Raw genomic sequence first — 54,810 nt, forward strand, 5'->3', positions numbered from 1 at the left:
AAAGGACGCAATCCGAGTGGGACAAACGGTTCTCGTGGGCTGGAAATTGTTTATAAGAGACGGCCCCGGGTTGATCTGAATCAACCGGGGCCGCCCCGCCACGCAATATGCACGCGCGTCTATTTTGTCGACGATATGGCCGTCATGCGCGAACGCACGTAATGCGCCACCCGTTCGAGCACCTGCGACAGGTCCGCGCGCAGGCTGTCAAAGCCCGCATTGCGTTCGCGCGTCACCTCGTCCATGTACAGCGGACGGCGAATCTCGACCTGCAGGCTATGGCGGTTCAGCGCCGGCTGGCCGATCTGCGCGATCAATTGCACGCCCTTGTACGGATCGTTGCGCGCCACCGTATAGCCGCGGTCGCGCAATTCGGTCTCGATCAGCGCAATGAACTCCGGTTCACAGGTGGTGCCGTCGCGATCGCCCAGCACGAAGTCGGCCAGCGGATGCTCGCTCTGGCGCCCCAGGCGCTCGTAGGCGTCGTTCGGCATCGAATGCAGGTTCAGGTGCCAGACCGCGCCGAAATCGCGCTGCGCGGTGTCAATCGCCCGCGCCAGCGCCGCGTGATAAGGCTCGTAGTACGCCTGGATGCGATGCCGCACTTCGGCCAGCGTCAGCTTGCGGTCGTAGATCGGCGTGGCCTTGTCCATGCGACGCCAGATCAGCCCCTTGCCCAGGCGCGTCTTTTCGCCGGGGTCCAGCGGCTCGGGCCAGGGTTCGGCCAGCAGTTCCGGGTCCAGGTCGCGCAGCGTGCGGTTGGGGTCGATGTAGACCCGCGGAAAATGCGCCGCGATCAACGTGGCGCCCAGCGCGGGGGCCGCCGACCACAGGGCGTCCACGTGCGTGTCTTCGCCCTGGCGCAGTTGCGCCAGGCTGGCGGCGGCATTGAAGTCGGCGGGATATTGCTCGCCGCTGTGCGGCGAATCGCAGACCAGCGGCAAGGCCGGCGCGGTCGGCGCGTGCACGGAAACGGCATGGAAATCGGCGTGTGTCATCGTCGGGGGTCGGGTTGACAGGCCTTAATCGGCCTGGATGTTGGCGGCCTTCGCGACCTTGGCGTAGCGCGCCAGGGCCTGCTCGATCTGGACCTTGAATTGCTGCGGCGTCGTGGGCATCAGCGTACCACCGACGTCCTCGGCCTTCTTGCGGAATTCCGGGTCCTTCATGGCCGCCTGCACCGCCTGGTTCAGGCGTTCCACCACCGCCGACGGCGTGCCCGCCGGCGCCACCAGGCCAAACCAGCCGCCCGTGCCCATGTCGGGATAGCCCAGCTCGATGTAGGTCGGCACGTCCGGCAGCAGCGGCGAACGCTCGGCGCCCAGCACCGCCAGCGGCCGCAGCTTGCCGCCCAGCACCTGGGGCAGCGTCGACGACAGGTTGTCGGTGATGGCGTCCACCTGCCCGCCCATCACGTCGTTCAGCGCCGGCCCCGCGCCACGGTACGGCACATGCAGCAGCTTGATGCCGGCCAGCATCATGAAATTCTCGATGTTCACGTGGCCCAGCGAGCCCACGCCCGGAGAGGCAAAGCTGTACTTGTCCGGCGAACCCTTGGCCAGCGCCACGAACTCGGCCATGTTCCTGGCCGGCAGCTTCGGGTTGATCGCGAAGATGCTCGGCACGGCCAGCACGTTGGCCACCGGCTCGAAATCCTTGACCGGGTCGTAGTTCATCTTGCGGTACACGGCCGGGTTCGACCCATGCGTGCTCATCGTCGCCATGCCTATCGTGTAGCCGTCGGCCACCGAACGCGCCACCTGTTCCATGCCCAGCGAGCCGCCCGCGCCGGCCTTGTTTTCCACCACGATGGTCTGCTTCAGGTCACGGCCGGCGTATTCGGCCACCAGGCGCGCCACGATGTCGGTCGAGCCGCCCGCGGCAAACGGCACCACCAGCTTGATGGGGCGCGAGGGATAGTCGGCGGCGGTGGCCGTGCCAGCGAAAGACAGCGCGGCGCAGACGCCGGCAAGCGCAATGCGCGCGGAACAGCCGAAAAGGCGGGACATGGAGCGACTCCGAAAAAGGTGCAGGTCGTGCTGCGAGGCCGCCAGTGTCCAAACTTTACGATCGCCTTTCAAACGACTATATTGCACGCCTTCATTACCTATGCTCATGCTAGGACCCGCGCTTGGCGGGTTCCAAGGACCGCCGCGCCATGCGCCTGCACTCGCCGTCCATGTCCGAGCTGCACGCCTTCATGACCGCGGCGCGGCTGGGCAGCTTCACCCTGGCCGCCGACCAGCTGTGCGTCACCCAGGGGGCCGTCAGCCGCGCCATCGCCCGCCTCGAAGCGCATTTCGGCCAACCGCTGATGCGCCGCAACGCCCATGGCCTGACGCTCACCGACACCGGCCGCAAGCTCTACGAAGGGGGCCTGGCGCCGCTACAGGCCATCGAGGCGCTCAGCGCCGAACTGCGCGCCGACAACCGCCGCCAGCGCCTCACGCTGGCCAGCGTGCCCACCCTGGCCAGTGCCTGGCTGGTGCCCCGCCTGCCCGACTTCCACCGGCGGCATCCCGACATCCAGCTGGGGTTTGCCACCTACCGCCGCAACGAGGACTTCTCGGGCGCCACGCCCGACGCCGCCATCCTCTCGGGCGTGGCCGGACAATGGCCCGGCTGGCAGGCGGACTACGTGATCGGTCGCGAAATGGTCGTCATCTGCAGCCCGGCCCGGCTGGCCGCCCGGCGCGCGGCCGGCCTGTGGGACCGCCCCATCGGCCTGCTCGGCGAACCCCTGCTCTACCACGCCAACGGCCCCGACAATTGGGCCCGCTGGTTCGACGCGGCCGGCGTGCAGCGCGACGCCATCACCCTGGCCAGCAGCTTCGAACAGGTCAGCATCCTGGTGCGCGCCGTCATGGCCGACATGGGCATCGCCGTCCTGCAGCGCTGCCTGGTGCAGGACGACCTGCAAGCGGGCCACGTGGCCTCGCCCTTTCCCGACCTGCGCGTCACCATCGCCCGCGGCTACCACCTGTGCGCCCCGCCCCAGCGGCGCGATCACCCCGCGCTGGCCTGTTTCCGAGAGTGGCTGCTCGACACCGCTCGCCAGGATCCCGAAGCGGCGATGCCGTAACAAAAACAAACGGGCCCCTTGCGGGGCCCGACACTTGTACTACGCAGGCGCCCTGGGCGCCGCCGGCCCTCAAGGGGCCAGCTTGAATCCCAGGTCCACACCCCACTTGTCCGTCTCGCGCAGCCACTTGGCGCCGCAGCTCAAGCAGCGGAAGTGGTCTTCGCGGCTTTCCTCGCGGCCCTTCTGTGTCGGGTTGGTGAATCCCTGGTGCCCCAGATGAGAATGCGGTGCAACGCCCGCAAGCCCGGGATTGATGCGTTGGCAAGCCAAGCACATAACGCTCATTGATGCTTCCCCACAAACATAGTTACCAAATTGTAAGGGATTTCACCAATGTTTTTCTATTAAAACCCGTCCCCGATTAGACAAAAATTGTTAACGGCGCAATTAAACAACGGCCGGCAGGGCCGCCAGGCAGGTCGCCAGGTGGTAGGGCGAGGTCGACGGCATGTCTGCGCGCACCACCTTACCCGCGCCATCCAGGCATTCGTACCACCCGCCGGCGTGCAGGAAGCGGGTCCGGAAATGCGCCAGCGCCGACGTCAACGCCGGCAGATCGCCCACCACCGCCAGCACCCGCAGGTATTCCGTCTGTGCCCAGACCCGGCGCGTGTCGTCCAGCACCGCGCCGCGCTCGTCCAGGGCGGCAATCACGCCGCCAGCATCGACCCCGTGCCCACGAGCCCAATGCACCCCGCGCGACAATGCGTCGGCCAGGTCCAGCCCGTCGAACACCTCGGCCGCGCCCCGCACCAGCGACAGCCATTCGAACTGGTGCCCCGGTTCGATGCGGTTGCCGGCCGCCCCTTGCGGCGCCTCCGAAATGCATTGCGTCGGGGCGCTCAGGAAAGCCTGCGTCATCGCCTGCGCCAGGCCACGCAGCCGCTGCGCGAACAGGGCCGGCTCAGCCACCTGCGCCGCGGCCAGATAGGCCTCGGTCAGGTGCATCATGGGATTTTGCGCCGGACCGCGCAGCACCTGGCCCCAATCCGGACTCAGCGCAGCGTGGTACAGCGAATCGGCTGCCTTGAAACGCGACTCGATGGTCTCGGCCGTGGCCAGCAGCAACTTGCGCGCGTCCGCATTGCGCGACCGGCGAAAATACGCCGCGCACGCAAAGACGATGAAGGCATGGGTGTACAGATCCTGCGTTTCGTCCAGCGGCCGCCCCTGGGCATCGATGCTGTAGCGCCAGCCGCCATGCGACTCGTCGCGAAACCAGTGGCGCAAGGAGGCAAACAGGCGGTCGGCATGCGCACCGGCCGCGGCACCGGGCGCCTCGGCATACCCGTACAGTTGGCGCGCGCAGGCCATGGCGCGATAGCGCTCGGCCGGCAAGGGCTGGCCGGTGGCCGCATCCAGGGATTCAAAGGGCAGACCCAGCACGTCATTGAAGCCTGGCCCGATCCACAGGGGCAGGATGACGGAGTCGAAATGCTCGCGAAAAGCGTTGATGTGCTCCGCCAGCGCGGAGTTGGTCTGTGCGGCAGTCATCTTTGAACGACGCATGCCCGATAAGGGCCGCTTGTTAGGGAGCAGCGACGATAACCTAAATTTACGTCGCCATCGTGCAAGCATCATTCGAAGCGTCATGCGCACACAGACCGGTACAGCCGTTCAGCTTCCTTCAAGGGCTTGTTGCCATGCCCTACCGGAAGATGTTTTCCTCGACCCAGTTCTGCGCGAAGATTTCCGCGCGATCTCGTGCCTCGTCCAACGAAGCGCAGTTGCCCAAGTGGGAAAACGCGGCATCCACTTCGGTGCCGCCCTCAGCCGTTACCGTCAGCAATACGCCATATCCGCCGGTATCCATGGCCGCTGTGGAAACGTCGATCAGTACTTCCTGGTCACGATGCTGCATGTGCTACCTCCCAGTCGGTTACCTAAACGCGTGAACCACGCGTGACGTAGCGGGTTGCAGAATTCCCGCGCAATGAATAGACCTGAAAACGTCACGCAAGTTCATCTTACCGGCGCGGACCCGCCCGCGATACGTCCGGACGCAGCCAAATCAGACAAACCGTCTCAGGAGATTCCCGTACAGCGCGCAAATAAGACTGAAAGTCGCGCAATACCGCGACAAAGTTCGCAAGAAACGCACTAATTCGACGCGTCGCGCGCGCAGCGATGCGTCACAAACACGTAGCGGGAAATGACGAAGCAGGACGGGATCGGCCAAATGCCCTAGGGCTGATGGCGCATAGGCGCTAGCGCAAATGCAGGGCGCCGGGTTCTTCCATGCGCAGGGACAGCTTGCCCTTTTCGGTGATGCGCCAGGCGCCGTCGGCATCGGCCTCGATGCAGCGCAGCGTTTGCAGCGCTTGCGCGACATGCGCGGGCACGCTGGTCTGGACGGCGCCCGGTTCCGAATTGTCGGCAACGATGCGCAGCCAATGACCCAGTTCGCCCTTCTCGAAACGATGCAATGCCATGCGTGGTAACTCTCAAATGAATACCGCAACGATAGCATGCCGCCCCGCGCAGCCCGGCCTGGCGGCCGCTATGACGGCCGCAATGCCAGGGGTCGCTTCATGCGCGCGGCCGCGGCCGAAGCGGCCACGCTCAGGGCGATCAAGCCCAGGCCCAATGCCAGGTCGGGCGAAATGCGTTCATGAAACACCACCGACGACACGATCAACCCGATCACCGGCACGCACAGCATGGCAATCGACGTCGCCACCGGCGGCAGCTTCTGCGTCATGCCCAGCACCACGATGAAGGTCAGCGCCGTGGCCAGCGGCCCGGTATACAGAATCACCGGCCACGCATCCGGCACGGCCAGAAAGGTCGGCGCCCCATCGCGCAGCCAGGCCAACGCCGCCAGCGGCACGGTGGCAATCGCGGTTTGCCACGGAATCATGTCGGCGCCCAAGCGCACGTGGCGGTTGCCGCGCAGCTGGATGATGTTGCATGCCCAGGCAAACGACGCGCCCAGCAGCATCACCAGGCCGATCACGGTATGCGCCTGCCACGGGCTGAATGCCGGCGCGACGATCACGCCGATACCGGCATAGCTCAGCGCCGTCGCACCCCACTGGGCCGCCGACAGGCGTTCTTTCAGCACCAGCGACGACAGCGGGATCACCCAGATCGACGTGGCGTACGCGATCACCGACGCGCGCCCCGGCGCGACGTATTGCAAGGCCCACAGCGCAAGCGCCGTAAACGCCCCCATCTGCAGCAACGCCACGCCCGCCACCAACGGCCATTCCTGGCGCGTCGGCAAGCGCAGCCGCCCCAGCATCGCCAGCACGGCCACGCTGATCAACGCAGCCGAGCCAAACCGGCTGGCCGCCAGCCACAGCGGGCTCATGTGCGCCAGCCCCAGCTTCATCACGGGCCAATTGCCGCCCCAGATCATGACCGCCCCCGCCAGGGGCAACAACTTGCGCAACGTGCTCTCGTGGCTCACAGCTACATCTACCGCTTGAATATTCCGTACATTGGCCGATTGGCCAAAGAAAGGAACAGTCTATAGGGTAAACCCCAGCATATTTCACCTCAATTCACCGCTATTCCATGCATACTCGGCACAAATGAACTGCCTACCTCGATACCACAGGTGACTTATGCCGGACATCAACCTGGATGCCACCGACATCCGCATTCTCAATGAACTCCAGCGCGACGCCCGCCTGACCAACGTCGAGCTGGCCGCGCGCGTCAATCTCTCGGCCTCGCCCTGCCTGGCGCGCGTGCGGCGCCTGGAAACCGAAGGCCTGATCGATCGCCGAGTCACGCTGCTCAATGCCCGCAAACTGGGCCTGAAGGTCAACGTGTTCATCCAGATCTCGCTGGACAAGCAACGCAAGGCCGCGCTGGACGTGTTCGAACGCGAAATCGCCGTGCTGCCCGAAATCATGGAGTGCTACCTGATGTCGGGCGATGCCGACTACCTGATTCGCGCGCTGGTGCCCGATGTCGATGCGCTCGAACGCCTGATCGTCGAACACATCACGCGCATTCCCGGCGTGGCCAGCATTCGCTCCAGCTTCGCGCTCAAGCAGGTGCTCTACACCACGGCGGTGCCGCTGGCCTGATGCGCGCTTGCGGTATCGCGCCGGCAAGCCCACAATGAAAACGTCCGCTGCCGCATTGAGCCGGCGGCGGCGCCCCCTCCATCGCTTAGCAAGGAGCACACCATGCCTGAAACCGAATGGTTCCCCGGCAGCACGCTACCCGATCGTCAGGGCTACTTTGAAGTGGCGTTCGACACCGGCGAAACCGAAATCACACGCTACGGCATCCTGGGCTGGGAACCCGCCGAAGAACGCGGCCATATCCTGCGTTGGCGCGGGCTGGACCCAAAAATCGAAGCCGCTGAAATCGAACGCGAAAGCGCGGTCCGCAACCACGGCGACGACATCCTGCGCTGATTCGCGCTCACGCAACCCAAAAAGAAACGCCGCGGTGAATGACCCACCGCGGCGTTTTGCATGGGACGCGAATCCCGAGGGGGCCTGATACCCCTTACATATCGATCTTCGAGATCTTGGTGCCTTCCAGCGACACGCCCGCCATCAGGCCGCCGTTGTTCAGCACGAAGCCCACGATCGGCTGTTGCGCCGTGTTGGTATCGATGCGGCCATTGGCGCCGATGTTGACCACGGCGACCGTGGCGTCGGCACCCACCGTCCAGCCGTTGCTGTTGCGGAACTTGTTCAAGGCGTCGTCCGTCATGAACAGCACGAACATCGCCTTGGACTGCGCGCCGGCCTGGAAGCCGATCGAGCCTGCCGTGGTGCTGTAGTAGCCGGCATTGGCGCCGCCCACACGCAGCACACCCTTGCCGTGCTGGGCACCGATGAAGAAGCTGCCGCTCAGCACGTCAGGGAAAATCAGCACGCCCTTGGCGCGCGCGATCAATTCCTTGGATTGGGGCGCGGCTTCGTACAGCTTGCCCAACGATGCGTTGGCCGCGCTGTTGATCGACTGCCGCTGCTCGGTCGCCGAAGCGGCCGACTTGGGCGTGGTGGTGGTGCAACCGGCAAACAGCAGGCCGGCTACGCCGATCGCCGCGGCAGCCATGCCAGCGCGGCGCAAGCGAGGAAAAGTGTCGAACATGGAACTCTCCTTGTTGTTGTCATCCAATAACCACTCTACCGGCCCCTGGCCAAGGCACAAGGCACATGTTGTGATAAACGAAACAAAAACTACACTGCCCCCAGCCAGAACCCGTTCCGAACCACAGACGGCATATATTGCAGGCCAATGCGGTACAGGAGTGCCCCGCAACATTTGGTAGGGCACGCCGCTTCTGGATACGGTGCGCAAACTGCCCCGTATCCGGCCGCGCTGGCGGCCGTGCGGCATCAAAGAATGCCGTAGCGAGGTTCGCCGGTCGCGGGGTCGACCGACACGATGCCGGACAACACCAGTTCCGCATGGCGCCGGGCCACGCCTTCGTCGGCAAAGGTCACGAACCGCGGCAGGGACCAGCGCTGCTGGAAGTCCGCATCGCCCGGACGGGACACGGCGATCTCGATCGCCAGGACGCCCGCATCCAGGCTGACCACTTCACACTTAACCTCGAAGCCGTCGATGTGACGCTGCGGCCACAAGTCCATTCCCGCACTCCTGAAATCTGCTTGTCCGGCCGCAATATGCCAAAAAAAAAACGGCTTGAAAAGCCGTGTTTTTCAGCAGTCAAACAGCACTAGAACAGCTAGTGCCGACGCATCTGGACAGGTCCGAAATCAGGCCGAAATCGGGCCGATTTCGGGTCAACGCGCGGGCGGATGGATCCACTGCGAATCCCACAAGGCCTCGCCCCGTTCAAGCGTTGCTGCCAGTTCCTTTTTACGGCGCAATGCCACGGCTGCCAAGAGCGCATTGCAGATCGACATGGCCGCCACATAGGAATCGAACGGCGATGCGCTGGAGGTGCGGGCCAGCAGCACGTGCTGCGCAAACGCGGCGGCCGGGGCGGCGGCCGAATCGGTGATCAGCACCACCTTGCCCCCCCGCTCGCGAAACACCTTCACGGCATTGGCCGCGGCCACGGAATAGCGGCGGAACGTAAAGGCCAGCAGCACATCCTGCTCATCCAGCCACAGCAGTTGGTCTTCGAGGAACAGCGGGCCCGAGGCGGTCATGGCCTTTACACCCGGCATGCACAGGTTCAGATACAGCGCCATGTGGCTGGCCAGCGGCGCGGCCTGGCGCAGGCCCAGCACATGCACCCGCGCCTTGCGCTGGGTCAATGCGCGCACGGCCGCTTCGAACCCCGCCACATCGATGGCGGCAAACGTGGCTTCCAGGTTGTGCTGGTCGTGCAGCAACGCATTCTGCAGGCATGCCTGGGCCGACGGATTGTCGACACTGACCGCATCCGCCCGTTCGCCTGGCGAGGCCAACATCGCCGTCACCTCGGCGCGCGCCTGCATCTGCGCCTGTGCATAGCTGTCATAGCCCAGCTTGGCCAACAGGCGCACGACCGTGGACGCGCTGGTGCCGACCTTGCGGGCCAGGGCCGTGGCCGATTCCAACAGGCCCTGCGGATAGCGCGACTGCATATCCTGGACCACCAGTCGTTCGGTCTTGGTCAGCTTCTTGTCGTAGGCAGCGATGCGTTGGTGCAGGTTCACGATGCGGGCGAACTCCATGACGCGGAGCCATGCGCCCGCCGCGGCGCGGCTAGGTGATAACCCCAAATTCAACAACGTTCATTGCAGACTATATTCCACTCTGCAATTTTCATTGCAGAATAGACTGAACCGTCCGTCACTACAAGAGAGCTTCATGACGCATCGATCCCAGGCGCCGTCGCCAGGCCGCCGCACCCTGCTCATGGCCGGCATGGGCGCCGCCCTGCTGCCGCTGGCCGCGCGCGCCGACACGTATCCCTCGCGCCCCATCAGCCTGGTGGTGCCTTTTCCTGCCGGCGGCTCCGTCGACCTGGTCGGCCGCCTCTACGCCGAAGCGCTCGGCAAGGTACTGGGCGTGACCCTCGTCGTCGAGAACCGCGACGGCGCCGGCGGCGCCATCGGCAGCCAACGCGTGGCGCGCGCCAAGCCCGACGGCTACACGTTGGTCGCCTCGTCGCAAAGCTCGCACCTGGCCAACCCCATCATGCACCCCAACCTCGGTTACGACCCGATCAAGGACTTCGCCTCGATCTCGCAACTGGCGCGCACCCCCAACGTGCTGGTGACCAGCGCCGAACTGCCCGTCAAGACCTTCGCGCAATTCGTCGCCTACCTGAAGGCGCACCCCGACGACGTGCACTTCGCCACCGCCGGCGTGGGCAGCATGGGCCAGCTCAATGCCGAACTGCTCAAGCACACCGTGCAGGTCAAGGCCGTGCACGTGCCCTATCGCGGCGGCGCGCCACTCTTGAATGCCTTGCTGGCCAACGAAGCCCAGTTCGCGCTGGACAACCTTGCGCCTTTCCTGCCGCACATCCAGACGGGCAAGATGCGCGCGCTCGCCGTGGCCGCGCCCAATCGCCTGGACTCGCTACCGGACATTCCCACTTTTGCCGAACTCGGTTATCCCGTGCTTAACTCGATGTCCTGGATCGGACTGGCCGCGCCCGCCGGCACGCCGCCCGAGATCGTGCAAAAGCTGCTGGCCGCCGTCCAGACCGCAGCCCGCGAACCCGCCACCGCGCAATCGCTGGAAAAAAGCGGCGCCCTGCCCCCTGAATTGCAGACGCCCCAAGCATTCACCACCATGATGTCGCAACGCCTGGCCTTGTACAAAGACCTGGTCGACCGCGCCGGCATCCGCCCCGAATAGGCCCCCTCCACAATGTCCAATCCCGCTTTCGCCCCCGACACCGCGCCGCTGGAAGTCCTGCCGCGCGACCTGTCCGCCTACCGCCAGGGCAACACCGGCATCGACTACGTGCACCGCTTCGAATCGGGCAAGCCCGGCCCGCACGTGCTCATCAACGCCTTGACCCACGGCAACGAAATCTGTGGCATGGTCGCGGCCACCCATCTGCTCGATACCGGCGTGCGTCCCAAGATCGGCACGCTCACCGTCAGCTTCGCCAACATCGAAGCCTATGAAGCCTTCGACATCGACAACCCCTACGAAAACCGGCAACTGGTTCACAACCTGAATCGCATCTGGTCGCCCGAATGGCTGGACGGCGCCGAGCAAAGCCCCGAACTGCGGCGCGCGCGTGAATTGCGACCCGTGCTGGACGCGGCCGACTATGTGCTGGACATCCATTCCACCCGCGCCCCCGTGCAGCCTTTCTGGGTCTACCCCGAAATCGACCGCAACACCGCGCTGGCCGCCGCCGTCGGCGCGCCTGCCGTGCAACTGGTGATGCCGGCCGGCCGCTTTCCCGGCACCGGCGTGCTCAACTACGGCCGCCACGGCGACCCCGCCTCGAACAGCGGCGGCGCCCTGGTGGTCGAATGCGGCCAGCACTTCGCGCAATCGGCGGCCGACCTGGCCACCGACGTCACGCTGCGCTTCCTGGCGCACCTGGGCCTGATCGATACGCCCGCCTCGGCCGCCCCGCCCCCGCCCGCCCAGCCCTTCCGCCTGCTGGAAGTGCACATGGTCAAGTCGGAAGACTTCGCCTTCGTGCGCCCCGTCATCGGTTTCGAAGTCTTCAACAAAGGCGAACTCATCGCCATCAACGCCGGCGAGGAAATCCGCTCACCGTGCGACCACTGCACGATCTTCATGCCGACCCGCATGCCGATCGTCGGCCGCGAAGGCGTCTACCTGACCGAGCCCATGTAAATGTGGGAGCCCCATCCCTGGGACTTGAACGACCCTGCCGCCGGCCTTCAGCGGCAGGGCTTCGAAGCCCGGGCGGGCGTGCCCGTCGACTGGCAGCGCATCGCCTACGACGACTTGCCGCCGGCCGGCCTGTTCGGCTTGACGCGAGACGAACTCATCTCGGCCGATGCCGTCTGCCACGCCACCGTGCAGGGCGAGCACTGGCTGCTGATCCAGCTGGTCTGGCACGGCTTTCCGGATCCGCCCGAATGGGGGCTGTGGACGCGGCCGCAGGATGCGGCAGACGTCCCCTGGCAACCCTGGGGGTTTTTCGACCCTGCGCCGCCCGCGTGGCGCCTGCCGCCGGAACCCGTCAGATCACGCGCGTCCGTGCGTGACTGACACCGGGCGCCTCGCCGAGTGGCCACGCCACGACCTCACAGATCCGGGATCAGGCGCTTGCCCAGGCTGATCACCTGATCCTGCTCGAACCCCAGGCTGGCATAGAAATCCCGCACCGCCTCGTTGCCCGAGCGGATCAGCAGGTTGATCTTGGGGCAGCCTTTTTCCAGCAGCTTGCGTTCCACTGCCCGCATCAGCACCGACGCATAGCCGCGGCGCTGATGCGCCGGCGACACCGCCAGGTAATTGATCCAGCCACGGTGGCCGTCATACCCGCCCATCAAGGTGCCCACGATCTCGCCGTCCGCTTCGCCGACCAGGAACAGGTCGGACTGCACGGTCAGCTTGCGGGCCACGTCCTTGCGCGGATCATTCCACGGCCGCGTCAGCCCGCAGGCGGTCCATAGCCCGATCACGGCGGCTTCGTCGGACGGGTGGAAAGGCCGGATGGCCAGTTCAGGGTGCGTCATGCTTCGTTCCTCTTTGCAGGAAAAACGAAGGCCGGGCGCTACGCCTCGATGGCTGGAAAACAGGTCGCGCATGCCGCGCAAACAAAAAGGCCACGAGGGGTATCGTGGCCTTCTGGTGGGAGCGCCGGAAATCCGGCGCTTGAACACGGCTTGCCACTCAACGCAGGCGTCGAGTGATTCGTCGGTTGTCTGCCCGGGCCGGCAAGGCCGGCGGGGCGAAATGGGCGATAGGCATGGCGGCCAGCATACTTGAAGATTGTGCGTCGCAGCAAGCCCTCACGAAACCCCAGCCGGCGCTGGCGGGTCAATCCATCATCGGCACCGGCAACGTGCCTTCCATCACCACCACGGCCTGCCCGGCCACGCCCGCCCAGACGCCGTCGGCGCGAACCTCGGCCTGCGCCAACAGCAGGCTGGCCCGCCCCATGTCCACACCCTGCCCCACCCGCAACCGCAGTTCGCCCGCGCCGCGCAAGGCGGCCCGCAACGCGGTCGCAGCCCCCGTCGCGCTGCCCGTGGCGGGATCCTCCGTCATGCGTCCGGTGAACATGCGCGCCTGGATATCCGTCGGCCCCTGCGCTGTATCGCCGCTCGCGTCGGTGGTGTAGGCGTAGATCGAGCGCGCCCCGTCCAGCGGCATCAACGCGGCATAGCCGGCCGGGTCTGGCGCCGCGCGGCGCAGCGCATCGCGGCTGGCCAATTGCACCACCAGGAAAGACAGGCCCACGGACGCCACCTGGGGCGCATGCTCGGCCAGTTCGATATCGGCGGGTTGCAGCCGCAGCGCGCGCGCGGCGGCTTCGGCCGACGCCTGGCTGCCCCGCGTCAAGGGCTGCGGCGCGGCCAATTCGGCACCCAGCAAACGGCCAGCCTCGTCGTACTGCAATGCCATGCGCACCAGGCCCGCTTCTTCCTCGAATTCGAAGCGCGCCGGCGCCGGGCGACCCGCCGCGATCATCTCGCGCGCCAGCACCACCGCCGTTCCCACATTGGGATGGCCGGCGAACGGCACCTCGCGGTCGGGCGTGAAAATGCGTACCCATGCCGTATGCGCGGCATCGCGCGGCGCCAGCACGAAGCTGGTTTCCGTGTAATTGAATTCCCGCGCAATGCGCTGCATCTGCGCGGTATCCAGACCCTCGGCGCCCAGCACCACCGCCAGCGGATTGCCCTGGTAGGCGTGGGCGGTGAACACATCGGCGGTGACGTAGCGGTAGCGCATGGGGGTCCTTGCATCAGGGGAATGAACACCAGCAATTATGCGGCCCGCCTGATCGGTGCGACAGGCACAGAGCGGAACGAATCAGGCCATAACAGCCCCGTCGCCCTGAACTCAGGCCATCACGCGCGGGCCGCCGGCCCCGCCCCCAAGGCTCATTCAAATACCGGCCGGAAGAAACTGCGTTCGTAGCTCAGGATGCAGCGCGTGTCCTCGGCAAACTTGAAGGCCGCCTGGCACGCCGCGTCGTCCATCGACTGCTGGCGGTAGCGTTCGTATTCCGCCAGGCTCGGAAACGTGAACATGGCCAGCGCGATATTGTTGGCGCCTTCGGACGGCAGGAAATAGCCGTGGTGCTTGCCGCCGAACTTCTCCACCAGCGGAATCCACATCTTGCCGTAGGCCTCGAAATCCTTGAGGCGGCTGGGGTCGATCACGTAACGCAGATAGCAGGTAACCATGGATGCTCCGTAAAGCGTGACACCGCAGCGTATGCTGCGGCAAGCCGGCGCCGCAGCCAGGCAGCGCGCCGTTGGGGGTTGGACAATCCCATAAGCCCTGCCGCGCGTCAATGCGTGCACAACCCTTGCCCCCGGCCTCTTCCTCAAGCGGATCGCGCACGTCCGGCCCCCCGCCGCCGAACCCGCACCCTGTGAACGCCCCGGCAGCTGTCTGGCGCACCGTTACATCTGGTACGGCCGACTGCACAGATATTCACACTCCCACATCATTTGCGCAAAAGAGTCTCTGCGCGCCTCACCCAGAATCCCAGGACTGCGCCCGACGGGCGAAACGGCGGCCATGGCCGCCATTCCTTTCCAAGCGAATTCGATGAAGTGGATCCTGGTTTCTACGTTGTGCCTGATTGCCTCAGGCTGTGGCCTGGCGGCCGCCCCCTGCCGGATCACCTCCGCCGTCATCAAGATTGTCCCGGTCGTCGGCGACGTCGCCGCGGCGCCGACCGACGCCTGCGCAGAGATCATCGACTGACCCGCTCTGCGCTCCTGCTCGCGCCAAGACAGCAAAAACACCTCGGCCTGTGCGACCGACGTCTCGCTTCAGAAAAGCTCTTCCACGACCAGCGAGCCATCGGTGATTCGCGCAGTGTTCCCGTCATTGCTCGCGAACATAAGACTCACCGTATAACTGCCCCCGGCCGGTGCATCGAACAGCGCATCCGATGCGGTCGCTTGCAGGTACAGATTGAAAGGCACCTCGCGGATCGAGCTTTCAAGCGGAACACCATTCAGTGCGAGTATGAACTTCCCGGTCCCCGATCCGATCTTGCCCACGCGGCCAGAAAACCTCGCACGCAGCCTGGCTCCCGGCTTCACGTTGGCCAGCGCCACGGTCAGGGGTGCCACCGGCACATAAGCGACGCTCGTGGTATCGACAGCAATGCCGGCCAAGGTCTGTTGGACGATATCCCGCGTTCGCCACACGCGCTTGCCCTGGACGACTTCCACGCCGGAATGGGAGAGCACGTTGATATAGGGCATCACTGGCAACGGCGCCCCGTCGCCTTCCTGGAAAATGGTGAACGTATTGCCCAGCGATCCCGACATGCCGCCGATGGGGTTCGTCGCCCCCAGGCTGTGGAACACGTTCTCCATCGGAAAGCGGGTGTCCCCCAACCAAGGTTGGAAAAAGACGGCCCATCCGTATGACGGCCATGCCGCCGGAATCAATTGCAAGCCCTGGAAGGTGTTGTTGTCTGCGCCATTCAGATAGATCCCGCTCGACAGCGCGGAACCCCCATAGAAGAAGATGCCGCCGATGAAATCATTGTTGGCCGCGTCCGGCTGGCCCGTCAACGATTTCGTGCTGGACACCCCGGAAGTGAGCATGATCCCCTGGGCATCGGCGTGCGCGGGCTGCACGCCGTAGCAGTGGAGAAAAACGTTGTTGCCGCACCCGTAGGTGCAGGCAGGTGGAAACTGCGATCGCGTCGTCAGGACGTAGGCTGTCCTCGTATAGGCTTTGCTCATGACAGCCGTGAACAGGCCATCCGCCACATGATTCACGAGCAATCCCATACCAGCCTTGCCATTGCAGTTGAGCATCATGTGCTCGATGCCGACCGCATGCAATGGACCCGCCAGCGTGACCACCGCCACCTCGCGATCGGCGGGACCGTCATAGAGAATCTCGGTGGCGCCCCGCTGCTGCACGAAATCCTGGCCGTCATGACTGCCAAAGCCTTCGCCCACCAGACGGATTCGGTGATCGCGCGTGGACACTTGCGCATCCGACCCGTCGCCGACCACGATTGACTGGCTGATGCGGAACACGCCACGGCCGAAATGAACCGTACCGCCGCCCGATTGATTCGCCTGCGCAATCGCAGCCATGATGGCTGGAAAGCTGTCCGCAGTGCCAGTGGGGTCCGCGCCAAAATCCACTATATTTATTTGATTCGCCATTCTTTTTTCCTTCGGCGAAACCACATGTCGCAGCCTGGGTTAGAACACACCGCAGACGGGTTTTTCGCCATTTGCTTTCACCGTTTCAAGGCAGCTCCACCATTGAGGCCGCTGGAATCCATGGTGCACAACAAGTCGAATCAAGGAAATCAGTGGGTGTCGCAAACCCCTTCGAACGTCACAGCCCAGCGCCCTGCAAAACGTACACGAGCGTGGCGCCACGGGTCGCAGCGGTCAACAAGAGGAAATGCATGGGAACCGATAAAGATGGCGTGAAATACAACATGTCGCATGCATCGGACGCGACTGATGCGGCATCCATGCAAGCGCCCCTGCAATCCATCATGCGCGGCGTGGAGAGCTTCCAGATTCCCCCGTCGATCGACTGGCCCGCCGCCCGGCAGCACTTCCCCGACAACGACGGCCAATGGAAATTCTCGGCCGTCCTGGTCGCCATCGTGCCGCGGCCCGAGCCGACAATCCTGCTCACGCAACGTTCGTCAGGTCTCAGTGAATACTCATCGCACGTCAGCTTTCCGGGCGGTCGCCCCGAGGCGGCCGACAGCACTGTGGGCGCCACCGCCCTGCGCGAAACCTTCGAAGAAATCCGCCTGGCTCCCAACGCTGTGCGCTTGATCGGCTGCCTGCCGCTGCACAAGACCCGCAAGCGCAACCACGCCATTTTTCCGGTCGTCGGCATCACCTCGGAAAGTGCGCGCTGGGAAGTATCCCCGGCGGAAGTCGAATCGATCTTCGAGTTCCCGTTCGACGCGCTACTCAACCCGGATCTGCTTCGTCAGTACGTCGACGGCGAACGCGCCGGCGCCTGGTATTGGGCCGAACAGCAACACGATATCTGGGGAGTCACCGCGCTGATCTTGAAATCGCTGGCGGCGTTGGCGCTTGCTTCGAACCCGGTGCGTTGAAAGTCACGACGCACCGCTACGAATCGCAGGCATGCTTGCGGTGAGGGCTGCGGTTCTACCCGAAACCTGTACAGGCAGGCGCAAAACAGGCGTGAAAGGCGCGCAAAAAAGTACGCACAAATGAGAAAGGGGGTTAGTGATTTTCATCACTAACCCCCTTAGGGTATTGCTGGTCGGGACGGCGGGATTCGAACTCGCGACCCCTTGCACCCCATGCAAGTGCGCTACCAGGCTGCGCTACGCCCCGAAAGAAAAAGAGTATAGCAGAACAAAAAATTGTTTGCACGCATTGGTGCAAAAAAAGTGCTGAATACTCAAAAAAATTTGCGTCCCCTGCGCGATGCCTGCATCACCTGCCTGCAGGTCTCGCGCACAAGACGCAAGGGTCCAGAAGTCGTGCTTGAAAAAAGTTCGCGCTTGCTTGATGCGCGCCGCGCATCAAGCCTGTGCAGTGCTGCTGGCGCTTGCGGCCGGCGTGCCCAGCGCTTCGCCCAGCATTGTCGACACGTTGCCCAGTTCGTTGCGCAGGGCCTGCATCTCGGCGCCGGTCAGACGCACGGCGGCGTCCTGATCGTGCGGCGTGTCGCGCGCATCGCCCAGGCGATTGCGCGCGCCGCTGATGGTGAAGCCTTGCTCATACAGCAACGACCGGATGCGGCGGATCAGCAGCACTTCGTGGTGCTGATAGTAGCGGCGATTGCCGCGCCGCTTGACCGGCTTGAGCTGCGTGAATTCCTGTTCCCAGTACCGCAAGACATGAGGCTTGACGCCACACAGGTCGCTGACTTCACCGATGGTGAAATAGCGCTTGGCGGGAATGGGCGGTAGGGTTACGGTGGATTCAGTACGTGTCATAAGAGAATTTTATGCCGCGCGGAAGTCGAGTGCCGATAACAATTACCGACAAAGCGTATCACTCCTCGGCGTCGGGCGCCGTGGGAGTGGCCTGCTCGACCACGCTCTTGAGTTTCTGGCTGGCGTGGAACGTGACCACGCGGCGGGCGGCGATGGGTATGGTCTCGCCGGTCTTGGGATTGCGGCCAGGGCGCGGCGGCTTGTCGCGCACCTGGAAGTTTCCGAAGCCCGAAAGCTTGACGGAATCTCCGCGCGCCAAGGCGTCGCGGATTTCCTCGAAGAACGTGTCGACGATGTCCTTGGCTTCGCGTTTGTTCAGGCCGACCCGCTCAAAGAGCAGTTCGGCCAGCTCGGCCTTGGTCAGGGTGCGCGGCTCGGCAAGCATACTGTTCCCCATGGTTCAAGCACGCTGGCGCGCGCCGTGGGCACTGACCAAAGCGTCTTTGATGCGTGCCAGGCAATCGGCCACCCGGGCTTCGTCCAGTGTGACTTCAGTGTCCTGTAGCCAGAAACGGAACGCAAGGCTTTTTTCGGCCACGGGCTGGTCGCCCTGGGCCTTCTCGCGCCACACGTCGAACAGGCGCACGTCCTGTACCACCGCCAGTTGCGGATCGGCCTTGACGGCGGCGGCCACGGTGTCCAGCATCGATTGCGCGGTGACGGGGGCATCGACCCACAGGGCCAGATCGCGCACCACCACGGGCTGGCGCGACAGCTCTCGTACCTGCGGCAATTCGCCTTCGGAGAGCGCAGCCACGTCGACTTCGAACACGACCGGCGCGTGCGCCAGATCGGCTTGCTGGGCCAGACGCGGGTGCAATTCACCGATCCAGCCGACCTGCTGGCCGTCCAGTTCGATGCGGGCGCTGCGGCCCGGATGCAGTGCCGGGTAGGCCGCGGCCTCGAAGCGCAGACGGCTGCCGCGCGCGCCGAACAGCGCCTGCACATCCGTCTTCACGTCGTAGAAGTCCACCTGGCGCGTGGGCACGCCCCATTGTTCTTCGACCACCGGGCCCCACGCGGCGCCGGCCAGCTTCAGGGGCTGGCGCACGCCGGCCACGGCCAGCGGGCCATCCTCGGCCGAGGCATCGCGCACGAAAACGCGGCCCAGCTCGAACAGGCGCACGCGCGTCTGCTTGCGGTTGGCGTTGTGGCGGATGTTGGCGACCAGGCTGGCGATCAGGCTGGAACGCATCACCGACAAGTGGCTGGCGATGGGGTTGACCAGCTTGACCGGCGTGTCGTTGCCCGCGTAGTCGCGTTCCCAGTCGGCTTCGACGAAGCTGTAGTTCACGACTTCCTGGTAGTCCTGAGCGGCAGCCAGGCGGCGCAGCGCGTGGGCGCCGCGGCGCACTTCGGGCTGCGAGAACATCTTGGCGCGCGCCATCGGCGGCACGGTGGGAATGTTCTCGAAGCCGTAGATGCGAGCCACTTCCTCGATCAGGTCTTCTTCGATTACCAGGTCGAAACGGTACGACGGCGGCGTGACGATGAAATCATCGCCTTCGACCGTGAATTCCAGGCCCAGGCTGTTGAAGATCTTGGCCACGTCGGCTTGCGTGACGGGCACGCCCAGCACGCGGTGGCAACGCGCCAGGCGCATGCGCACCGGCTCGCGCTTGGGCAGGTTGACGATCTGGTCGTCCAGCGGACCGGCCTGGCCGCCGCAGATGTCGACGATCAGGCGCGTGATGAATTCAATGTGCTGCGGGATCGTGGCGTAGTCCACGCCGCGCTCGCCGCGGTGGCTGGCTTCAGAGCTGAACTTGAAGCGGCGCGCGCGGCCGGCCAGCGATTGCGGCCACCAGAATGCGGCTTCCAGATAGATGTTGGTCGTGTCCAGCGTGACCGACGTGGCTTCGCCGCCCATGATGCCGGCCAGGCTTTCGACCTGGTCGCCCGCCACCACCACACCGACCTTGGGGTCCAGCGTGACGGTCTGGCCGTTCAGCAATTCAAGGGTCTCGCCTTCGCGGGCCCAACGCACCGACAGGTCGCCATGGATCTTGTCCAGGTCGAACACGTGGGAGGGGCGGCCCAGTTCCAGCATGACGTAGTTGGAGATGTCGACCAGCACAGACACCGAACGCTGACCGGCGCGCTCAAGGCGCGTCTTCATCCATTCCGGAGTCTCTGCGCGCGCATTCACGCCGCGGATCACGCGGCCGCCGAAACGGCCGCACAGATCAGGGGCTTCGACCTTGACGGGCAGCACTTCGTCCAGCGTCACCGGCACGGCCTTGGCCGTGGGCACCGACAGCGGCGCGCCGGTCAGGGCGGCGACTTCGCGCGCCACACCCAGGATCGACAGGCAGTCGGCACGGTTCGGCGTCATCTTCAGCGTGAAGAGGGTGTCGTCCAGGTCCAGCGCTTCGCGGATCGACTGGCCCGGCACGAAGTCGGCGGGCAACTCCAGGAGGCCGCCGTGGTCTTGCGACAGGCCCAGTTCGCGGGCCGAGCACAGCATGCCCGACGATTGCACGCCGCGCATCTTGGCCACGCCGATCTTCATGCCGCCAGGCAGTTCCGCGCCCACGCGGGCCAGCGGCACCTTCAGGCCGGCGGCGGCGTTGGGCGCGCCGCAGACGATCGTCAGCAGCGTGCCCGAGCCGTCGTCCACTTGGCAGACACGCAGCTTGTCGGCATCGGGATGCGGAGCGATCTCGACGATGTGGCCCACCACCACGCCGCTGAACGCGGGCGCGGCCGGCACGGTGTCTTCGACTTCCAGGCCGGCCATGGTGAGCCGGTGCGCGAGTTCGTCGGTTGCGATCGGGGGATTGACCAGCGTACGCAGCCAGGATTCGGGAAATTGCATGATCAGCCGTCTTTATTCGTTGAACTGGCGCAGGAAGCGCAAATCGCCTTCGTAGAACTGGCGCAGGTCGTTGACGCCATAGCGCAGCATCGTCAGGCGCTCAAGGCCGGAACCGAAGGCAAAACCGATGTAGCGCTCGGGGTCCAGACCGAAGTTGCGCACCACTTGGGGATGCACCTGGCCCGAACCGGAGATCTCCAGCCAGCGGCCACGATTGGGCCCCGACGTGAACATCATGTCGATTTCGGCGGACGGTTCGGTGAACGGGAAGAACGACGGGCGGAAACGCACGACGAGGTCGTCGCTTTCGAAGAAGCAACGCAGGAAATCGGTGTACACGCCCTTCAGGTCGGCGAACGAAATGTCTTCGGCGATCCAGAGCCCTTCCACCTGGTGGAACATGGGCGAGTGCGTGGCGTCGCTGTCGACGCGATAGGTGCGCCCCGGCGCAATGACCTTGATGGGCGGCTTGTGCATGCGGGCGTAACGCACCTGCATGGGGCTGGTATGCGTGCGCAGCAACAGCGGCAGGCCGTCAGCGTCTTTCATGTCGACGTAGAACGTGTCCTGCATCGAACGCGCCGGATGGTCCAGCGGGTTGTTCAGCGCGGTGAAATTGGTCCAGTCGTTTTCCACTTCGGGGCCGTCGGCCACATCGAAGCCTATGGAGCGGAAGATTTCTTCGACGCGTTCCCAGGTCCGGATCACCGGATGGATGCCGCCCGGCACGCGGCCGCGGCCCGGAAGCGATACGTCAATGGTTTCGGAAGCCAGTCGGGCGTCCAGTTCGGCCTGCGCCAACGCGGCGCGGCGCAAGTTCAGGAGCTCTTCGACCTTTTGCTTGGCCTGATTGATCCGGGCGCCCATGTCGCGCTTCTGCTCGGGATCGAGCTTGCCCAAGCCTTTGAGCAGCACCGTCAGCGCGCCATCCTTGCCCAGGAAGCGGGCCTTTGCATTTTCGAGCGCGGCGGCGTCCGTGGCCGCGGCGAAGCGTTCTTGCGCCTGGGAAACCAGGTCGTCAACCGATTGAGTCATGAAATCCAGCCTTCAAAACGCAAACGGGGCCATTACAGCCCCGTTTGCAGCGATGCGCGATGAGTTAAAGCGCGCGATCAGGCAGCCAAGGCAGCCTTGGCTTGCTGCACGATGGCGGCAAAGCCGGCCTTGTCGCGCACGGCCAGATCGGCCAGGACCTTGCGGTCGAGTTCGATGGCAGCCTTCTTCAGGCCAGCGATGAACACGCTGTAGCTGACGCCGTGTTCGCGGACGGCGGCGTTGATACGCGTGATCCACAGCGCGCGGAACGTGCGCTTCTTGTTACGACGGTCGCGGTAGGCGTATTGGCCAGCGCGCATGACGGCTTGCTTGGCAATACGGAACACATTACCGCGGCGGCCACGGTAACCCTTGGCGGCGGAAATGACTTTCTTGTGACGTGCGCGGGCAGTGACGCCGCGTTTGACGCGAGGCATAGTAGATCTCCGTGAGAATCAAGCGAAAGGCATCATGGCCTTGACGGAGGCCACGTTGGTTTCATGGACCGCAGCCGAACCGCGCAGCTGGCGCTTGTTCTTGGTGGTCTTCTTGGTCAGGATGTGACGCTTGAACGCCTGACCACGCTTGATGGATCCGCTGCCGCGAACCTGAAAGCGCTTTGCGGCGCTTTTCTTGGTTTTCATCTTGGGCATGATGATTCCCTAAACTAAACACTGATTGTTGATTTACATGACGCGAGGTGCTTGGCGCAAGGCGGTTGGCGGTCTGTCCGCACCCGGCATCGCTGCCTGATGGAACACGCTACCTACACCATTGCGGCAAAACTTTAGGACCTCTTGCCACTTCTTGGGGGGTACTGCTTGGGGGTACTGCTTAGATACTGCTTTGGGGTACTACGTTTTTCTCGGCACGCCAGACAAAAAAGATAGCCTGGACCCGGGAAAGCCTTTGATTATATGGTGATTTCCCAGGTTTTGTCGAGCCAATTGGCAGGTCGGCGCGGCGCCCCGCCTGCGCCAGGGGGACGGAACCCGCCCGAACGGGCGCCCAAGCGCGGGAAACGGGCCATCATACGCCCGGCTGGCGGTACTGCACCGCCTGGGCGACATGGCTGGCGCCCAGCATGTCCTGCCCGTCCAGGTCGGCGATCGTCCTGGCCACCCGCAGGGCCCGATGCATGGCCCGCCCCGATCCCGCCAGGCGCCGCATGGCCTGCAGCAGCAAGTCACGGGCATCGGCCTGCAGCGGACAGTGGCATTCCAGTTCGGCCCCGGCCAGCCCGGCGTTGGGCTTGCCCTGGCGCGCGTGCTGGCGCTCGCGACAGCGTGCCACCCGCTCGCGCACCGGCTCGGACGGCTCGCCCGGCGGCCCCTGCATGCATTCCAGATCAGAGGGCGGCAGCGCCACATGCAGGTCGATCCGGTCCAGCAAGGGGCCGGATATCTTGCCCGTGTAGCGTGCGACCTGGTCGGGCGTGCAGGTGCAGGCCCTGCGCGGATGGCCCCGCCAGCCGCAAGGACACGGGTTCATCGCCGCCACCAACTGGAACCGCGCGGGAAACTGCGCCGTATGCAGGGCGCGGGCGATGATCACCCTGCCCGTTTCCAGCGGTTCACGCAGAGCCTCCAATGTCCGCCGACTGAATTCGGGCAATTCGTCCAGGAACAGGACGCCATGATGCGCCAGGCTGATTTCGCCGGGGCGCGGCCGCCCGCCCCCTCCCACCAGCGCCATGGCTGATGCCGAATGATGCGGCGCCCGGAACGACGGCGTGCCCATCCGGGCATCCGGCACGCCCGCCAGGGCGGCGATGGCCGCTGTCTCGAGCGCCTGCCGGCGCGTCAGGGGCGGCAACAGGCCGGGCAGGCGAGCGGCCAGCATGCTCTTGCCCGCCCCGGGCGGTCCGACCATCAGCAGACTATGGCCACCCGCCGCGGCCACCTCCAGCGCCCGCCGCGCCCCCGGCTGCCCACGCAGGTCGGACAGGCACGGCACCGGCGGCGCTTCCGGCCACGCCAGCGGAATCGCGTCAGGCAGCCGGCCATGCCCGGCAACATGGGCAGCCACGTCCGCCAACGTGCGGGCCGACAAGACCCGCAGGCCTTCAACCCAGGCTGCCTGCTCGGCACTGCCGGCAGGCAGGATCAAGGTGGCACCTGGCGAATCCTGCGCCACGCTCAACGCGATCACCAGGGCCGCGGCGACAGGCACCAACGCCCCGGTCAGCGACAATTCGCCCGCCAGCACCAGACCCGCCAGCAAGGGATCGGGCGCGGGGCCTGCCTGCCCGCCCGCGGCGTCCGTGGCGGGCGCCGCCAGCTGCCCGGTGGCCAGCAGCAGCCCCAGCGCAATCGGCAGGTCAAAACGACCCGATTCCTTGGGCAGATCGGCCGGCGACAGGTTCACGGTGATGCGACCCGCGGGAAAATTGAAGCCGCTGTTGATGATGGCCGCCCGCACGCGCTCGCGGCTTTCACGTACCTCGGTATCGGGCAGCCCCACCACGTTGAAACTGGGCAGGCCCGGCCCCAGGTGCGTCTCGACCCGCACCGCATGGGCATGCAGGCCGCTGAGGGTACGGCTGGCAATAACGGCAAGGGTCAAGGCGGTCTCCGGTTGCGATCGAAAACCAGTATGCCCAAAACAAAAACGGCCGCATCAGCGGCCGTGGCAAAAGTGTCACTGGCTGGTGGGGTGCCCGGCCTCGGACAGAAGACACGTCTTGTCCGGTGCTGTCAGCACATTGGTAAAACTGGGAAAAATGGAAATAATAGAAAAAAAAGCATAAGCTGAAGACTCGGATGCCTGAAGAGATCACTATGGGACCAATCCTACGGAAGCCATCCACCACAACCGACGACGTCCGGGCTATCGTCAACGGCAGTTATTCAGGCGATCCCCACGAGGTTATCAAGCGCATGGCATCCACCCTGGCCAAGGAACTATCGCCCCTGCGGAAATCCGGCCGCACAGACGACCTGCTGCACGTCATCGTGCGGCAGCTCGAAGCCTGGCTCGTCAACGAAGAGGCTCCTGTCGGCGACAAGCCCCCCGCTCTACCCGTTGCCCTATGGTCTCCCGCAGAAGTGCTCGCCCGGCAAAAACTGAGCGCGTTGACGACCTTGTATCGGTACGACAAGGACGGCAGGCTCTATTGCGTCATGCCATCGACGAAAAAGAACGGGCGCGCGTTCCCAGCCTGGCAATTCGTTGACCCCGTTCCCAAGCTTCTGCAAACCGTCATTGCCGAATTGCGAGGGGTCTTGCAGTTCGAAATCCACGCGTTTTTCGTGACCGAGCAGGAAGACCTCAATGCGCTCTCTCCCGCCGAAATGCTGGCGGGGCTACCCTTTGAGAGTCGCGCAAACGTATCGATCGCACAGCAGCGGCTTCTGTCGCTCGCCGCCACGCAGCGACTGCAACGCGTCCTTGAACTTGCCAGACAAGCGGGAAAAGGCATGCGCGACTAAGCCGCCATAGCATGCCAGTGGACGTACGGGGCCCTGATCAACCGCCGCCCCATTTGATAGCGCGGGTTCCTTCCATCAAGGCCTTGTATGCTGCACTCAGGCATTCGGCTGCATCACTAGCCGCCCACACAGCGGTATATCGCACTGCCGGTGATCCGAAGTATTTGCTCCCCGAGACCTTTCACAATGCCTATCGATTCGGCCCGCCAAGAGAACTGCGCCTGCCGCACGGTGCCCTGCCTTACGCCTGGTTTTATGTTGCCCTGGACATGCCTACCGCGATATGGGAAGGCCGCTTTGCTCGAACCGATGCCACTCGCCCAGGTCAGTTCTACCTGGACCCATCTGCCGTAAAGACTGGAGTCGTCGGCCAGATTGCCTTTGGCCGCGACCTGCGCCTCTGGAAACTGGCAGGAGAAGCCTGCGCCAAGCTCGGAATCCAAGACACCATCTCGTCAAGCGATTACGAAGCCTGCCACTGGATTGGCCATCGTCTGCGAAAGGCAATGCTTGACTGCGATTGCGCCTTGATGCCAGACGGCATCATCTACCCTTCCCGACAAATGCGGGGGCACCAAGCGATTGCTCTTCGAAGCGAATTGCTGCCCGAACTACGATCGATCGCCAACGTCCGCCACGAGCGATTCACGGCGACCGCCGCCTATGCCGCATTAATCGCAGACCCGTTATACGGGCCACCGCCAAATCGGACTGTGCCCATGCCTGCCTTCCCAGGCGCCAGTACAGGGTAACGGTCGCGAGTCCTTGGAATCCAAAACAAAAACGGCCGCATCAGCGGCCGTGGCAAAAGCGTCCCTCGGACAGCCTACTTGTCCAGGGCGGACAGGCGGGTTTCCAGTTGCTCGACCGTGGCGGCCAATTGGTCTACGCGGGCCCGGGTGCGTGCCAACAGGTCGGCCTGCACGTCGAATTCCTCGCGGGTGACCAGATCCAGCTTCGAGAACGCCTGCGTCATCATGGCGCGCACGTTGCGTTCGACGTCCGCGGCGGGGCTGCGGGCGATCAGGTCGGAAATGTTCTTCTGGATGTCTTCCATCCATTGGGTGCGATTGTTCATAGCGGCCTCACGGTGTTCTTGGTGCCTCAAGTGTAGTGCTTTCCCCGTGTCTGCCGCAGGCAAAAAAAAGGGCGGGCCGCATGCGGTGACCGCCCATCAAAGCACAGGAGAAAACCGGGCCGCCTTGGGGGCAGCCCCCTACCAACATCGTTACTTGCAGCCCATCTGGGTCGCGGACTGCGCAAACAAATCGGCCGACTGCTTGCATTGCGCAGCCAGTTGCGTCTTGTCGCTGATCGTCGCCCACTGCGTCTTGGCTGCGTCCAGTTGCTGCTTGAAGCTGGCCGCGGCGGGGTTGGAAGCGCCCAGCTTGTCCATGCACGCGCTGACCTTGCTCAGGTAGGCATCGCACTCGGCGGGCAGGCCGGCAGTCGCACCGGCAGCGGGCGCGGGCGTGGTGGTGGCGGGCGGCGTGCTCGCGGCGGGAGGCGTGCCCGGCGTGGTGCTGCTGGACGCCGGCGGGGTCGATGCCGCGGGCGGCGCGGCCTTTTCGTCACTCTTGTTGCAGCCGGCCAGCACTGCCAGCGCGGCAGTCAGCGCCAGCACGCCAAGGGTCTTGCGTTGGATCGTCATCATTCCTCTTTCCTTTCTTGCTTTTCGTATATAGAGAGCCGCAACGCCGGAACCCCTTGCCGCGGCCCGATCAGGCCCATGAGGTGTCATGAGCTGGAGTCGATTCTTCTTCACCCAACCTTTGGCAACAAGCTTATGCGTGTAAACCCTCGTATCACGCCCCGCCCCCTTTTTGTGCCGTCTTGCAATTCGCTTTCAGCCCACTGAATAACACCTGCTTTGCCGCGCGAAGCGCGGCCAGCAACGTTCCGCGGCCGCCGCGAGCGCGCGCGGCCAAGTCAATGCGGGGCGTTGCAAGCCCTACAGATCGCTACCGCGGCCGCATCAACTGGCAACAAATGGCGGCAGCGGCACATATTCCGTTGCATTCCTCACCGACGCCCGGGCATGCACCGATTTGAGGCTGACGCGTGGTGCATGACGCACTATATTGGTGCATTCAGGCACAACAAACGCGCCTGCCCCACCGCCCCACGGGCACCGCCCCCTATGGCATGGAATTTGCTTGATTGACGAGGCCTACGTGCAACCATGAGAGGAAATGCCATGAAACTCATCATCGCCATCATCAAGCCATTCAAGCTCGACGAAGTGCGGGTGGCTCTATCCGGAATCGGCGTCCAGGGCCTCACTGTTACTGAAGTGAAAGGGTTCGGGCGCCAGAAGGGCCATACCGAGCTTTATCGGGGCGCGGAATACGCGGTCGACTTCCTGCCCAAGCTGCGAGTCGAAGCCGCCGTGCCCGACCACCTGGTCGACCAGGTCATCGAAGCCATCGAACAAGCCGCTCGCACCGGCAAGATCGGCGACGGCAAGATCTTTGCCGCCCCCCTTGAACAAGTGATCCGCATCCGGACGGGCGAAGCCGGCGAAGCTGCGCTGTAGATAAATAAGAAAGACTCATTGGAGCCTGAAAATGGATAAAGCAGATATCTCCTGGTTGCTCGTCTCTACCCTCCTCGTATTGATGATGGCCGTACCCGGTCTGGCGATGTTCTATGGCGGCCTGGTACGCAGCAAGAATGTGCTGTCGGTGCTGCTGCAAGTGTTGTGCACGTTCGTGCTGGGCCTGGTCCTCTGGTTCATCTACGGTTACTCGCTTGCCTTCACCGAAGGCAACGCGTTCTTCGGCGGCCTCTCGCGCGCCTTCTTCTCTGGCATGTTCACGCCGGCGGACGGCAAGTACGCCATGTCGAACACGCTGACCGAGCTGCTGTTCGCCTCGTTCCAGGCGACCTTCGCCGGCATCACCTGCGCACTGATCGTCGGCAGCTTCGCCGAACGCGCCCGCTTTTCGGCGGTGCTGGTGTTCACGGTGATCTGGTTCACGTTCGCCTACATTCCCATCGCACACATGGTGTGGTTCGCCTCCGAAACGGCGCCGGGCCTGCTGAACGCCAAGGGCGCCCTGGACTTCGCCGGCGGCACCGTGGTGCACATCAACGCCGGGGTGGCCGGCCTGGTGGGCGCCTATGTGGTGGGCAAGCGCGTCGGCTACGGCCGCGAAGCGATGCAGCCGCACAACCTGCCGATGACCTTCGTGGGTGCCGCCCTGCTGTGGGTGGGCTGGTTCGGCTTCAACGCCGGCTCGGCATTGGCCGCCAACGAGAACGCCACGCTGGCCTTCTTCAACACCATGATCGCCACCGCGGGCGCCGTGCTGGCCTGGCTGTTCACGGAATGGGCCATCAAGGGCAAGCCTTCCATGCTGGGTGCCGCTTCCGGCGCCATTGCCGGCCTGGTGGGCATCACCCCGGCTGCCGGCCTGGTGGGTCCGGTGGGCGCGCTGATCATCGGCGTGATCGCCGGCATCGTCTGCGTCTGGGGCGTCAATGGCCTGAAGCGCCTGTTGCGCGCCGATGATGCGCTGGACGTGTTCGGCGTGCACGGCGTGGGCGGCATTGTCGGCGCCCTGCTGACGGGTGTGTTCAATGCCCAGGTCCTGGGTGGCCCCGGCCTGGCGGAACCCGGCATGATCCTGGGCCAGCTGTGGGTGCAATTGGAAGGCGTGCTGATCACCATCGTCTGGTCCGGCGTGGTCGCCTGGATCGCCTACAAGATCGCCAACGCCCTGTGCGGCCTGCGTGTGCCGGAAGACCAGGAACGCGAAGGCCTGGACGTCACCAGCCACGGCGAATCGGCGTATCACAGCTGATTCTCCCGCCCTGCGCCCGCGCCACCGTGCCGGGCGGCACTTTCAGCCCCCTCTTGCAGGGGGCTGACCGAAAAAAAAGCCCGTCGCGCATCGAGCGACGGGCTTTTTCCATTCCGGGCGACTTCCCGGATGGCGTCAGGCCAGGTCCAGGGTATCCAGGTCCACCGGCAAGGCGCGGTTCAGCGCGCTGGCCACCTTGACGCGCAGCGCATTGGTGTGGGCGCGCCGGACTTCGCGCTTCACGTCCAGCAATTGCTGGGGATGCATCGAGAATTCCGTCAACCCCAGCCCCAGCAGCAAACGGGTCATGCGCGAATCGCCGGCCATTTCGCCGCAGACGGCCACGGGCTTGCCCGCGCGTTCGCCGGCGTTGATGGTGTGGGCGATCAGTCGAAGCACGGCGGGATGCAGCGGGTCATAGAGCGCCGCCACATCGTGGTCGCCGCGGTCGATCGCCAGGGTGTACTGGATCAGGTCGTTCGTGCCGATGGACAGGAAATCCAGCGCCTGGGCAAAAGGCTCGATGGCGATTGCGATCGCGGGCACTTCAACCATGGCGCCCACTTCCATGTGCGGCGCGTAGGCCTGCCCACGGGCATCGAGCTCGCGCCGGGCCGATTCGATGGCCGCGCGCGTGGCCACGACCTCGTGCATGTGGGCGATCATGGGGATCAACAGGCGCACCGGGCCGTGGGCAGAGGCCCGCAGGATGGCGCGCAGCTGCGTGGCGAACATTTCCGGACGCGCCAGGCAGTAGCGGATGGCACGCTGCCCCAGCGCCGGATTGGTGGCCACCGTGGCCTCGCCGTCCAGCGTCTTGTCAGAGCCGATATCCAGCGTGCGGATGGTGACCGGACGGCCTGCCATCACTTTGACAACAGACGAATAAGCCTCGTACTGCTCTTCTTCGCCCGGCAGATCCGGGCGCCCCATGAACAGGAATTCGCTGCGGAACAGGCCGATGCCGTGCGCCCCCGAGGCCAGCGCCAGCGCGGCTTCTTCGGGCAGCTCGATGTTGGCGTGCAGCACGATGTCGATGCCGTCCAGCGTGACGGAAGGCTCGTAGCGCAGCAGGCTGAGCTCGGCCCGTTCGTCGGCGTAGGCGGCCTGGCGGCGGCGGTATTCCTGCAGGATGCGATCCGACGGATTGACCACCACGGCGCCAGCGGCGCCGTCGATGATCAGCATGTCGCCATCGCGCACCAGCTCGCGCACGTTGCCCATGGCCACCACGGCCGGCACGCCCATGCTGCGCGCCACGATGGCCGTATGCGAGGTCGGGCCGCCCAGGTCGGTCACGAAGGCGGCGAACCGCCCTCCACGCAGGCGCAGCATGTCGGCGGGCGAAATATCGTGCGCGACCACCACCAGCGCGTCATCGCCGCCCATGTGCGACATGTCGGGCAGGATGGCGGACGTGCCTGACAGCACGTGCAGCACCCGCTCGATGACCTGGCGCACGTCGGCGCCGCGCTCGCGCAGGTACTCGTCTTCCATGGCGTCGAACTGCTGGCCCAGGATCTGGCCCTGGGTGGTCAGCGCCCATTCGGCGTTGTAGTGGCGTTCGGCGATCAGGGCCAGGGTCTGTTCGGCCAGCAGCGGGTCACCCAGCAGCAGGCTGTGCACGTTCAGCATGGCGCCCAGCTCGCGCGGCGCGTCAGCCGGCAAGGTGTCGGCCAACAGCCGCAATTCCTGCTGGGCCGAGTCCAGCGCCTCGGTCAGGCGGCGGCTTTCGGCGGGGACGTCTTCGGGGGATATCCGGTAGTGCGCGACTTCCAGCGCCGCGGCCCCCATGACCACCGCCCGGCCGATGGCATAACCACGTGCCACGCCCTTGCCGTACAAACAAATAACGGGACTGGCAGTGCCAGCCCCGTCATGGACCTGAGCCGCGGCGCCGGCCGCGGACAAGCCGGCCGGTGCATTGCCCGGGCCGGCGGATTCGGAAGCGCTGCTATTCCTGTTCACCGAATTTGCTGTCGAACAGAGTTTCAATTTCGGAAAGAGCCTGGTCGGCGTCGCTGCCCGAAGCCTCGAGCTTGACGGTCACGCCCAGGCCCGCGGCCAGCATCATGACGCCCATGATGCTCTTGGCGTTCACGCGCTGCGCGCCACGGGAAATGAAGATCTCGCTGGAGAACTTGCTGGCCAGCTGCGTCAGTTTGGCGGCCGCCCGCGCGTGCAAACCCAGTTTATTGCTGATGACGATGTCTGTATTAGGCATAGGAAATATCATGACCGCGGAGGCAAGCCGCAGTGGTGGTTGCAGCAAAAGGTCGAACCGCACATCGGCTTGAAATATTAGCCGACATAATAGGGCAAATTTCCGCCCGTCAGTCTACACGCAAGACGCCTTGAACCCCGCCGGCGAGCGCTTTTTCGCGGGTCTCGGCCAGGGACAGGTTGCGGTAGGTCAGCGCCCGCAGCAGCATGGGGGTGTTCAACCCCGCCAATACACAGCACTGGATGCCCTGCGCTTGCGCGTCGGCCACGGCCCGTTTGGAGATATTGGCGGGCGTGGCGCCGATCAGGTCGGTCAGCACGAGCACCCCGGCGCCATGGTCCTGCTCGAAGATGTCCTTGAGCACGGCAGGCGCCAGGTCGTCGGGACGATCCTCGGGCTGGATGTCGTGGATCGCCAGCATGCCGTCAAGGTTGCCCATGACGTGGCTGGCGCACTCGCGCATGGCCGCGCCCAGGGGCGCGTGCACGACGATGACAATACCCGTGGTCATGACGATTCCTGGCCGATCAGGCGGCGGCAGCCACGGCCGGCGCGGCTACGGCTTTTTCCAGCGCCGTGACGAACATGCCAGCGACGTCGAAGCCGGTCTGTTCGGCGATTTCCACGAAGCAGGTGGGACTGGTGACATTGACTTCGGTGACGTAGTCGCCAATGACGTCCAGGCCGACCAGCAAGAGGCCGCGCGCGGCCAGCTTGGGCGCCACCGCCTCGGCGATCTCGCGGTCGCGCGGGGACAACGCCTGGGCCACGCCGCGGCCGCCGGCGGCCAGGTTGCCACGCGTTTCGCCGGCCAGCGGGATGCGGGCCAGGGAATACGGCACGGGTTCGCCGCCGATCAGGAGGATGCGTTTGTCACCCTTGACGATTTCAGGGATGTAACGCTGCGCCATGATGGTGCGCGCGCCGTTGTCGGTGAGCGTTTCCAGGATGGCGTTGAGGTTGGGGTCCTTGGGCTGCAGGCGGAACACGCCGGTGCCGCCCATGCCGTCCAGCGGCTTGACGATGACGTCGTGGTGCGTATCGTGGAACGCCTTCAGGCGGGCCATGTTGCGGGTCACCAGGGTCGGCGCGGTGAACTCGCTGATTTCGGTGATGGCCAGCTTTTCGGGGTGGTTGCGGATCGCCGCACCGCTGTTGAACACCTTGGCCCCTTGAGCCTGGGCGTATTCGAGCAGGTGGGTGGAATACACGTATTCCATGTCGAAAGGCGGGTCTTTGCGCATGACGACGGCACCGAAATCGGCCAGCGGCAGATCGCACGCGGCCCCTTCGCGCCACCAGTCATGGCCGTGCAGGTCGGCATCCGCCACCAGTTCGATGGGCGTGGTAACCGCCTTGACCGTGCCGGTTTCGATGTAAAGGTCGCCCTGCATGGCCACGCTGAGCGTATGGCCGCGCGCAACCAGCGCACGCATCATGGCGACAGAACTGTCCTTGTACGCTTTGAGCAGCGGCAAGGGATCCAAAACGAACAAAACATGCATCTCGACACCCCGAACGTACGCCGCCTTCCCTTTCGGGAAGGCGGCTATCTATGACATCGTAGCGCAGAGCCGCCCAATAAGCGAACCCGCCGAACACGGTATGGACGGCGGGTCGCGCAGGGGGAAGCGGCTGGGGCCTTCCCGGAAAGACGAGCCTGGGAAGGCTCCGCAGGGAGCTTTACGCCGCCGTTTCAGGCTTGCCCGCGGGCACGGCCTTCTTCTTGGGCGCCAGCACCATGACCATCTGACGGCCTTCGAGCTTCGGCATGGCTTCGACCTGGGCCAGTTCCAGCAGGTCGTCGCGCACACGTTCAAGCACCCGCATACCCAGTTCCTGGTGAGCCATTTCGCGGCCACGGAACCGCAGCGTCACCTTGGCCTTGTCGCCTTCTTCGAGGAAGCGGCGCAGGTTGCGCAGCTTGACTTGGTAGTCGCCCTCGTCGGTGGCCGGACGGAATTTGACTTCCTTGACCTGGATGACCTTCTGCTTCGAACGAGCTTCGGCTTGGCGCTTCTGCTCTTGGTACTTGAACTTACCGTAGTCCATCAAACGGCAGACCGGCGGCTCGGCGTTCGGCGCGATTTCCACCAGATCCACGTCGTTTTGCTCGGAAAGACGGAACGCGTCGGCAATCTTGACGATGCCCAGCTGTTCTCCGTCCAGACCTATCAGGCGCACCTCGGGGACGCGGATTTCACCGTTGATGCGATTGGCTTTTTCAGTGGCGATGTTGAAAGCTCCTAGAAATGTTAAGCAGCGCTGCTATCAGGATGATTGACGTCGCGGCGGGTGGACACGTCCTCGGTCAAGCGCGCGACGAACTCGTCGTATGCGATGGCACCAAGGTCCAGTCCGCCCAGTCCGCGTACGGCGACGGTGCCGTTTTCTTTTTCCTTGTCGCCGACGACGAGGATGTACGGCACCTTTTGCAGGCTGTGCTCCCGAATTTTACGAGTGATTTTTTCACCGCGCAAATCGGACTCTACTCTAAAGCCTTGTTTTTTCAGGCTTTGCGTAATTTTGGCCGCATAATCGGCCGAAGGTTCGGAAATGCAGCACACGACGGCCTGCACCGGAGCCAGCCAGGGCGGCATCGCACCGGCGTGGTTTTCGATCAGCATGCCGATGAAACGCTCGAGCGAACCCAGGATGGCGCGGTGCAGCATGACCGGCGGGCGGCGCTGGTCGTTCTGGTCCACATACTCGGCGCCCAGGCGCACAGGCATGGAAAAGTCGACCTGGATCGTACCGCACTGCCAGTGGCGGCCGATGGCGTCTTTCAGGGTGTATTCCACCTTGGGGCCATAGAAAGCGCCTTCTCCCGGCGAAATCTCGAACTCGCAGCCGGTGCGGCGCAGGCTTTCCATCAGGGCCTGTTCGGCCGTATCCCAGACTTCGTCCGAGCCAATGCGCTTTTCAGGACGCGTGGCGACCTTGTACAGGACTTCCGTGAAACCGAAGTCGCGGTACACCTTCTGCAGCAAGGCCGTGAAGTCGGCGCATTCGTCCTGGAGCTGTTCTTCGGTACAGAAAATGTGGCCGTCGTCCTGCGTGAAGCCGCGCACGCGCATCATGCCGTGCAGCGAACCCGACGGTTCATTGCGGTGGCACTGGCCGAATTCGCCGTAGCGCAGGGGCAGTTCGCGATACGAATGCAAGCCGGCGTTGAAGATCTGCACGTGGCCCGGGCAGTTCATGGGCTTGAGACCGTAGACGCGGTTCTCGGACTCGGTCGTGAACATGTTTTCACGGTAGTTGTCCCAGTGGCCGGTCTTTTTCCAGAGCGAAATGTCGAGGATCTGCGGCGCCTTCACTTCCTGGTAGCCGTTGTCGCGGTAGACCGAGCGCATGTATTGCTCGACCTGCTGCCAAAGGGCCCAGCCCTTGGGATGCCAGAAGATCAGGCCCGGGGCTTCGTCCTGGAAGTGGAACAGGTCGAGTTCGCGGCCGATCTTGCGGTGGTCGCGGCGCTCGGCTTCTTCGAGCATGTGCAGGTAGGCTTCCTGCTCTTCCTTGGTGGCCCAGGCCGTGCCGTAGATGCGCTGGAGCATCTCGTTCTTGCTGTCGCCACGCCAGTAGGCGCCCGCGACCTTCATCAGCTTGAACACCTTGAGCTTGCCCGTGGACGGCACGTGCGGCCCGCGGCACAGGTCGATGAAATCGCCCTCGCGGTACAGGCTCAGCGGCTCGTTGGACGGAATGGACGCAATGATCTCGGCCTTGTACTTTTCGCCGATGCCCTTGAAGAACTCGACGGCGTCGTCGCGCGACCAGACTTCTCGGGTCACGACTTCGTCTTTCTTGGCCAGTTCGGCCATCTTTTTCTCGATGGCGGCCAGGTCTTCGGGCGTGAACGGGCGCTTGTACGAAAAGTCGTAGTAAAAGCCGTTGTCGATCACGGGGCCGATGGTGACCTGCGCGTCGGGGAACAATTCCTTGACGGCATAGGCCAGCAAGTGCGCCGTGGAGTGGCGGATCAGGTCCAGGCCGTCGGCGTCCTTGGCAGTCACGATGGCCAGGCGGGCGTCGCCCTCGATGCGGTAGCTGGTGTCGACCAGCTGGGAGTCGGCGCCGTCAAAGGTCACGCGGCCGCCCAAGGCGGCTTTGGCCAATCCCGCGCCGATCGATTGCGCCACGTCGGCGACCGTGACCGGCCCCGGGTATTGGCGCTGCGAACCATCGGGCAATGTGATCTGTACCATCGGGAGTGCTTCCTGGGGTTCTGGGGATGAAAATCGAAAATCAGAAACGAAAAACGCGGCTGGTAGCCGCGTTTATCTGGTTGTCTTGCTGAGTCCTACCGCTGACCTGACACGGTGAAACCCGACGCACGAAAAACTAACGCGACATAGGGCGAAAGTTCCGGGTCGTAGTTCGTGCCAGCGGGAAAAACATGATGCCTGGGCCTTCAGGGGTGGACTGGAAGCGGCCCGCCAGCTTGGGCAACGTATGGCGTCAAGGGCATGGACGTCGCGACGGTGGGCTGATGGGCTTAACGTTGCCGATTGTAGCACCCTTTGAGCCGGTTTCGTGGCGAAAGCGCCACACCCTCTCCCTGTGCCCGCGCTGGCCGCTCAGGCCAGGTTGCGACTGTCCGCGATGGCCGCCAGCGCGTGCTGCACGCCCTCTTCCCAATGCGGCGCGTGAATGCCGAAGGTGCGTTCCAGCAAGCGGCAGTCCAGGCGCGAATTCATGGGCCGCCGCACGGACGTGGGATAGTCGTCGGACGGCACCGGCCGGATGTCGCCCGGCGTGAGCGTGACGGCCAGGCCCGCCCGACGCGCCTGCTGGGCGATGAAGCAGGCGTACTCATGCCAGCTTGCGTCTCCCGAGGCGGCCAGATGGTACAGGCCGAAGGGGAATTCATCCTGCGCCGCGCGATTCAGGTAACGCGCCACGACAAGCGCGGTGGCATCGGCGATGAAGGCCGCCCCGGTGGGAGCACCGCGCTGGTCGCTCACCACGCGCAGCGCTTCCGGCTGGCGCAAGGCCATCAGCATGGTCTTCAGGAAGCTGTTGCCGAATACGCCATAGACCCATGACGTGCGAAACACCAGATGGGCGGGATTCATCGCCCGCACCGCCACTTCGCCTGCCAGTTTGCTGCGGCCGTAGGCGTTCAGCGGCGCGGGCACGTCCCGTTCGTCGTAGGCGCCGGCCTTGGCGCCATCGAACACGTAGTCGGAGGAATAGTGGACGATCAGCGCGCCGCGGTCTGCTGCCAGGGCGGCCAGTTCACCCGCGGCCTCGGCATTGATGCGCATGGCGCGCACGATGTCGTCTTCGGCCCGCTCGACGGCCGTGAAGGCCGCCGCGTTGACGATGACATCGGGCTTTTCACGCTGTACCAGCCGCGCGATCTGCAACGGATACGTCAGGTCGCAATCGCTGCGGCCCGTCGCGACCACGCGGCCCAGGGGGGCGAGGCTGCGCCGCAGCTCGAACCCCAGCTGCCCTTCCCTGCCTAGCACCAGAATCTTCTTGGGCATTCGCCACCCACGCCTTGCTTGCCTGTGACGACGGCCAGGCAACATGCCGGCCTCGCGATTGAATCCGGCAGCGATTATGCCCCGAAGGCCGGGGGTTCCTCTGCGCCGCGAGCGTGGAACCGCATGACTGCGCGTAAACCCCACCCGTATTTCCGTCCGATTTTGGCCTGATTCTGATCCGGACAGCCCAACAAAACGTAATCTGCCCATACAAATTTAGGACCAATCACGACGTACGCACCGGACGCCATCGCCCCCAAAGCCCTGCCGCCGCCCGCGTTCCCTTGGCCATTCAGTGGAGCATCGATGAAAAGTGTGTCAGCGCCAGATTCCGCCCTCCTCCCTGCCGACAAACCCCACGGCAAGAAGGACGGACAACGCCTCAATTCGCGCAAGCATCTCCTGCTGTCGCAACCCCCACCCGTCATACGGGTGGCGATCCTGGATGACCACCCCGTGGTCGCTCTGGGCGTGGGCGCCTTTCTGGACAGCCGGCCGGGGTTTCGCGTCCTGCACCGCGAAACCTCGGGCCGCAGCCTGCTTCAAAAATTGGACGCCGCCCCCTGCGACGCCGCGCTGGTCGATTTCTACCTGCCCCTGGAGCCCTGGGACGGCGTGAACTACCTGCGGCGGCTGCGGCGTTACCACCCCAACATGGCGATCATCACCTTCTCGGCCGGCAACCGCATGGAAACCCAGTACGCGGCCTTCCGGGCGGGTGCCAACGGTTATCTCGCCAAGCAATGGGGAATGATCCTGCTGCCCGAGATGATCCACGGCGTGCTGAGCCGGCGGGACCCTTTTCTTTCCGTCCAGGACGGCAAGGTGCGCGCCATTTCGCCGACCCATCCGCACGCCCTGCTCACGACGTCCGAAGTCGAAATCCTGCGGCATATCAGCCAGGGGCTGTCGGTCACCCAGATTTCGGCGCGGTTGATGCGCAGCAAGAAGACCATCAGTACCCACAAGCGCCGGGCGATGCGCAAGCTGCAGCTGTCTGACGATCTGGCACTCGCCCTTTACCTGCGGGAGAAGTTCACCGAATAGCCCCCGGCCGCCAGGCCGGACGCCCCTCGTCCAGGGCCTCGCACAGGCCCTAGATGATGCGGGAGTAGCTGGCGCCGGAGCTGGCCGCGCTGCGCAGGTACCCGTCAAAGGCCATCGCAACGGCCCTGACGAAGTACCAGCCCAGGCCGGTCACGCGCAGTTCCCCGGCACGCAGGTTCACCAGGCCGAGTTCGGCCAGGTTGGTCATCTGCGACAGTTCGGCCCCGAAATAGTCGCCAAAGCGCAAGCCGTGGCGCGATTCAATGCGGGCAAAATCCACGCGGCCCTGGCACATGATGTCCATGATCACGTCGCGCCGCGCCAGATCATCGGCATTGAGCGCCAGGCCTCGTTCCACCGCAAAGCGGCCGGACTCGATGGCGGCGTAGTAGCCGTCCAGGTCCTTGGCATTCTGGCTGTAGGTATGGCCGATGCGGCCGATGGCCGACACGCCCAGCGCGACCAGGTCGTGGTCGGGCTGGGTGCTGTAGCCCTGGAAATTGCGGTGCAGCTCTCCACGTTGCTTGGCGATGGCCAAGGCGTCGGTGTTCAGCGCGAAATGGTCCATCCCGATGTAGGTATAGCCGTGCTTCAGGAAGCCTTCGATGGCCGCACTGAGCAGGCCGACACGCGTGGCACGGTCGGGCAGGTCCGCCGGGTTGATGCGGCGCTGCGGCTTGAAGCGTTCGGGCAAGTGAGCGTAGGCGTACAGGGCAATGCGGTCGGGTCGCAGCGTGGTGACCTGGGCAATGGTGCGCGCGAACGATTCCGTGGTTTGCAGCGGCAGGCCGTAGATCAGGTCGACGTTGACCGAGTCGTAACCCAGCGCACGGGCGCTTTGCATCAGGTCGCGGACGTCCTCGAACGACTGCACGCGATGCACCGCCACCTGGACCCGTGCGTCGAAGTCCTGCACGCCGAAACTGAGCCGGTTGAAGCCCAGCTGGCGCAGCTGCGCCAGGCGCTGCGGCGTGGCGGTACGAGGATCCACCTCGATGGAGATTTCGGCGTCGGATTCGAAGCGGAAGGCGGCGCGCAGGTCCGTCATCAAGCGTTCAAGTTCGTCGTCCGACAGGAAGGTCGGCGTACCGCCGCCGAAATGCAACTGCGATACCGGCACGCCCGGCCCCAGTTCGGCGACATGCAGCGCGATCTCGCGCTCGAGCGCGTCCAGGTAGCGAGCGGCACGGTCGTGATGGCGGGTCACGACCTTGTTACAGGCGCAGTAATAGCAGACCGAATCGCAGAACGGGATGTGCACGTACAGCGACAGGGGCTCGGCCGGGCTCGCCTCGTGCCGCTGGCGCAAGGCCTGGCGGTACGCGGATTCGCCGAAACCGCCGTGATAGCGGTCCGCCGTGGGATAAGAGGTGTAGCGCGGGCCGTTCTTGTCCAGCCGGGCCAGCAATTGCGGCGGAAAAAAAGGCTCGGCGGCTTGCGCTGGAGGGTCTGCGAGTAAAGGGCGTAGGGCGGCTTGCATACCCTGGATTATTGGCTTGCGGCGGCCCTGCCGCCTTGATCTTGCGCAAAGGTCGCCCGGCCGCATCGCGGGGGGCCCGTAAAATGCCGCCACATCCATACATGACAAGGACTCCCCCGTGGACACCGAACTGGACGGCCGCCTGCTGGCCCTGCGGCAAGCCCTGGCGATTGCCATCGCCCTATCCACCCGCAGCAGCCCGCAGGCCACCGACATGGCGCTGGAACTGCTGGACGATCTGAAGGCCAACCTGGACAAGGCGCCGTCGGACAGTCCTTTCGAAAAGCCCGATTGGGTCGTGGGCGCCCACGACGAGCTGGACGGCATCGCCCGCATGGTGCGGGCCTTTACCCAGACGCCCGACCCCGGCGAAGAGGCCTGAACCCCACCGCGCCCGACAGCGGCCGGGTCGCTGCCTCCCTGGGTTGCTCGGCCATAGCCCCAAAAAATACGGCGCGGGCAGACACCTGCTAATGGTCAGCCGGGCTGCGGGCCGGCACCGCCGTATCGGTCGCGCAGACTGCCGTCGGCCGCGTGACGCGCCAGTACAAGCGCGGGAATGCCTCCCCCACCGGGCCAAAGCCATCGGGCTGCGTCTTGGCCCGCCGCAATTCCAGCGCGCCGCAATCGGCCACCAGATCCGCCCGCACCCATGGGCTGAATTGAAACTGCCCGTCTATCAGCACGACGGGCTTCTCGGGCAGGCGCAACGCCAGCGCGCCCGACTCGGCCCAGGCGCCGGCGATCACCTTGACCGGGCCGCCCAATTCGGCAACGGCGCGGTCATGCAGGATATCGGCCAGCCCCTGGGCATCGAAATAGCGCCAGTCGGATGCCCGACGCCACAGGCCGGCGCCGTTGGGCGAGGTCAGTTCCACGCGCGCCATCAGCAACAGCTGGATCACGACAAAGACCCACACGACCTGGCGAGGACGAAACGGCCCGTGCCACGCACTGCGCGCCAGTTCCATGGCGGCAGGCACGATGAACAGCAGGAACGGCGTGCCCCAGTGCAGCTGGATGTGCGAGCCCGACAGCAAGGCCATGAGGCTGACGAACAGCAACGGCGTCAGGCCGAACGACAGCAGCAACGCGCGGCCGGCGGCCTCGCCCTGGCCGACCACGGACCGGGCGGGGGCCGCGGCGCGACGCGCACGGCGCCCGGACAGCCACACTGCCGCCAGAAAGACCCAGGCCGGCAGGGCGCGGGTGAACAACTGGTCGCCCCACCAGGCGGCCACTTCGACCAGGCGCGCGCCCCACGGCAGGCCGGCGCCCAGCGATGATGCCATGGCGTACTGCAGCGGCTTGAAGTCGTGGCTGATGAGCCAGATCATGTGCGGGGCGAACACCGCCAGCGCCGTCAGGCCCGCCACCTGCAGCCCGAAAACATGCATGGGGTCACGCCAGGCCTTCCGGCTCAACCAGAACAGCAGCACCGCCAGGCCGGCGACGGCGATCTGGTACTTGGCCAGGGCCCCCAGACCCAGGCACACGCCCAACAGGATCCACCAGCCGATCCGGCGGGTGGAATAGGCCTTCCAGCAGGCCATCGCACTGCCGGCCACCAAAGGAATCAGGACGATCTCGTGGTTGTAGAAATACAGCCGGCCGTTATAGAACGTGACGCACAGGCCGCCCAAGGTGGCGATGGCGGCGTAGGCCTCGCCGCGCATGCCGCGCAGCAGGCGCCACATCAGCAGGAAGGCGCCCAGGGTGCAGGCCGCGCCCAGCAGGTAGGTCGCCCAGGCCGTCCAACCCAGCACCTGCACCACCGGCCACAACAGCCAGGTCGGCAGGGGAGGATGCTTGTAATAGCCCCACTCCAGGCTGCGGACCCAGATCAATTGCTCGATGTTGTCGGTGGGCGGAACCAGCACCGCGCGGTCCGACCACCACAGCCACGCCAGCGCGAACACCGCCATGCCGATGCTGATCCGCCAGAAATCCGGCCTTCCTGCCATTGTTGCGCCACGCTGCACGCCCCTCTCCTGTTCCCGGCATACGCAATGCCCCGCCCTGTTGCCCCGCACACTCGGGCCCAGCGATTATCCGGCCCGCCCGTGGGGGCAGGCGCAGGGGTTTTGTGCGGCAATTGTTCGAAAACTGTAAAGCCGTCGCGGCCTCGCCGCGCCGCCCTAACTGGCCTGACCACCAGATAGGAAGACGGGAAACCCCTCTGATCGTTTTCCCTTGATCGGTCTATTTTTTCTTTGATTTCAATGAGAAGCTGTAGGCATAAGTGGCCTGACCACCAGACCAAGACTTCCGCAGCATTCTGATGAACACCTTCCAAGCCGTCGCCGTTACCCGCCTGTACCGCATGATTGCCGACCAGATCGCCGGCCGCATCCAGGCGGGGGATTTTCCCCATGGCGGCCGGCTGCCCTCCGAGCGTGAACTGGCCGAGCAATTGCAGGTCAGCCGCGCGTCGATCCGCGAGGCCTTGATCGCGCTGGAAATCGAAGGCTACGTGGAAGTGCGGGTGGGGTCGGGCGTCTTCGTCACGGCCTCTCGGGACGAAGACGCCCCGGCCTCGGCCCCCCAGGACGAGATCGGCCCCTTCGACCTGCTCGAAGCGCGGATGCTGATCGAACCGGAATGCGCGGCGCTCGCCGCGCAGCAAGGGACCGAGGCGCAACTGGCGGCCATCCGCAAGGCGCATGAGGGCATGTCGCTGACCGATACGCCCGGCCTGCACGACCGTGAATTCCACCGTGCGATTGCCGCGGCGTGCGGCAATGCGGCGCTGGCCTCGTCGGTGGCGCACTTGTGGGACCTGAGCCTGGCCAGCCCGGTGTTCAGCCGCATGCAGGACTATTTCGTCAATACCAAGGTGTGGGCCGTGGCCCACGCCGAACACCAACGCATCCTGACGGCCATCCTGGCCCGCGACCCGATTCGCGCGCGGCATGCCATGCACGCCCACCTGATCGGCATCCTGGCCCGCCTGCGGGAAGACTTCGGAGTGTTTGCATGACGGTCGTATCCCCCCTTGCCCGCAACGGCGGCCAGATCCTGATGCAGCAATTGCGCATCCACGGCACTCGTCGGATCTTCATGATTCCGGGCGAAAGCTACCTGCCCTGCATCGACGCGCTGAACGAGCACCGCGGCGCCATCGAGCCCATCGTCTGCCGCCAGGAAAGCGGCGCGTCCTACATGGCCGAGGCCTACGGCAAGCTGACCGGCGAGCCGGGCGTGTGCTTCGTCACCCGCGGCCCGGGCGCCACCAATGCCAGCATCGGCGTGCATACCGCCTTCCAGGATTCCACGCCGATGATCCTGTTCGTCGGCCAGGTCGGCAACGATTTCTACGAACGCGAAGCCTTCCAGGAAATCGACTACCGCCGCATGTTCGGGCAGATGGCCAAGTGGGTTGCACAGATCGACCGCACCGACCGCATCCCCGAATTCGTGGCGCGCGCCTATGCCACCGCCACCAGCGGCCGCCCGGGTCCGGTGGTGCTGGCGCTGCCGGAAGACACGCTCTGGGGCACGGCGTCGGTGCTCGACCTGCCGCCCTACCCGCGCATCGTCGCGCATCCTGGTGAACACGACCTGGATCGCCTGCGGCAACTGCTCGATGGCGCCGAACGCCCGGTCATGGTGGTGGGCGGCAGCGGCTGGACGGACGAAGCCATCGGCCAGGTCGCCGCCTTCGCGCAGCGCTTCGAGCTACCGGTGGGCACGGCCTGGCGCCGGCTGGAGTGCTTTGACCAGCGCCACCCCAACGCCGCCGGCCACGTGGGCTGGGGCATGACCGAGGCGCTGCGCACCCGCATCCAAACGGCCGACCTGATCCTGGCGGTCGGCACGCGCCTGGGCGAAGCCACCACCGAGGGCTACCAGCTGGTGCAAAGCCCGCAGCCGCGCCAGAAGCTGGTTCACGTGTATCCCGACGCCCAGGAACTGGGCCGCGTGTATGCGCCGACGCAAGCCATCGTCGCCAGCGTGACGGGCTTTGCGCAGGCCGTCGCCCGCCTGCAACCGGCCCATGCCAAGCCGCGCGGCGATGCGGTGCGCCAGGCCCACGCCGATTATCTTGAATCCCTGGCGCCCCTGCCCGCGCCCGGTCCGCTGAGCCTGGACACGATTGCCGCGCAGGTCAGCCAGCGCCTGCCGCAGGACGCCTGCGTCACGGTCGGGGCCGGCAACTATGCGCTGTATCCACACCGTTATCGCCAATTCACCGGCCCCGGCACCAGCCTGGCACCCACCGTGGGCGCCATGGGCTACGGGCTGCCCGCGGCCGTGTCCGCCAAGCTGGAGCATCCCGGCAAGACGGTGGTCTGCTATGCCGGCGACGGCTGCTTCCAGATGAATCTGCAGGAACTGGGCGTGGCCCAGCAATACCGGCTGGGCATCGTGGTGCTGGTGTTCAACAACGGCATGTGGGGCACCATCCGCGCCCACCAGGAACGCGAGTTTCCCGGCCGCCCGATCGCCCTGGACTTCGAGAACCCCGACTTCACCCAGATCGTGCGCGGCTACGGTGGCTATGGCGAAGCCGTCGAGCGCACCGAGGATTTCGCCGCCGCATTCGACCGCGCGCTGGCCTTCGCCGACCGTGAACAGCGGCCGGCGCTGCTGGAAATCCGCTACGACGCCGACGGCATCGCGCCCGGCCAGACGCTTACCTCCATCCGCACCGCGGCCCTGGCGCGCCACGCCGCCGCGCCCTCCCATTGACCCGAACGAGGCTCAACCATGACTTCTTCCCTGTCCGTCAACGGCAACCGTCTCTGGCAGTCCCTGATGGATCTGGCGCAGATCGGCGCCACCCCCAAGGGCGGCAACTGCCGCCTGGCCCTGACCGCGCTGGACGGCCAGGGCCGCGACCTGGTCACCGGCTGGATGCGCGACGCCGGCCTGACGGTGCGCGTGGACCAGGTCGGCAACATCTTCGCCCGCCGCGCCGGCCGCAATGACGCGTTGCCGCCGGTGATGACGGGCAGTCACATCGACACGCAGCCCACGGGCGGCAAGTTCGACGGCTGCTACGGCGTGCTGGCCGGACTGGAAGTGATGCGCACGCTGAACGACGCAGGCGTACAGACCGAGGCACCGCTGGAAGTGGCCATCTGGACCAACGAGGAAGGCTCGCGCTTCGTGCCGGTGATGATGGGCTCGGGCGTGTTCGCCGGCAAGTTCTCACTGGAAACGGCGCTGAGCGCGCGCGACGCCAAGGGCATCGCGGTGCGCGACGAACTGCGGGCCATCGGCTACGCGGGGCCGGACCCCGTGGGCGGACGCCCGGTGGATGCCTACTTCGAGGCCCACATCGAACAAGGCCCGATCCTGGAACATGAAGAAAAAGTGATCGGCGTGGTGACCGGTTCGCTGGGGCTGCGCTGGTACGACGTGACGGTGACCGGCATGGAAATGCACGCCGGCCCCACGCCGATGGGCATCCGCCGTGACGCGCTGTTCGCCGCCAGCTACCTGCTGCAGGCGGTGGTCAACATTGCCAACGCCAACCAGCCGCACGGCCGCGGCACCGTGGGCGAGATCCATGCCCACCCCGGCTCGCGCAACGTCATCCCTGGCCAGGTGCGCTTCACCACCGATCTGCGCCACGAAGACGAAGCGACGCTGACCCGCATGGATGCCGCGTGGCGCGACGCCTGCCGCGAGATCGCCGACAAGCATGGCGTGACCGTCGACGTGAAGGACGTGCAGTACTTCCGCCCCACCCCGTTCGATCCGGACCTGGTGGACAAGGTGCGCCAGGGCGCCGCCCAGCGAGGCCTTGCGGCCATGAACATCGTGACGGGCGCCGGCCACGACGCCGTCTACATGGCGGCGGTGGCGCCCACGGCCATGATCTTCGTGCCGTGCAAAGACGGCATCAGCCACAACGAAATCGAAGACGCCCAGCCCGGCGATCTGGAAGCCGGCTGCAACGTGCTGCTGGACGCCATGGTGGCACGGGCCAACGGCCCGCGCTGAATCGACAAGGACACGGCCATGACAACCTACACCTTTGACGACTGGCAAGCCCGCGCCCGCTCGCTGACGCTGCGCGGCCAGGCCTATATCGACGGCGCCTATGCCGATGCCGCCGACGGCGCCACGTTCGTCGCCACCAGCCCCATCGACGGCCGCAAGCTGGCCGACGTGGCCGCCTGCGGCCAGGCCGACGTCGACCGTGCGGTCGCCGCAGCCCGCCGCGCCTTCGACAGCGGCGTCTGGTCGGGCCTGCCGCCGCGCGAACGCAAGGCCCGCCTGCTCAAGCTGGCCCAACTGATCACCGATCACAGCGAAGAGCTGGCCCTGATCGAAACCCTGGACATGGGCAAGCCGATCCGCGACGCGCTGGCCTTCGATCTGCCCGAGACCGCGCAGTGCTACGCCTGGTACGGCGAAGCCATCGACAAGGTCTACGACGAAATCGCCCCCACGGGCCCGAACGCGTTGGCCACGGTGACGCGCGAGCCCGTCGGCGTGGTGGCCGCCGTGGTGCCCTGGAACTACCCCCTGCTGATGGCAGCCTGGAAAGTGGCGCCGGCACTGGCCGCCGGCAACAGCGTCATTCTCAAGCCTGCCGAGCAATCGTCGCTGAGCGCGCTGCGGCTGGCGGCGCTGGCCGAGCATGCCGGCATTCCCGCCGGGGTCTTCAATGTCGTGCCGGGCACCGGCCCCGTTGCCGGCCAGGCCCTGGGCCTGCACCCGGACGTGGACTGCGTGGCCTTCACCGGGTCCACCGCCACCGGCAAGCGCTTCATGACCTATTCGGGCGAATCGAACCTGAAGCGGGTCTGGCTGGAATGCGGCGGCAAATCGCCGCACATCGTGTTCGAAGACTGCCCCGACCTGGACCGCGCCGCGCTGATCGCCGCGCTGGCGATCTTCTCGAACCAGGGCGAAGTGTGCATCGCCGGCTCGCGCCTGTACGTGCACGACGCCATCTACGACACCTTCATGGAAAAGGTGGCGCGCCACGCCGCCGACATGCGGCCCGGCAATCCGCTGGACCCGGACACCACGCTGGGCGCCATGGTCGATGAGCGCCAGACGCGTTCGGTGATGGCCCGCATTGCGGCCGGCCAGGCCGATGGCGCCACGCTGCGCATCGGCGGCCGTCAGGTCCGCACCGACAGTGGCGGCTTCTACATCGAACCAACCATTTTCGACTGCGTCGATGCAACCCACCCGCTGGTTCGCGAAGAGATCTTCGGGCCGGTGCTGACCGCGCAGCGATTCCGCAGCGAAGACGAAGCCATTGCGCTGGCCAACGATTCGGCCTACGGCCTGGGTGCGGGCCTGTGGACCGCCAACCTGGGCCGCGCGCATCGCCTGTCGCGGCGACTGCGCGCCGGCCTGGTCTGGGTCAATTGCTATGCCGACGGCGACATCACCGTGCCGTTCGGCGGCGTCAAGCAATCGGGCTTCGGCCGCGACAAATCGCTGCATGCGCTGGACAAGTACAGCGACCTGAAGACCACCTGGATCGACATCAGTCTGTAGGCCCCCGTCCGTGCATCGCGTTCGCCGCATTGGTGCGCGGCGCTGTACCTGGCACCTAGACAGCGCATTGTTGTAGCAGCTTCACCCGCAGTTCCCCGAGAAACCCAGGTGGCACGAGGTTTGCTTGTCATAGCCGGCACGCGCCGCGTAAACAGGCGCCCACCTGACCGACACTCTTCCAGCCCGGAGGCTCGCAGTGAAATCGAAGAAATGGTTCTCCCTCAGCATCGGCGCCCTGCTCCTGGCCGCCGCCTTGCCCGCCACCCAGGCCCTGGCCCAGACCAAGGGCGGCACGCTGAACATGATCGTCCAGCCCGAACCGCCCGTGATCGTCACGGCCATCAACCAGCAGGGCCCGACCCAGTTCGTCGCCGGCAAGATCTATGAAAGCCTGCTGACCTACTCCACCGACCTGAAGCCGCAGCCGGGCCTGGCCAAATCGTGGGAAGCGTCGGCCGACGGCCTGACCTACACCTTCCACCTGCAGGACAACGTCAAGTGGCATGACGGCAAGCCCTTCACCGCCGACGACGTGGTGTTCACGCTGTCGGACATGCTGCCCAAGACCCATGCGCGGGCCCGCGTGATCCTGAACAAGTTCGTCGACTCGGTGCAGGCCACCGACCCGAAGACGGTGGTCATCAAGCTGAAGTCGCCTTTCCCGGCCTTCATGCTGATGTTCGAGCCGGGCTTTGCGCCGATGATGCCCAAGCACATCTACGCCGGCACCGACTACATGGCCAATCCGGCCAACCAGAAGCCCGTCGGCACCGGCCCGTTCATGTTCAAGGAATGGAAGCGCGGCGAGTACATCAAGCTGGTGCGCAACCCCGATTACTGGAAGCCGGGCATGCCGTACCTGGACGAGCTGGTGTTCAACGTGATCCCGGACGCGGCCTCGCGCGCGGTGGCGTTCGAGCGCGACAGCGTGGACGTGCTGCGCGGCGGCGACGTGGACAACGTCGACATCAAGCGCCTGCGCGCCCTGCCCAAGGTGGAATACACCACGGCCGGCTGGGAAATGTTTTCGCCCCAGGCCTACCTGATCTTCAACATGCGCAAGCCGCCGTTCGACAACCTGAAGGTGCGCCAGGCGGTCATGGCCGCGATGAACCGCAACATGGTGGTCAACAACATCTTCTTCGGCCTGGGCAAGGTATCCACCAGCCCGTTCGTGACCACCGAGATGTTCTATGACAAGAACATGCCGCCCATGGCCTTCGACATGAAGAAGGCGCGCGAGCTGATCAAGGAATCGGGCATCAAGCCCGGCGACTACACCATCCGCCAGTTGAGCTTCCCGTACGGCTCGACCTGGGACCGCCTGGGCGAATACACCAAGCAGGCGCTGGAACAACTGGGCTTCAAGGTCAACCTGGAATCGACCGATGCGGGCGGCTGGGCCAGCCGCACCGGCAACTGGGACTTCGACCTGACCACCAACTTCACCTACCAGTACGGCGACCCCGCGCTGGGCGTGCAGCGCCTGTACATCTCGTCCAACATCGTCAAGGGTTCGCCGTTCGCCAACGTGCAGGGCTACAGCAACCCCGAGACCGACAAGCAGTGGGAAGCGGCGGCGTCCGAAGTCGACCCGGCCAAGCGCCAGGCGCTCTACACGCAGCTGCAGACCACGCTGGTCAACGAGGTCGCCAACGGCTTCCTGGTGGACATGGAATTTCCCACGCTGTATCGCGCCAACGTCAAGAACCTGGTCAAGACCGCCATCGGCCTGAACGAGTCGTTCGACGACGTCTACATCGAGAAGTAAGCGCCGCACACCGCCACCGGGGCCGGCACCCCGGCGGCGGCGCCCGGCCGCGCGACGGACACCCGCGCCCGTCCACGGAGGACCTTGAGCATGAAATTCCTGTCTTTCCTCGTATCCCGCATCGGCAAGGCCCTGGTGGTCGTGCTGGGCGTGGTCATCATCAATTTCTTCCTGATCCGCCTGGCGCCCGGCGACCCCGCCGCCGTGCTGGCGGGCCAGGCGGGCGCGGGCGATGCCGCCTATGTCGAGCAGTTGCGCGTGGCGTTCGGGCTGGACAAGCCCGTGCTGACGCAGCTCTTCCTGTACCTGAAAGGCGTGGTCCAGCTGGACCTGGGCTTTTCCTACCGCAACCACGTGCCGGTGCTGGACCTGATCGTCGAGCGCCTGCCCGCCACTTTCCTGCTGATGTCCTGCGCCTTCGTGTTCTCGATCGTGCTGGGCGTGCTGCTGGGCGTGGTGGCCGCCAAGGCGCGCTACCGCAACAAGCGCCGCTGGATCGACAGCTCGGTCATGACCGGCGCGCTGCTGCTCTACGCCACGCCGCTGTTCTGGCTGTCGCTGATGGGCATCCTGCTGTTCTCGGTGGTGCTGGGCTGGCTGCCGGCCTTCGGCATGGAAACCGTGGGCGCCGGCCTGACCGGCTGGGCCCGTGTGGCCGATATTGCCCAGCACCTGATCCTGCCGACCGTCACGCTGGGCTGCTTCTTCATGGCCGTCTACGTCCGGCTGACGCGGGCGTCGATGCTGGAAGTCATCGGCATGGACTTCGTCAAGACGGCGCGCGCCAAGGGCGTCAGCCCCAGCCGCGTCATCCGCGCCCACGTGCTGCGCAACGCGCTCTTGCCCGTCATTACGTTTGCGGGCATCCAGCTGGGCCAGATGGCCGGCGGCGCGGTGCTGACCGAGACCGTGTTCGCCTGGCCCGGTATCGGCCGGCTGATGTTCGATGCGCTGCTGCAGCGTGATTACCAGCTATTGCTGGGCATTTTCCTGGTGACCTCGATCATGGTGGTGGTGTTCAACCTGCTGACGGACGTGCTGTACCGGCTGATCGATCCGCGCATCGGCGCGGGCGCCCAACAAGGAGCCGCCGCATGAGCCCCTTTGCCCGTCGCTATATGCGCAACTACGGCGCGGTGGCCGGCCTGGCCATCATGCTGGTCGTCGTCGTCGTGGCCCTGGCCGCCCCCCTGCTGTACCCGGATTCGCCCTGGATGATGGTGGCGGACCCGCTGATCCCGCCGTTCACCGACGCGGCCTACCCGTTCGGCACCGACATGCTGGGCCGCGACATCACCGCCGGCCTGGTGTGGGGCGCCCGCGTGTCGTTGATGGTGGGCTTGCTGTCCACCACCGTGGCGCTGGTGTTCGGCATCGTGGTCGGGTCCATCGCCGGGTACTGCGGCGGCCGCGTGGACGATGCGCTGATGCGCTTCACCGAGTTCTTCCAGACCATTCCGCAGCTGGCCATGGCCGTGGTGCTGGTGGCCATCCTGAGCCCGTCGGTGTATTCCATCATGGGGGCCATCGCGGTGGTGTCCTGGCCGCCGGCGGCACGCCTGGTGCGGTCGGAATTCATGACGCTCAAGCAGCGCGAGTTCGTGCAGGCGGCCATCGTCATCGGCCAGACGCCCGCCCGCATCGTGGGCACGCAGATCCTGCCGAACGCCATGTCGCCCATCATCGTGTCGGCCTCGTTCATGGTGGCCACCGCCATCCTGACCGAATCGTCGCTGTCCTTCCTGGGCCTGGGCGACCGCAACCTGATGAGCTGGGGCTTCATGATCGGGGCGGCCCGCACCATGATCCGCGAAGCCTGGTGGATGAGCGTGTGGCCGGGCGTGGCCATCCTGCTGACCGTGCTGGCCATCAACCTGATCGGCGAAGGCCTGAACGACGCCCTCAACCCGCAACTGCGCAAGCGCGGCGAATAGGAGACCGGCATGAACGCATCCCCGCCCCTGCTTTCCATCCATAACCTCAGCATTGCGCTGCCCGGCGGCGGCGACCGCCCGTTCGCGGTGCAGGACGTCTCGTACGACATCCATGCCGGCGAAATCCTGTGCATCGTCGGCGAATCCGGCTCGGGCAAATCCATGAGCGCCAACGCCATCATGGGCCTGTTGCCGGACTACCTGACGCCGCAGCAGGGCCGCATCCTGTTCCGCGGCACCGACCTGCTGCAACAGGACGAGGCCACCCTGCAAGCCATGCGCGGCAAGGACATGGCCATGATCTTCCAGGAGCCCCTGTCGGCCCTGAACCCGCTGATGACGGTGGGCGAGCAGATCAGCGAAGTCATGCGGGTGCACAATGCCTACCCCGGCGCCGAGCGCATGAAGCGCACGCTGGACCTCCTGGCCTTCGTCGGCCTGCCCGACCCGGCCACGCTCTATCACGTGTACCCGTTCCGCCTGTCCGGCGGCCAGCGCCAGCGCGTCATGATCGCCATGGCCCTGGCGCTGGAGCCCGCGCTGCTGATCGCCGACGAGCCCACCACTGCGCTGGACGTCACCACCCAAGCCCAGATCCTGGCGCTGATCGCCCGCATCCAGAAGGAAAAGGGCATGGGCGTGATGTTCGTCACCCATGACTTCGGCGTGGTGGCCGAGATCGCGCACCGGGTGGCCGTCATGGAAAAAGGGGTGCTGGTCGAACAAGGGCCGGCCGACGAGGTGCTGAACCGGCCGCGCCATCCGTACACCCAGCGCCTGATCGCCGCCGTGCCGCATCGCCGGGGCGAGGAACGCGTCGCGGCCGCCGACGACCGGCCCGTGCTGGAAGTGAAAGACCTGAAGAAGACCTACGTCATCGGCCACGGCTGGCTGGGCAACAAGCGCGAAGTGCATGCGGTGGACGGCGTGAGCTTTACCGTGCGTCGCGGCGAAACGCTGGGCATCGTCGGTGAATCCGGGTCGGGCAAGTCCACCATCGGCAAATGCCTGCTCAAGCTGGTCGGCATCAATGGCGGCCAGCTGATCTTCAACGGCCAGGACATCGCCACCCTGCCCGAGTCGCGCTTTCGGCCGCTGCGCAAAGACATCCAGATGATCTTCCAGGACCCGTTCGCCTCGCTCAATCCACGCCACACCGTGGGCCGCATCATCAGCGACGGCCCGGTGGCCAACGGCGTGCCGCGGGCCCAGGCCGAGGCCCGGGTGCGCGAACTGCTGTCGCTGGTGGGGCTGGACCCGTCGGCGTTCGACCGCTATCCCAACCAGTTCTCGGGCGGCCAGCGCCAGCGCATCGGCATCGCGCGCGCGCTGGCGCTGGAACCCAAGGTGCTGGTGGCCGACGAATCCGTCTCGGCGCTGGACGTGTCCGTGCAGGCACAGGTGCTGCAATTGCTGCACGACCTGCAACAGCGCCTGAAGATCGCGCTGGTGTTCATCACCCACGATCTGCGCGTGGCCGCCCAGATCTGCAATTCGGTGCTGGTCATGCACCGCGGCAAGGTGGTGGAATACGGCTCGCCCAGCCAGATCTTCGACAACCCGCAACACGCCTATACGCAACAGCTCATCGCCGCCGTGCCCGGCCAACACTGGGATCCCACCCAGGCACAGGCCGCCGCCTGAAAGCGGCTCAACCAGGAGACTCGACCATGCAACGCCCCGCTGCCATCCCGACCGTCCAGATCGACAACGCCCAGGTCACCGTGACCGAGTGGCGCTTTCCGCCGGGCGGCGAAACTGGCTGGCACCGCCACGGCATGAACTACGTCGTCGTGCCGCAGACCACCGGCCCGCTGCTGCTGGACACGCCCGACGGCCCGATCACCAGCCAGCTCACCACCGGCGTGGCCTACTACCGGCCGGTGGGGGTGGAGCACAACGTCATCAACCCCAGCGACACCGAATTCGTGTTCGTCGAAATCGAAATCAAGCAGGCGGCCTGACGCCCCCCCCTGGACAAGGATCACCATGAAGGCGTTTTTCTCGGAAGAACAACTGCTGCACGCGCCCCGGCAGTTCATGCGGCTGGGACGCATCAGCGCGCCGACCGACCTGCCCTCGCGCGCCGAAAGCCTGCAAAGCGCCCTGGCGGCGCGCGGCGTTGCCGTGCAGGCACCGGCGGATTACGGCCGCAAGCCGCTGGAAGGCATCCACAGCCAGGACTACCTGGACTATCTGGAAACCGCGTACGCCCGCTGGCAGGCCTTGAAGGCGCCCGGCGTGGACCCCGGCCCGGAGGTGCTGCCGAACCTGTCGCCCTACTACAACGGCCGCATCGAGACGGCCGGACGCGGCCCCTGCCCGTCGCCGTCCATCGTGGCGCAGACGGGGTATTACCTCAGTGACCTGTCGTGCCCCATCGGCCCGCAGACCTGGCGATCGGCGCTGCGCTCGACCCACAGCGCCGTGGCCGCGGCCGATCACGTCGCAGGCGGCGGCAGGCTGGCCTATGCGCTATGCCGACCGTCGGGCCACCACGCCCATCGCGATCGCGCCGGCGGCTTCTGCTACCTGAACAGCAGCGCAGCCGCCGCCAGCCGCTTGCTGCAGACCTGGTCCAAGGTGGCGGTGCTGGACGTGGACGCGCACCACGGCGACGGCACCCAGAACATCTTCTACCAGCGTGCGGATGTCATGACCGTGTCGCTGCACGCCGACCCCACCGGCTACTACCCGTTCTACACCGGCTATGCGCACGAGCGCGGCCACGGCGCGGGTGAAGGCTGCAACCTGAACCTGCCGCTGCCGCACGGCTCGGGCAACGACGTCTTCCTGAAGGCACTGGACACCGCCCTGGCCGCACTGGCCGGGTATGCGCCAGAGGCCCTGGTGCTGGCATTGGGTTTCGACACCTACAAGGACGACCCTATCAGCGTGCTCAAGCTGGACATCGGCGCCTACCGCGACATCGGTGCGCGCGTGGCCAGCCTGGGCGTGCCGACGGTGGTGGTGCAGGAAGGCGGCTACATGGTCCAGGCCATCGGCCCGGCGCTGGACGCCTTCCTGCAAGGCATGAGCCAGGGCGGCACCTGAGCCGGCCATGACCCTTCCCCCATCGGCCGCGCCCGCGCAGGCCGCCGCGTCGGCGGCGGTAGCGACCGCCGCAATACCGGCTGCCGCAGCACCGGCCGCCGCCACCTCTGCCGGATCCCGCCGCGCCGGCATCCTGCTGTTCTTCGGCGCCCTCATGGCCTTTGCCACGTTCGACGCCGGCTCCAAGCAGATGCTGGCGTATTACCCCGCACCGTTCCTGAACGTCATGCGCTACATCGCCGTGGCGACGCTGGCGCTGGCGATGCTGTGGCGCCACCGCGGCCAACGACTGCGCGATGCGGCGCACAAGCCCCTGCTGGTGCTGCGCGGCGTGATGCTGGCCACCGTGGCCAGCTGCTTCATGACGGCGCTGATCTGGATGCCGCTGTCCGAGGCCACGGCGATCTACTTCACCTCGCCGCTCATCATGGTGGCGCTGTCGCCCTGGCTGCTCGGCGAAAGGGTCAAGGCGGCGCAATGGACGGCGGTGGCGGCGGGCTTTGCCGGCATGCTGCTGATCGTGCGGCCGGGGTCCGACCTGCCGGTGCTGGGCACCGTGCTGATGGCTGTATCCGCCGTCAGCTACGCCATCTTCCAGGTGCTGACCCGCAAGCTGTCGGGCAAGGTCGCCGGGCCGGTGCAATACGCCTACACCGCCTTCATCTGCCTCATTGCCACGGCGCTGCCCGCGCCGTTCTTTTTACCGGATCCCTGGCCCACCGCCATCGACATGACGCTGATCGTAGCCTTGGGCGCATGCAGCGGCCTGGCGCAGATTCTGCTGATCGCGGCGTTCCAGCGCGTGTCGGCCGCCACCCTGGCGCCGCTGAACTACTTTCAGTTGCTGCTGGCCGTGGCGTTCAGCACCTTCTGGTTCCAGCGCCCGCCCGACAGCCTGGCGCTGGCCGGCATGGGCCTGATCATGGCGTCGGGGGTCTTCCTGGCGTTGCGGCGGACGAACTAGAGCGGACTCAGAGCGCCGCCGCGCCCACGGAAATCAGGTGGTTTCGCGCTGGACCAGGGTGAAGCCCAGGTCCACGTGGCGCTGCGCGATGTCCTGCCCCTCCAGTTGCCGCAGCAGCAGTTGCGCGGCCTCCCGGCCGATCTCGTAGCGCGGTGTGGCGATGGTGGACAAGGGCGGCGTGGTCCAGGCCGTGCCCGCCAGATCGTGAAACCCCACGAT

At 65.5% G+C, this 54,810-nt stretch carries 58 protein-coding genes and 1 tRNA gene (1 of these 59 only partly in view); 25 read left to right on the forward strand and 34 right to left on the reverse strand.

The window, feature by feature from the left end; translation table 11 throughout:
- Positions 1-119 precede the first annotated feature (119 nt).
- Together AC6LJ2_RS16340 and AC6LJ2_RS16345 are read right to left on the reverse strand one after the other, a co-directional pair.
- Positions 120-998, reverse strand: coding sequence for an N-formylglutamate amidohydrolase (locus AC6LJ2_RS16340; RefSeq protein ID WP_498151750.1), 879 nt, complete (start codon positions 996-998; stop codon positions 120-122).
- Positions 999-1,022: 24 nt separating this feature from the next.
- Positions 1,023-2,009: a Bug family tripartite tricarboxylate transporter substrate binding protein gene (locus AC6LJ2_RS16345; protein ID WP_263914795.1), complete on the reverse strand. Its 987-nt coding sequence runs from the start codon at positions 2,007-2,009 to the stop codon at positions 1,023-1,025.
- A 149-nt stretch (positions 2,010-2,158) separates the two neighbouring features.
- On the opposite strand from AC6LJ2_RS16345, the gene AC6LJ2_RS16350 reads away from it, so the two are divergent.
- Positions 2,159-3,082: a LysR substrate-binding domain-containing protein gene (locus AC6LJ2_RS16350; RefSeq protein ID WP_445659143.1), complete on the forward strand. Its 924-nt coding sequence runs from the start codon at positions 2,159-2,161 to the stop codon at positions 3,080-3,082.
- Between the two features lie 69 nt (positions 3,083-3,151).
- Here AC6LJ2_RS16350 and AC6LJ2_RS16355 read toward each other — a convergent pair whose 3' ends face one another.
- From AC6LJ2_RS16355 to AC6LJ2_RS16375, 5 genes are all read right to left on the reverse strand, one after another.
- Complete coding sequence (locus tag AC6LJ2_RS16355) at positions 3,152-3,367, reverse strand: hypothetical protein (protein WP_025135384.1); 216 nt, start codon at positions 3,365-3,367, stop codon at positions 3,152-3,154.
- Positions 3,368-3,469: 102 nt separating this feature from the next.
- Positions 3,470-4,576, reverse strand: a complete 1,107-nt coding sequence (locus tag AC6LJ2_RS16360) for an AGE family epimerase/isomerase (protein ID WP_498151751.1) — start codon at positions 4,574-4,576, stop codon at positions 3,470-3,472.
- A 154-nt stretch (positions 4,577-4,730) separates the two neighbouring features.
- The gene (locus AC6LJ2_RS16365; protein WP_006218759.1) at positions 4,731-4,943 is read right to left on the reverse strand and encodes a hypothetical protein; all 213 of its coding nucleotides are present in this window, start codon (positions 4,941-4,943) and stop codon (positions 4,731-4,733) included.
- 346 nt (positions 4,944-5,289) lie between these two features.
- Positions 5,290-5,514, reverse strand: coding sequence for a hypothetical protein (locus tag AC6LJ2_RS16370; protein WP_263914793.1), 225 nt, complete (start codon positions 5,512-5,514; stop codon positions 5,290-5,292).
- Positions 5,515-5,582: 68 nt separating this feature from the next.
- Positions 5,583-6,476, reverse strand: coding sequence for a DMT family transporter (locus tag AC6LJ2_RS16375; RefSeq protein ID WP_498151752.1), 894 nt, complete (start codon positions 6,474-6,476; stop codon positions 5,583-5,585).
- Between the two features lie 175 nt (positions 6,477-6,651).
- Between AC6LJ2_RS16375 and AC6LJ2_RS16380 the strand changes: the two genes are divergently transcribed.
- Positions 6,652-7,122, forward strand: coding sequence for an Lrp/AsnC family transcriptional regulator (locus AC6LJ2_RS16380; RefSeq protein WP_025135380.1), 471 nt, complete (start codon positions 6,652-6,654; stop codon positions 7,120-7,122).
- A 102-nt stretch (positions 7,123-7,224) separates the two neighbouring features.
- A complete protein-coding gene (locus AC6LJ2_RS16385; RefSeq protein WP_025135379.1) occupies positions 7,225-7,458 on the forward strand; it encodes a hypothetical protein in 234 nt (77 codons plus the stop codon).
- Between the two features lie 94 nt (positions 7,459-7,552).
- On the opposite strand, the gene AC6LJ2_RS16390 is transcribed toward AC6LJ2_RS16385, so the two are convergent.
- From AC6LJ2_RS16390 to AC6LJ2_RS16400, 3 genes are all read right to left on the reverse strand, one after another.
- The gene (locus AC6LJ2_RS16390) at positions 7,553-8,146 is read right to left on the reverse strand and encodes a BPSL1445 family SYLF domain-containing lipoprotein (RefSeq protein ID WP_445658647.1); all 594 of its coding nucleotides are present in this window, start codon (positions 8,144-8,146) and stop codon (positions 7,553-7,555) included.
- Positions 8,147-8,394: 248 nt separating this feature from the next.
- The gene (locus AC6LJ2_RS16395) at positions 8,395-8,649 is read right to left on the reverse strand and encodes a hypothetical protein (protein WP_445658646.1); all 255 of its coding nucleotides are present in this window, start codon (positions 8,647-8,649) and stop codon (positions 8,395-8,397) included.
- 156 nt (positions 8,650-8,805) lie between these two features.
- The gene (locus tag AC6LJ2_RS16400) at positions 8,806-9,687 is read right to left on the reverse strand and encodes a MurR/RpiR family transcriptional regulator (RefSeq protein ID WP_498151753.1); all 882 of its coding nucleotides are present in this window, start codon (positions 9,685-9,687) and stop codon (positions 8,806-8,808) included.
- A 136-nt stretch (positions 9,688-9,823) separates the two neighbouring features.
- Here AC6LJ2_RS16400 and AC6LJ2_RS16405 point away from each other — a divergent pair, with 136 nt between their 5' ends.
- Genes AC6LJ2_RS16405 through AC6LJ2_RS16415 form a run of 3 tightly spaced genes read left to right on the forward strand, consistent with a single transcriptional unit; the run spans position 9,824 to position 12,169 of the window.
- Positions 9,824-10,822: a Bug family tripartite tricarboxylate transporter substrate binding protein gene (locus AC6LJ2_RS16405; RefSeq protein ID WP_263914789.1), complete on the forward strand. Its 999-nt coding sequence runs from the start codon at positions 9,824-9,826 to the stop codon at positions 10,820-10,822.
- Positions 10,823-10,834: 12 nt separating this feature from the next.
- Positions 10,835-11,788 carry a M14 family metallopeptidase gene (locus AC6LJ2_RS16410; protein WP_445658645.1) on the forward strand — a complete coding sequence of 318 codons (954 nt, stop codon included), beginning with the start codon at positions 10,835-10,837 and terminating at the stop codon, positions 11,786-11,788.
- A complete protein-coding gene (locus AC6LJ2_RS16415; RefSeq protein ID WP_498151754.1) occupies positions 11,789-12,169 on the forward strand; it encodes a hypothetical protein in 381 nt (126 codons plus the stop codon).
- A gap of 35 nt (positions 12,170-12,204) precedes the next feature.
- Here the strand turns inward: AC6LJ2_RS16415 and AC6LJ2_RS16420 are convergent, their stop codons facing one another.
- The 3 genes from AC6LJ2_RS16420 to AC6LJ2_RS16430 form a co-directional block, all read right to left on the reverse strand.
- Positions 12,205-12,639 (reverse strand): GNAT family acetyltransferase, encoded by a 435-nt coding sequence (locus AC6LJ2_RS16420; RefSeq protein WP_263914787.1) that lies wholly within the window; start codon positions 12,637-12,639, stop codon positions 12,205-12,207.
- Between the two features lie 304 nt (positions 12,640-12,943).
- Positions 12,944-13,861 (reverse strand): PhzF family phenazine biosynthesis protein, encoded by a 918-nt coding sequence (locus tag AC6LJ2_RS16425; protein ID WP_445658644.1) that lies wholly within the window; start codon positions 13,859-13,861, stop codon positions 12,944-12,946.
- A 152-nt stretch (positions 13,862-14,013) separates the two neighbouring features.
- Complete coding sequence (locus AC6LJ2_RS16430; RefSeq protein ID WP_263914785.1) at positions 14,014-14,319, reverse strand: NIPSNAP family protein; 306 nt, start codon at positions 14,317-14,319, stop codon at positions 14,014-14,016.
- A 370-nt stretch (positions 14,320-14,689) separates the two neighbouring features.
- Here AC6LJ2_RS16430 and AC6LJ2_RS16435 point away from each other — a divergent pair, with 370 nt between their 5' ends.
- A complete protein-coding gene (locus tag AC6LJ2_RS16435; protein WP_498151772.1) occupies positions 14,690-14,848 on the forward strand; it encodes a DUF6726 family protein in 159 nt (52 codons plus the stop codon).
- A 68-nt stretch (positions 14,849-14,916) separates the two neighbouring features.
- On the opposite strand, the gene AC6LJ2_RS16440 is transcribed toward AC6LJ2_RS16435, so the two are convergent.
- Positions 14,917-16,281 carry a glycosyl hydrolase family 28-related protein gene (locus tag AC6LJ2_RS16440; RefSeq protein WP_263914784.1) on the reverse strand — a complete coding sequence of 455 codons (1,365 nt, stop codon included), beginning with the start codon at positions 16,279-16,281 and terminating at the stop codon, positions 14,917-14,919.
- Between the two features lie 212 nt (positions 16,282-16,493).
- On the opposite strand from AC6LJ2_RS16440, the gene AC6LJ2_RS16445 reads away from it, so the two are divergent.
- The gene (locus tag AC6LJ2_RS16445; protein ID WP_498151755.1) at positions 16,494-17,207 is read left to right on the forward strand and encodes an NUDIX hydrolase; all 714 of its coding nucleotides are present in this window, start codon (positions 16,494-16,496) and stop codon (positions 17,205-17,207) included.
- Positions 17,208-17,377: 170 nt separating this feature from the next.
- Here AC6LJ2_RS16445 and AC6LJ2_RS16450 read toward each other — a convergent pair.
- The 8 genes from AC6LJ2_RS16450 to AC6LJ2_RS16485 form a co-directional block, all read right to left on the reverse strand.
- Positions 17,378-17,454: transfer RNA gene (locus AC6LJ2_RS16450), tRNA-Pro, on the reverse strand.
- Positions 17,455-17,645: 191 nt separating this feature from the next.
- The gene (locus AC6LJ2_RS16455; RefSeq protein WP_025135361.1) at positions 17,646-18,062 is read right to left on the reverse strand and encodes a MerR family transcriptional regulator; all 417 of its coding nucleotides are present in this window, start codon (positions 18,060-18,062) and stop codon (positions 17,646-17,648) included.
- 58 nt (positions 18,063-18,120) lie between these two features.
- On the reverse strand, positions 18,121-18,459 hold the full coding sequence (locus AC6LJ2_RS16460) for an integration host factor subunit alpha (RefSeq protein WP_025135360.1): 339 nt from the start codon (positions 18,457-18,459) through the stop codon (positions 18,121-18,123).
- 3 nt (positions 18,460-18,462) lie between these two features.
- Positions 18,463-20,880, reverse strand: a complete 2,418-nt coding sequence (gene pheT, locus AC6LJ2_RS16465) for a phenylalanine--tRNA ligase subunit beta (RefSeq protein ID WP_498151756.1) — start codon at positions 20,878-20,880, stop codon at positions 18,463-18,465.
- Between the two features lie 12 nt (positions 20,881-20,892).
- A complete protein-coding gene (gene pheS, locus AC6LJ2_RS16470) occupies positions 20,893-21,915 on the reverse strand; it encodes a phenylalanine--tRNA ligase subunit alpha (RefSeq protein WP_006387999.1) in 1,023 nt (340 codons plus the stop codon).
- 77 nt (positions 21,916-21,992) lie between these two features.
- Complete coding sequence (gene rplT, locus AC6LJ2_RS16475; RefSeq protein WP_006387998.1) at positions 21,993-22,352, reverse strand: 50S ribosomal protein L20; 360 nt, start codon at positions 22,350-22,352, stop codon at positions 21,993-21,995.
- A gap of 18 nt (positions 22,353-22,370) precedes the next feature.
- Positions 22,371-22,568, reverse strand: a complete 198-nt coding sequence (gene rpmI / locus AC6LJ2_RS16480) for a 50S ribosomal protein L35 (RefSeq protein WP_006387997.1) — start codon at positions 22,566-22,568, stop codon at positions 22,371-22,373.
- A 376-nt stretch (positions 22,569-22,944) separates the two neighbouring features.
- Positions 22,945-24,480, reverse strand: coding sequence for a YifB family Mg chelatase-like AAA ATPase (locus AC6LJ2_RS16485; RefSeq protein ID WP_445658639.1), 1,536 nt, complete (start codon positions 24,478-24,480; stop codon positions 22,945-22,947).
- 197 nt (positions 24,481-24,677) lie between these two features.
- Between AC6LJ2_RS16485 and AC6LJ2_RS16490 the strand changes: the two genes are divergently transcribed.
- Positions 24,678-25,346 carry a hypothetical protein gene (locus tag AC6LJ2_RS16490; protein WP_498151757.1) on the forward strand — a complete coding sequence of 223 codons (669 nt, stop codon included), beginning with the start codon at positions 24,678-24,680 and terminating at the stop codon, positions 25,344-25,346.
- Between the two features lie 11 nt (positions 25,347-25,357).
- The gene (locus AC6LJ2_RS16495) at positions 25,358-26,098 is read left to right on the forward strand and encodes an RES domain-containing protein (protein ID WP_498151758.1); all 741 of its coding nucleotides are present in this window, start codon (positions 25,358-25,360) and stop codon (positions 26,096-26,098) included.
- A 74-nt stretch (positions 26,099-26,172) separates the two neighbouring features.
- On the opposite strand, the gene AC6LJ2_RS16500 is transcribed toward AC6LJ2_RS16495, so the two are convergent.
- On the reverse strand, positions 26,173-26,424 hold the full coding sequence (locus AC6LJ2_RS16500; RefSeq protein WP_025135357.1) for an accessory factor UbiK family protein: 252 nt from the start codon (positions 26,422-26,424) through the stop codon (positions 26,173-26,175).
- A gap of 150 nt (positions 26,425-26,574) precedes the next feature.
- Positions 26,575-27,000, reverse strand: coding sequence for a DUF5339 family protein (locus AC6LJ2_RS16505; RefSeq protein ID WP_263914777.1), 426 nt, complete (start codon positions 26,998-27,000; stop codon positions 26,575-26,577).
- Positions 27,001-27,543: 543 nt separating this feature from the next.
- On the opposite strand from AC6LJ2_RS16505, the gene AC6LJ2_RS16510 reads away from it, so the two are divergent.
- Positions 27,544-27,882: a P-II family nitrogen regulator gene (locus AC6LJ2_RS16510; RefSeq protein ID WP_006218735.1), complete on the forward strand. Its 339-nt coding sequence runs from the start codon at positions 27,544-27,546 to the stop codon at positions 27,880-27,882.
- 31 nt (positions 27,883-27,913) lie between these two features.
- Positions 27,914-29,152 carry an ammonium transporter gene (amt, locus tag AC6LJ2_RS16515; protein WP_183003325.1) on the forward strand — a complete coding sequence of 413 codons (1,239 nt, stop codon included), beginning with the start codon at positions 27,914-27,916 and terminating at the stop codon, positions 29,150-29,152.
- Between the two features lie 135 nt (positions 29,153-29,287).
- On the opposite strand, the gene ptsP is transcribed toward amt, so the two are convergent.
- The 7 genes from ptsP to rfbD all read right to left on the reverse strand — a co-directional run bounded on the left by ptsP (position 29,288) and on the right by rfbD (position 36,871).
- Entirely contained in the window at positions 29,288-30,997 is a 1,710-nt protein-coding gene (gene ptsP, locus AC6LJ2_RS16520) for a phosphoenolpyruvate--protein phosphotransferase (protein WP_498151759.1), read from the reverse strand.
- Between the two features lie 109 nt (positions 30,998-31,106).
- Positions 31,107-31,376, reverse strand: coding sequence for an HPr family phosphocarrier protein (locus AC6LJ2_RS16525; protein WP_198484624.1), 270 nt, complete (start codon positions 31,374-31,376; stop codon positions 31,107-31,109).
- A gap of 109 nt (positions 31,377-31,485) precedes the next feature.
- Positions 31,486-31,887 carry a PTS sugar transporter subunit IIA gene (locus AC6LJ2_RS16530; RefSeq protein ID WP_263914775.1) on the reverse strand — a complete coding sequence of 134 codons (402 nt, stop codon included), beginning with the start codon at positions 31,885-31,887 and terminating at the stop codon, positions 31,486-31,488.
- A gap of 16 nt (positions 31,888-31,903) precedes the next feature.
- Positions 31,904-32,881, reverse strand: coding sequence for a glutathione synthase (gene gshB / locus AC6LJ2_RS16535; protein WP_263914774.1), 978 nt, complete (start codon positions 32,879-32,881; stop codon positions 31,904-31,906).
- Positions 32,882-33,059: 178 nt separating this feature from the next.
- Positions 33,060-33,611 (reverse strand): translation initiation factor IF-3, encoded by a 552-nt coding sequence (gene infC, locus AC6LJ2_RS16540; protein WP_263914820.1) that lies wholly within the window; start codon positions 33,609-33,611, stop codon positions 33,060-33,062.
- A 20-nt stretch (positions 33,612-33,631) separates the two neighbouring features.
- A complete protein-coding gene (gene thrS, locus AC6LJ2_RS16545) occupies positions 33,632-35,584 on the reverse strand; it encodes a threonine--tRNA ligase (protein ID WP_445658635.1) in 1,953 nt (650 codons plus the stop codon).
- A 372-nt stretch (positions 35,585-35,956) separates the two neighbouring features.
- On the reverse strand, positions 35,957-36,871 hold the full coding sequence (gene rfbD / locus AC6LJ2_RS16550) for a dTDP-4-dehydrorhamnose reductase (RefSeq protein ID WP_445658634.1): 915 nt from the start codon (positions 36,869-36,871) through the stop codon (positions 35,957-35,959).
- Positions 36,872-37,177: 306 nt separating this feature from the next.
- On the opposite strand from rfbD, the gene AC6LJ2_RS16555 reads away from it, so the two are divergent.
- Positions 37,178-37,918: a response regulator transcription factor gene (locus tag AC6LJ2_RS16555; RefSeq protein WP_263914771.1), complete on the forward strand. Its 741-nt coding sequence runs from the start codon at positions 37,178-37,180 to the stop codon at positions 37,916-37,918.
- A gap of 49 nt (positions 37,919-37,967) precedes the next feature.
- On the opposite strand, the gene hemN is transcribed toward AC6LJ2_RS16555, so the two are convergent.
- Positions 37,968-39,398 (reverse strand): oxygen-independent coproporphyrinogen III oxidase, encoded by a 1,431-nt coding sequence (gene hemN / locus AC6LJ2_RS16560; RefSeq protein ID WP_498151760.1) that lies wholly within the window; start codon positions 39,396-39,398, stop codon positions 37,968-37,970.
- 118 nt (positions 39,399-39,516) lie between these two features.
- On the opposite strand from hemN, the gene AC6LJ2_RS16565 reads away from it, so the two are divergent.
- Positions 39,517-39,780: a hypothetical protein gene (locus tag AC6LJ2_RS16565; protein WP_263914769.1), complete on the forward strand. Its 264-nt coding sequence runs from the start codon at positions 39,517-39,519 to the stop codon at positions 39,778-39,780.
- Between the two features lie 88 nt (positions 39,781-39,868).
- Here AC6LJ2_RS16565 and AC6LJ2_RS16570 read toward each other — a convergent pair whose 3' ends face one another.
- Positions 39,869-41,362 (reverse strand): glycosyltransferase family 39 protein, encoded by a 1,494-nt coding sequence (locus AC6LJ2_RS16570; protein WP_498151761.1) that lies wholly within the window; start codon positions 41,360-41,362, stop codon positions 39,869-39,871.
- Between the two features lie 317 nt (positions 41,363-41,679).
- On the opposite strand from AC6LJ2_RS16570, the gene AC6LJ2_RS16575 reads away from it, so the two are divergent.
- The 11 genes from AC6LJ2_RS16575 to AC6LJ2_RS16625 all read left to right on the forward strand — a co-directional run bounded on the left by AC6LJ2_RS16575 (position 41,680) and on the right by AC6LJ2_RS16625 (position 54,591).
- Positions 41,680-42,378, forward strand: coding sequence for a FadR/GntR family transcriptional regulator (locus AC6LJ2_RS16575; protein WP_498151762.1), 699 nt, complete (start codon positions 41,680-41,682; stop codon positions 42,376-42,378).
- On the forward strand, positions 42,375-44,090 hold the full coding sequence (locus tag AC6LJ2_RS16580; protein WP_498151763.1) for a thiamine pyrophosphate-binding protein: 1,716 nt from the start codon (positions 42,375-42,377) through the stop codon (positions 44,088-44,090). Before AC6LJ2_RS16575 ends, AC6LJ2_RS16580 begins: the two co-directional genes overlap by 4 nt.
- 18 nt (positions 44,091-44,108) lie before the next feature.
- Positions 44,109-45,350, forward strand: coding sequence for a Zn-dependent hydrolase (locus tag AC6LJ2_RS16585; RefSeq protein WP_498151764.1), 1,242 nt, complete (start codon positions 44,109-44,111; stop codon positions 45,348-45,350).
- An 18-nt stretch (positions 45,351-45,368) separates the two neighbouring features.
- Positions 45,369-46,868: an aldehyde dehydrogenase gene (locus tag AC6LJ2_RS16590; protein ID WP_263914764.1), complete on the forward strand. Its 1,500-nt coding sequence runs from the start codon at positions 45,369-45,371 to the stop codon at positions 46,866-46,868.
- Positions 46,869-47,064: 196 nt separating this feature from the next.
- Complete coding sequence (locus tag AC6LJ2_RS16595; protein WP_498151765.1) at positions 47,065-48,639, forward strand: ABC transporter substrate-binding protein; 1,575 nt, start codon at positions 47,065-47,067, stop codon at positions 48,637-48,639.
- 90 nt (positions 48,640-48,729) lie between these two features.
- Positions 48,730-49,737: an ABC transporter permease gene (locus AC6LJ2_RS16600; RefSeq protein WP_263914762.1), complete on the forward strand. Its 1,008-nt coding sequence runs from the start codon at positions 48,730-48,732 to the stop codon at positions 49,735-49,737.
- Complete coding sequence (locus tag AC6LJ2_RS16605; protein WP_263914761.1) at positions 49,734-50,573, forward strand: ABC transporter permease; 840 nt, start codon at positions 49,734-49,736, stop codon at positions 50,571-50,573. The genes AC6LJ2_RS16600 and AC6LJ2_RS16605 overlap by 4 nt, the downstream gene beginning before the upstream one ends.
- 9 nt (positions 50,574-50,582) lie before the next feature.
- The gene (locus tag AC6LJ2_RS16610; RefSeq protein WP_498151766.1) at positions 50,583-52,217 is read left to right on the forward strand and encodes an ABC transporter ATP-binding protein; all 1,635 of its coding nucleotides are present in this window, start codon (positions 50,583-50,585) and stop codon (positions 52,215-52,217) included.
- 26 nt (positions 52,218-52,243) lie between these two features.
- Positions 52,244-52,537, forward strand: a complete 294-nt coding sequence (locus AC6LJ2_RS16615) for a cupin domain-containing protein (protein ID WP_025135334.1) — start codon at positions 52,244-52,246, stop codon at positions 52,535-52,537.
- Positions 52,538-52,562: 25 nt separating this feature from the next.
- Positions 52,563-53,627 carry a histone deacetylase family protein gene (locus tag AC6LJ2_RS16620; protein ID WP_498151767.1) on the forward strand — a complete coding sequence of 355 codons (1,065 nt, stop codon included), beginning with the start codon at positions 52,563-52,565 and terminating at the stop codon, positions 53,625-53,627.
- Between the two features lie 7 nt (positions 53,628-53,634).
- Complete coding sequence (locus tag AC6LJ2_RS16625; RefSeq protein ID WP_498151768.1) at positions 53,635-54,591, forward strand: DMT family transporter; 957 nt, start codon at positions 53,635-53,637, stop codon at positions 54,589-54,591.
- A 33-nt stretch (positions 54,592-54,624) separates the two neighbouring features.
- On the opposite strand, the gene gntR is transcribed toward AC6LJ2_RS16625, so the two are convergent.
- A protein-coding gene (gntR, locus tag AC6LJ2_RS16630) for an HTH-type transcriptional regulator GntR (protein WP_445658628.1) crosses the window boundary here: on the reverse strand, positions 54,625-54,810 show its final stretch. 840 nt of this gene lie beyond the right edge of the window; 186 of the gene's 1,026 nt are visible here — the last part of the coding sequence; its start codon lies off the right edge, out of view — the gene reads right to left on this strand; its stop codon occupies positions 54,625-54,627.

The sequence above is a fragment of the Achromobacter sp. 1014246743 genome, assembly GCF_059760725.1.

Coding starts and splice junctions, on each gene's coding strand:
- AC6LJ2_RS16405 (WP_263914789.1), top strand. CDS start 9,824: ATGACGCATCGATCCCAGGCGCCGTCGCCAGGCCGCCGCACCCTGCTC.
- AC6LJ2_RS16440 (WP_263914784.1), bottom strand. CDS start 16,281: ATGGCGAATCAAATAAATATAGTGGATTTTGGCGCGGACCCCACTGGC.
- pheT (WP_498151756.1), bottom strand. CDS start 20,880: ATGCAATTTCCCGAATCCTGGCTGCGTACGCTGGTCAATCCCCCGATC.
- AC6LJ2_RS16530 (WP_263914775.1), bottom strand. CDS start 31,887: ATGACCACGGGTATTGTCATCGTCGTGCACGCGCCCCTGGGCGCGGCC.
- gshB (WP_263914774.1), bottom strand. CDS start 32,881: ATGCATGTTTTGTTCGTTTTGGATCCCTTGCCGCTGCTCAAAGCGTAC.
- AC6LJ2_RS16345 (WP_263914795.1), bottom strand. CDS start 2,009: ATGTCCCGCCTTTTCGGCTGTTCCGCGCGCATTGCGCTTGCCGGCGTC.
- AC6LJ2_RS16415 (WP_498151754.1), top strand. CDS start 11,789: ATGTGGGAGCCCCATCCCTGGGACTTGAACGACCCTGCCGCCGGCCTT.
- AC6LJ2_RS16365 (WP_006218759.1), bottom strand. CDS start 4,943: ATGCAGCATCGTGACCAGGAAGTACTGATCGACGTTTCCACAGCGGCC.
- AC6LJ2_RS16350 (WP_445659143.1), top strand. CDS start 2,159: ATGCGCCTGCACTCGCCGTCCATGTCCGAGCTGCACGCCTTCATGACC.
- AC6LJ2_RS16500 (WP_025135357.1), bottom strand. CDS start 26,424: ATGAACAATCGCACCCAATGGATGGAAGACATCCAGAAGAACATTTCC.
- AC6LJ2_RS16430 (WP_263914785.1), bottom strand. CDS start 14,319: ATGGTTACCTGCTATCTGCGTTACGTGATCGACCCCAGCCGCCTCAAG.
- AC6LJ2_RS16490 (WP_498151757.1), top strand. CDS start 24,678: ATGCCTGAAGAGATCACTATGGGACCAATCCTACGGAAGCCATCCACC.
- AC6LJ2_RS16410 (WP_445658645.1), top strand. CDS start 10,835: ATGTCCAATCCCGCTTTCGCCCCCGACACCGCGCCGCTGGAAGTCCTG.
- AC6LJ2_RS16580 (WP_498151763.1), top strand. CDS start 42,375: ATGACGGTCGTATCCCCCCTTGCCCGCAACGGCGGCCAGATCCTGATG.
- AC6LJ2_RS16390 (WP_445658647.1), bottom strand. CDS start 8,146: ATGTTCGACACTTTTCCTCGCTTGCGCCGCGCTGGCATGGCTGCCGCG.
- rpmI (WP_006387997.1), bottom strand. CDS start 22,568: ATGCCCAAGATGAAAACCAAGAAAAGCGCCGCAAAGCGCTTTCAGGTT.
- AC6LJ2_RS16385 (WP_025135379.1), top strand. CDS start 7,225: ATGCCTGAAACCGAATGGTTCCCCGGCAGCACGCTACCCGATCGTCAG.
- AC6LJ2_RS16620 (WP_498151767.1), top strand. CDS start 52,563: ATGAAGGCGTTTTTCTCGGAAGAACAACTGCTGCACGCGCCCCGGCAG.
- AC6LJ2_RS16505 (WP_263914777.1), bottom strand. CDS start 27,000: ATGATGACGATCCAACGCAAGACCCTTGGCGTGCTGGCGCTGACTGCC.
- AC6LJ2_RS16360 (WP_498151751.1), bottom strand. CDS start 4,576: ATGACTGCCGCACAGACCAACTCCGCGCTGGCGGAGCACATCAACGCT.
- AC6LJ2_RS16625 (WP_498151768.1), top strand. CDS start 53,635: ATGACCCTTCCCCCATCGGCCGCGCCCGCGCAGGCCGCCGCGTCGGCG.
- AC6LJ2_RS16400 (WP_498151753.1), bottom strand. CDS start 9,687: ATGGAGTTCGCCCGCATCGTGAACCTGCACCAACGCATCGCTGCCTAC.
- AC6LJ2_RS16425 (WP_445658644.1), bottom strand. CDS start 13,861: ATGCGCTACCGCTACGTCACCGCCGATGTGTTCACCGCCCACGCCTAC.
- rfbD (WP_445658634.1), bottom strand. CDS start 36,871: ATGCCCAAGAAGATTCTGGTGCTAGGCAGGGAAGGGCAGCTGGGGTTC.
- AC6LJ2_RS16455 (WP_025135361.1), bottom strand. CDS start 18,062: ATGACACGTACTGAATCCACCGTAACCCTACCGCCCATTCCCGCCAAG.
- hemN (WP_498151760.1), bottom strand. CDS start 39,398: ATGCAAGCCGCCCTACGCCCTTTACTCGCAGACCCTCCAGCGCAAGCC.
- AC6LJ2_RS16340 (WP_498151750.1), bottom strand. CDS start 998: ATGACACACGCCGATTTCCATGCCGTTTCCGTGCACGCGCCGACCGCG.
- AC6LJ2_RS16615 (WP_025135334.1), top strand. CDS start 52,244: ATGCAACGCCCCGCTGCCATCCCGACCGTCCAGATCGACAACGCCCAG.
- AC6LJ2_RS16590 (WP_263914764.1), top strand. CDS start 45,369: ATGACAACCTACACCTTTGACGACTGGCAAGCCCGCGCCCGCTCGCTG.
- AC6LJ2_RS16575 (WP_498151762.1), top strand. CDS start 41,680: ATGAACACCTTCCAAGCCGTCGCCGTTACCCGCCTGTACCGCATGATT.
- AC6LJ2_RS16525 (WP_198484624.1), bottom strand. CDS start 31,376: ATGCCTAATACAGACATCGTCATCAGCAATAAACTGGGTTTGCACGCG.
- AC6LJ2_RS16610 (WP_498151766.1), top strand. CDS start 50,583: ATGAACGCATCCCCGCCCCTGCTTTCCATCCATAACCTCAGCATTGCG.
- AC6LJ2_RS16600 (WP_263914762.1), top strand. CDS start 48,730: ATGAAATTCCTGTCTTTCCTCGTATCCCGCATCGGCAAGGCCCTGGTG.
- pheS (WP_006387999.1), bottom strand. CDS start 21,915: ATGACTCAATCGGTTGACGACCTGGTTTCCCAGGCGCAAGAACGCTTC.
- AC6LJ2_RS16510 (WP_006218735.1), top strand. CDS start 27,544: ATGAAACTCATCATCGCCATCATCAAGCCATTCAAGCTCGACGAAGTG.
- AC6LJ2_RS16460 (WP_025135360.1), bottom strand. CDS start 18,459: ATGGGGAACAGTATGCTTGCCGAGCCGCGCACCCTGACCAAGGCCGAG.
- AC6LJ2_RS16585 (WP_498151764.1), top strand. CDS start 44,109: ATGACTTCTTCCCTGTCCGTCAACGGCAACCGTCTCTGGCAGTCCCTG.
- AC6LJ2_RS16570 (WP_498151761.1), bottom strand. CDS start 41,362: ATGGCAGGAAGGCCGGATTTCTGGCGGATCAGCATCGGCATGGCGGTG.
- thrS (WP_445658635.1), bottom strand. CDS start 35,584: ATGGTACAGATCACATTGCCCGATGGTTCGCAGCGCCAATACCCGGGG.
- AC6LJ2_RS16495 (WP_498151758.1), top strand. CDS start 25,358: ATGCCAGTGGACGTACGGGGCCCTGATCAACCGCCGCCCCATTTGATA.
- rplT (WP_006387998.1), bottom strand. CDS start 22,352: ATGCCTCGCGTCAAACGCGGCGTCACTGCCCGCGCACGTCACAAGAAA.
- amt (WP_183003325.1), top strand. CDS start 27,914: ATGGATAAAGCAGATATCTCCTGGTTGCTCGTCTCTACCCTCCTCGTA.
- AC6LJ2_RS16555 (WP_263914771.1), top strand. CDS start 37,178: ATGAAAAGTGTGTCAGCGCCAGATTCCGCCCTCCTCCCTGCCGACAAA.
- AC6LJ2_RS16355 (WP_025135384.1), bottom strand. CDS start 3,367: ATGAGCGTTATGTGCTTGGCTTGCCAACGCATCAATCCCGGGCTTGCG.
- AC6LJ2_RS16395 (WP_445658646.1), bottom strand. CDS start 8,649: ATGGACTTGTGGCCGCAGCGTCACATCGACGGCTTCGAGGTTAAGTGT.
- AC6LJ2_RS16605 (WP_263914761.1), top strand. CDS start 49,734: ATGAGCCCCTTTGCCCGTCGCTATATGCGCAACTACGGCGCGGTGGCC.
- AC6LJ2_RS16435 (WP_498151772.1), top strand. CDS start 14,690: ATGAAGTGGATCCTGGTTTCTACGTTGTGCCTGATTGCCTCAGGCTGT.
- AC6LJ2_RS16370 (WP_263914793.1), bottom strand. CDS start 5,514: ATGGCATTGCATCGTTTCGAGAAGGGCGAACTGGGTCATTGGCTGCGC.
- AC6LJ2_RS16420 (WP_263914787.1), bottom strand. CDS start 12,639: ATGACGCACCCTGAACTGGCCATCCGGCCTTTCCACCCGTCCGACGAA.
- AC6LJ2_RS16380 (WP_025135380.1), top strand. CDS start 6,652: ATGCCGGACATCAACCTGGATGCCACCGACATCCGCATTCTCAATGAA.